This is a genomic window from Verrucosispora sp. WMMC514 (assembly GCF_027497295.1).
GTDB lineage: Bacteria > Actinomycetota > Actinomycetes > Mycobacteriales > Micromonosporaceae > Micromonospora > Micromonospora palythoicola.
Genome location: NZ_CP114906.1, coordinates 6,293,468 through 6,350,036, shown reverse-complemented (window position 1 = coordinate 6,350,036; position 56,569 = coordinate 6,293,468). Strand labels below are relative to the sequence as shown.

The following is a 56,569-nucleotide window of genomic DNA, read 5'->3' as shown; positions in this document are numbered from 1 at the left end:
CTCGGGCCTGAGCACCCGGACACCCTGCGGGCCGCGGCCAACCTGGCGTTGATCCGCCACCTGCGGGAGCCGGACACGGCACCGGACGAACTGGATGCGGCGGTGGCCGAGCTGGTCAAGCGGCTCGGTGGCGGGCATCCGGACGTGCGTGCGCTGGGCCAGCGGAAGCTGCTCGACCGCGTGCTGGATCCGCACCCGTTCTGAGCGGTGCACGGCGCCGTCGCCGTGACTCGTCGGGCGGTCGGGTCAGACCCGACCGCCCGGACGGGCGTCGACGAGAGCCACCTGGGGCGTGGCGAGCCAGGCGAGAATGTCCGGCAGGATCAGCATCGCGGCGAAGTGGCCCACCCCGGCCTGCTCCTCGAACTCCGCGTGCGGGATCTGCGACTTGAGCCAGCGGGCGTGGGAGACCGGTGAGAAGGCGTCGTCGGCACCGTGCCAGAGGCGGACCGGAACGTTTATCGACGACGGGTCGAAGCCCCAGTCCTGGCTGAGCGCCAGCGCGTCGTCGATCCAACCGTCGGCACCGAAGCGGACCGCCTCGGCGAAGCTGGCGGCCAGTTGTCGGCGCATCGCGACATCCTCGACCACGTTGCGATCGGCGGCACTCAACTCGCCGTCGAGGAAGCGGACCACGCTCGCCGGATCCCGGCGGGTGCGGTCGGCCCGGATGGTCAGCGACTCGATCAGCCTGCGCTGGTCGGACATCGCCTCGCGGTACGCCTGGACGTTGGAGGGGGCCATGCCGGCGTACCAGTCCAGCCCCGGCGCGTCGGTGGGGGCCGGGGAGACCAGCACCGCCGCCCGGGTCAGCCGACCGGCGAACAGGTCGCTGGCGGCGCAGGCAAGGGCGTGCGGCCCGCCGCCGGAGCGGCCGACGACGGCGAAGGTGTCCAGTTCGAGGTGGTCGGCGATCGCGTGGACGTCCCGCACGGCATCGACGACGCGACGGCCGGGATGGCGGGTCGATCTGCCGTAGCCCGGTCGGTCGTAGCAGATGAGCCGGATGCCGAGCAGGTGCAGGATCATGCTCCGGGGCTTCGGGCCGCTGCGGCTGCCGGGCATGCCGTGCATCAGGAAGATCGGGAAACCGTCCGCCTTGCCCGAGGTCTCGACGGCGAGAGTTCGGTCGTCCACCGGGACGTCCCACTCGGTCGGCCGCTCCTGTGACACCCTGTGCCTTCCCTAGGAACCTCGGTCGAAGGGTGGCGTCGCGGCGGGCACACCAGCACGCACCGTCTCGGCTGAGGCTCCCCCGTCGATCGCAATGGGGCTGATTACCGAAGGACTCAGGGTATCGCCCGCGAGGCGGGTACACCAGCAGAGCGCAGGATACCCGTCAGATGCCACCCCCGCCGCTGACCCGCCGGGTGAAGTGTGACTCTTTTGCCGATTACCGACGACCGCTGCGGCGGGTGGCCAGCAACCGGTGGTGCTCCCGCTTCAACGCGTCGAACGACCTGCGGACGTAGTCGACGTACGCGTCACCAGGGTGCGCGATCAGGGCCGGTCGTCGGTCGTCCGGGTGGGCCAGCACGACCTCGTACGCGGCGACGTGGGCGCAGAAGGCCCGCAAGGGTTCCGGCATGCCGTCCTCGATCACCAGGTCGGCGCGGCCGAGGATGAGGTCGCGCATCCGGATGTTCGCCGGCATCAGCGCCTGCTGGATCCACCGCATCCACTGATCCTGCTGATCCTCCGTCAACGCCGCGTCGGACCTACGCTGCTGCTGGCCGGGCAGGTTGTCGTCGCGAAGCGCGCGCCAGAGCCGTTCGTTGACGTCGACAAGGGCGTGCAGCGGACCGTAGAGATCGCGCAACTGGCTCGCCACCCGGTCGAGGCGGGCACCCCGGCGCTCAGTGCGAATCTGGGCGTACTGGTTGAGCACGAAGACCAGTACCGCGACCACGATGCTGGCGCTGGCTGTGATCACGGCCGCCGTCACGTCACGCTCCCACCCTGGCCCGCGTCCGCTGAGGACTGCCGTCAGCACGAAGCATATTGCAGTCGTGCATGCTTGACCCGGTCCGGCGCCCGCGCGGCCGGGGACCGGCCGCGCGCGCGGATTCAACCCTTCAGGCCGGTGTGGGCCAGTCCCTCGATGAACTGCCGTTGCGCGATCACGAAGATCACCAGGATGGGGATGGCGGTCATCGACGCTGCTGACAGCTGCACGTCCCACATCGGCCCACCGTAGGCGTCGACGAACTGGGTCAGCGCCTGGGGCAAGGTGAACTTCTCCGGTGTGGAAAGAAAGACGATCGGCTCCAGGTAGAGGTTCCAGCTGTGCAGGAAGGTGAAGATCGCCACCGCGCCGAGCGCCGGACGCGCCAGTGGCAACGCGATGCGCCAGAAGGTGGCGAAGCGGCCCAGCCCGTCCACCCGCGCCGCTTCCTCCAACTCGGCGGGGAGGGTGATGAAGAACTGCCGCATGATGAAGGTGGCCAGCACGCTCGGCGCGCCGAGGATCGGCACCAGGATCAGCGGCCAGTGGGTGTCCACCATGCCCCACGAGTTGAACATGCGGAACAGCGGGACGATCGTCACCTCGCTGGGGATGAGCAGCCCGACCAGCACCACCACGAACAGCACCTGCTGACCCCGGAAGCGGATCCGGGCGAAGGCGTACCCGGCCAGCGACGAGACCGCCAGGGTGCCGATGGTGACCACGGCCGCGATGTACCCGCTGTTGAAGTACTGCTGCGCGAACGGTTGCAGCTCGAAGACCCGGCGGTACGCGGAGAGGCTGGCCTCGGTCGGGATGAGCGACGGTGGGAAGGCGAAGATGTCGCCTACCGGTTTCACCGAAGAGGTGACCATCCACCAGGTGGGGAAGACGAACGGCAGGGCCAGCAGGCAGAGCGCGCCGTAGAGCGCGACCTTGGCCCGTGCGGAGAGCCTACTGTTCATGGAAGACCCACTTCCTGCGCATCCGCCACTGCACGACGGTGAGCACCAGCACGATCAGGAAGAGCAGCACCGACAGCGTGGCCCCGTAGCCGAACTGGTGGAACTGGAAGGCCCGCTGGTACAGGTAGTAGACGAGCACCGTGGTGGAGGTGCCCGGCCCGCCCTGGGTGAGCACGGCGATCTGGGCGAACACCTGCAACGACCCGACCACCGTGATGATCGAGGTGAGCAGGATGGTCGGGCTGATCAGCGGCACGGTGATCCGCCGGAACCGGGTCCAGGCGTTGGCGCCCTCGACCCGGGCCGCCTCGTACAGCTCCGCCGGCACGCCCTGGAGGGCGGCCAGGAACAGCACCATGTTCAGGCCGACGTTCTTGACCACCTGCACCACGATCACCGACAGCAGTGCCGTCCAGTCGCCACGCAGCCAGTTCGGCCCGGCCACGCCGGCCACACCCAACGCCCCGTTGACACCGCCGTTGTCCTGGAGCAGGAACCCCCACACGATCGTCCAGGCGACCAGCGAGACGACCACCGGGGAGAAGAACAACGTCCGGAACACGACGGTGCCGCGTAGCCGCTGGTTGAGCAGCACCGCTAGGAGCAGTGCCAGGCTGAGGTTGAACGCCACCAGGCCGACCGAGAACAGCGCGGTGACCCGCAGCACCGACGGCAGGTTCGGGTCGTCGGCCATGGCCTGGTAGTTGCCCGCGCCGACGAACTCGAAGGTGCCGGCGAGCACGTTCCACTCGTGCAGGCTGTACCAGACGACCAGCCCGAGCGGAATCAGCACGAACAGCACCGAGCCGGCGAGTTGCGGTGCGACGAAGAGCAGCCCGGCGAGTTGGTCGCGGCGGCGGGTCGTCCACCAGCCGCGCCGCCGACGCGGGGTGCCCGAGCCGGGGGCGGACCGGCCACCGGCCCGCCCCACGGTGTCCCTGGTCAGGACCGACATGACAGTGTTCCTACTTCGCCAGCAGCGGGTTGATCGCGGTGCAGACGCCGTCGAGTACGCCCCGCACGTCCGCGTCCGGCCGCCACAGCGGGTCCAGCGCGGCCCGGACCGCCTGGTTCAGCTCGGCCTGGCCGGTGTGGCTGGGCTTGACCACCCCGTCGGCGATTCCGTCGATGACCACCTCCTGCAACTGCTCCGGGCTCAGCAGCGGGTTGGTCTTGGCGAGGGTCTCGGCGGTGAGCAGCGAGGTACGCGGCGGCGGGAAGAACTGCGCCAGCTTCGCCGAGTTGGCCGGGTTGGTCAGGTACGCCAGGAAGTCGGCGGCAGCCTCGGCGTTGCGGCCCTGCTTGAGCACACCCATACCGCCCTGGCCGATCACCGCGTACTCGCCCTTCGGTCCGGCGGGCAGCGGCACCAGGTCCCAGCCGAACTTCTGCCCCTCCAGCAGGGACGCGCGGGAGATCTGGGTGATGGTCATGCCGGCGTCGCCGGCGAAGAAGTCGGCGGTGGTACCCGGGCCCGGCAGCGCCTTGTCGACGAAGATTCCCCGGTGCAGGACGGTCATCGCCTCGACCATTTCGGCCGAGTTGAAGCCGCAGGTGCGGCCGTCCTCGCTCCACGCCTGCGCACCCCAACCGGTCCAGACGGTGGACAGGAAGTCCCAACCCTTGTAGTCGAAGTCGCGGACCACCAGACCTGCCTTGCCGGTCTCCGCCTGCACCGCCTTCGCCGTGGTCAGCGCGTTCTGCCAGGTCCACTGGCCGGCGGCGATCAGCTCGGCCGGGCTCTGCCCGCCGGAGGACTTCACCAGGTCGGTGTTGACGAACACCCCGAACGGCGAGGTCGAGAAGGGGTACGCGTACAGCTTGCCGTCGGCCCGCCACAGCTTCGTCGCGGCCGGGGCGAGCTCGTCGAAGCCGTACCCCTCGGTGCCCTTGAGGGTGTCGTCAAGCGGCACCAGCGCGCCGGAGGTGACGAAGTCGGGCGCGGAGTTCTCCAGCACCCAGGCCAGGTCGGGCGGGTTGCCGCCGGCGATCTGGGTGGTCAGGGTGGTGGTGTAGCTCTCGAACGGGATCGGGTCGAAGGTGATCCCGGCGATGTCCGGATTCGTCGCGGTGTACTCGGCGGCGATCTCGTTGAACAGCTTCAGGTGGGCCTCGTTCGCCGACCAGGTGGTCATCCGCAGCGTGACCGGGCCGTCGGACTCGGCGGAGTCGCCGCCGCACGCGGTCAGACCGAGCAGCGCGGTGAGCGCGACGACGGCCGTCAACCGGTTCCTCATCAGGTTATGTCCTTCCTCAGTAGCCGGCGATGTCGGGCCAGCGCAGCTCGACACCGGAATCGGCGAGGCGGTTCTGGAAGTCGGCCAGCAGGCCGGGGGTGTAGCGCACCGCGCGGGGGGTGACCCGCCGGGCCAGGCAGAAGTCCGCGAGCAGGCCGGCGACCTCGCCGACGTTCCACTCCACGGGGTGCAGGCGGTAGGAGCCGTTGGTGATGTGCGTGGTGCCGATGTTCTTGCCGGCGGGCAGCAGGTTCTCCACCCGGCGGGGAATCAGGGCGCCGAGCGGGATCTCGAAGGGGCAGGAGGCCACGTCGATGTAGTTGTCGCCGCCGGTGGAGGGGTGCAGGTCGATGCGGTACATGCCGACCCCGGCCGAGTCGGCGTAGCTGACCGCGCCCTTGTCGCCCCGGATCTCCAGGGAGAGGTCCTGCTCGACGACGGTGTACTCGGCGCGGATGCGGCGCGACTCCCGGATGTAGGGCGCCTGGGCCAGCCCGCTGTGGGTGACGTCGCCACCGGTGGCGGCGGTGCCGTTGCCGGTGACGTCGCCGCGCAGCCGCAGGCTGGGAAAGCCGGTGCCGCCGTCGGCGCGGGGGGCCTCGGTCTGCAGCCAGTAGAGCACCGACAGGGACAGTTCCCGGGCCGCCCCGATCCGCGCGTCCGGATCGGGTACGTCGATCACCGGCTGCTCGAAGTAGTCGAGCATCGGCCAGTTGACCAGGCAGATGTCGCTGTCGTACGCGCCGGGGGCGAAGTTGCGCCGGGCGGCGATCCGGCGGAACGTCCACAGGTTCCCGTCGCCGGGGTTGACCCGCTGGTCGGCCTGGACCAGCCACGGGTCGTCGTCCGGGTTGGGGGTGAAGCTGCGTTCGGAGATCGCCAGGGTGCGCGGGTTGGGGGAGCGGAACGACAGCATCCGGTCGCCCCAGAACGGCGGCCGGTACGCCCGCCAGAAGTCGTACGCCGCCGGCCTGTCGATGGTGTGGTCACCGTCGACGTGGTCGACCGCGAAGCACACCGACACCGCCTGCATGTTCGTCGGCTGGGCCTGCTCCGGCGCGCTCGGTTCGCCGGTGTCGGCCCGGGACTCGAAGCCGGTGACGTACTCGGTGCCGGTCAACGGCAGCAACTCGCCGGTCTCGGTGGCGTCCAGCACGTACGGCGCGGTCAGGTGCACCCGCTCGCCGGTGCGCCGGTGCGCCACGGTGACACCGGTGACCCGGTCGCCGTCGGTGTCGGCGGCCACCGGCCGGTACGGCTGGAGCACCCGCAGCCGCCCGGATCCCCGGTACGGCCCCAGCATGCCCTCCAGCACCGCCACCGCGACCCGGGGTTCGTGGCAGAGCCGGCTGACGTGCCCGGCTCCCGGGTTCAGCGCGGTGGTGCGCCGGGCCCGGTCGGTCAGCGGATACCAGCGCCGGTAGTGCTCCCGGATGCCGTCCCGCAGCGCCCGGTAGCTGGCGGTGACGCCGAAGTGCTCCACCCAGGAGTGCTCGTCCGGCGGGACGGCCTGGCTGGTGAGTTGCCCGCCGAGCCAGTCGTACTCCTCGGTCAGCAGCACGCTGCGGCCGGCGCGCAGCGCGGCCAGGGCGGCGGCCACGCCGCCGAGCCCACCGCCGACGATCAGTACTTCGGCCTGCATCTCGGGCACGGTCGGTCCTCTCATGAACGGTCGAGGGTCGCCCGGCGGGCGACCGGGGGTGAGCTGGTCAGTGCCGGGGCGGCAGGAGGGTGACGCCGTCGACCGGCTGGCACGGCAGCAGCCGCTGGGTCACCGTGCCGGCAACCCCGGCGAGCAGCCCGGTGAGCACCTCGACGGCCTGCCATCCCATCTCGCGGCGGGGAATCCGGAAGCCGGTGAACTCCCGGTCGCTGGTGGTCGGCCGGGTCGGGTCGCCCAGGGCGAGGATGGACAGGTCGGCGGGCACGGTCCGGCCGCGCTCGGCGGCGACGGTGGCCAGCGCGACACCGTCGGCGTACTCCTCGACCACCACGGCGGTGACTCCGGCGTCGAGCAGCGCGTCGAGCAGGTCGGCGGGGGAGCGGTCGGTGGTTTCGTGCCGGGTCGGCAGTCCGGCCGCGTCGAGGGCGGCCCGGTACCCGGCGAACCGGTCGGTGTGCGATTCCGGGCCGGCGCCCTGGCCGAGGTACGCCAGCCTGGTGTGGCCGGCGTCGAGGGCACGCCGGACCACGTCGGCGGTGGCGGCGGCGTAGTCCGCGCCGACGTACGGCACCGGTCCGCCCGCGTCGTCGCGTCGGCCGACGGAGACGAACGGGTGCCCTTCGGCGACCAGCCGGCCCAGCTCGTCGCGGTCCAGCGAGCGACCGAGCAGGACGCAGCCGTCGGCCAGCCGAAGCCGGTTGTCGTCGTGGAAGATTCGCCGCCGGCCGTCGGTGACCGGGGCGCTGGTGAGCAGCAGCAGGTCGCAGCCGAGGCGCTCGGCGGACTCCTCGATACCGACCAGGAACGGGTGGTAGAAGTCGCCGGTGCCGGCCGGGAAGACCGGCTCGTAGGTGAAGACGCCGAGGATCCGGTTGTGCCGGGCGGCGAGCCGCCGGGCCACCGGGTCGGCGACGTACCCGGTGGCCCGGATGGCGCCCAGCACCCGTTCCCGGGTCTCCGGGGCGATCCGGACGCTGCCGTCGTCGCGGCCGTTGAGCACCAGCGAGACCGTCGCCTGGCTGACGCCGGTCATCCGGGCGATGTCCTGCTGGGTCACCCGCCTGCGCGATCCGGTCACTTTCCGTGTCCAATCGTTTCTGCGCTAATACGCATTAGCTACGTTGGTGTGAAATCCTGCGACCCGCCACCGCCTGCCGTCAACCCCTTGTCGTCGGAAATCTCTCCGGATAATCGGCGTGATAATTCGTATTAGCGCCTTGACTCGGCTCGTCGCCGACCGCAGACTCATCGATCACAAGGCTTGCTCCCTCATGGAGCCCGATATCACGCACGGTCACCGGCAGTCGTTGCGGCGACCGGAGTCCACGCCTGCCACCCCACCCGTTCCGCCGCGTTCCAGCCGGCAGCGACGGTCCCGCACCATCCCAGCTCCGCCATCGACGAGCGTCCTACTCACGATCGGAGACCCGCATGCACGAGCGGTCCGTACCCCGACCCGCCCCGGTGACCCGCCGTGGCCTGCTGCGCGGAGCCGCCCTCATCGGCACCGCCACGGCCGCCGGTACCGCGCTCGGCGGCACCCTCGCCGCCGCTCCCGCCCTCGCCGGCCCGGCCGGTTTCCCCAGCTACCGGTACGTCCGCGACGCGTTCGCCGGGCCGCTGCGCTACAACCCCACCGGTGAGACGATCTTTCCCTGCGTACGCGGGGTCTACGACAAGATCTCCGGCGCTCGGGGGCGGTACTACCTCTACTACGCCCCGCACGACGCGCCCGGCGGCATCTGCCTGGCCTACGCCGACCGGCTCGAAGGCCCCTACACCGAGCACCCCGCCAACCCGATCGTCGACCGGGTGCTGCCCACCACCACGGTCAGCCACGTCTCCTCACCGCACGTGGTGTGGAACGCCTCCACCAGGGAGTTCTTTCTCTACTTCCACGGGGAGAACTTCACCACCCGGGTGGCCCGCTCCCGCGACGGCATCACCTTCACCGACGAGACGCCGATCCTGAGCACCCGGCTGGTGCCGAACACCACCGAGACCTCGTACGCCCGGGTCTTCGAACACACCGTCGCCGGGAAGAACAACAAGTACGTCATGCTCTTCATGGGCGCGCACACCGTCGGCCCCGGCACCCGCAAGATCTTCTGGGGATGGTCACCCAATGGCTGGGACCAGTGGCAGTTCGCCCCGAACCCGCTGATCTCGCCGGCCGGCGACGGGTTGACCGACATCTCCAGCCCGCACCTGCTCAAACGCAACGGCACCAGCTACGTCGCCTACCACGGCAACGATGGACGGATCCGGCTCACCGAGGTCGGCAACAACTTCGACCGGGAGGTGCACCTCGGGGTCTTCCACGCCCCGATCGCCTCCGACAACGGTCGGGTCGCCGCGCCGGCCTTCGGCACCGACGGTGGCGTCTCGTACATGATCTACGAGGCCGGCCCTCGGCTGGACGCCCGCATCTGCATCGCCCGCGCCGTCTGAGCGGTGCGCGGAGGTCGCCCCGTACCGGTGGTCCTGGCCCGTTGCCGGACGGTCACCACCGCCGGACGGTGACGAAACCGGCGAGCGCCGCGGCGGCGACGAAGGTGACGACCACGGCTGACGCCTGACCCAGGGTGGCGCCACCACCCTGGGTCGGCTCCGTGCCGCCGGCCGCCGCGTCCGGCGGCGCGGCAGGCACCTGCGGCTGCTCGGCGAGCACGGCGTTGGTCGCGATCAACCGGGGTGCCGGATGCTCACTGTCGGCGGTGATGTCGATCCAGTCGTACGAACCACCGTCGGCGCACCGCTGTAGTACCGGGAAGGTGAGGGTGTCCCCGGCCCGGGCCACGATCCGGGTGGTCACGCCCACCTCGGCGGTCTCCCGGCCGGGTCCGGTGAAGGTGACTCGCTGACCGGCGACCGTGGCGGTCCAGCCCTCCGGTGGCACGGTGCCGGACGCGGTCACCCCGTCCGGCAGGGCGACGACCAGTTCGGTGGTTGGGGAGTCGTCGCAGCTGTGGTCGAAGCTGAACGTCAGCGTTGTCGTACCGTCACCGTTCGGCTGCGCGCTCGCGACCTCGACATGGGCGGCGGCAGGTACGGCGCCGAGCACCAGGTACCCGATGGAGCCGGCCACCACCAGGCCCGCCATCCCGATCCATCGCCGTGGGCTCATCGCACGTCCACCGTGAACCGGGCGATCGGATTCTCGTACTTCGAGGTCCGCACGCTGGCCTGCACCACCCACGAGCCGGCGAGGGGCAGGTCGACGACGGCCTCGTACCGGCCCGGGCCGGTGGACGCCAACGTCCGTTCCAGCGGGCCGATGTCCATCGCCGGCAGCAGCACCGTCAGCTTCGGGTCCGCCACCGGGACCACGGGCTGACCGGCGGCGTCGACGAGTTCCAGCTCCATCGCGTTCGCTCCTACCTCTCCGGGGGTGAACCGGGCGACCGCGCGACCGGACCCGAGTGGCGCCTCCACCACGATCGGACCGGCAGCGGCGTCCGTCGCCGGCCGGGGTGTGGGCTCGGTGACCGGGCTCTGCGTGACCAGGAATCCGGTGGCGATGACGACACCGACCAACAGCGCCGCCTCCAACCGGACGGTACGACGCAGCAGCCGCCACGCCACGGCGGGGCCGTCGTCAGAATCGGCGGCGACGACGCGGGGCACCAGGCGAAACCGGTTGTGGGCGGCGACGACGAGGACCACGACGGTGAGCGCGACCTTTGTGAGCAGGGCCAGACCGTACGAGGTGGCCCACAGCGCCTCCCAGGACTGCAGAATGCGCCACGCGAGCAGCAGGCCGGCGGCACCGAGCAGGCCGACCAGGACGGCGGCGGTACGGGAGAACGCGGACACCGTCCGAACCGCCGCGCCCGCCCTCAGGTCGGCCGACCGGCTCAGCGTCCAGGGCAGCGCCACCAACCCGGCGAGCCACACCCCGGCGGTGCTGACGTGCAGGATGTCGGCCGGAACAACGAGCCAGGCCGGGCCGTAGGTGCGGGTGTGCCCGACCAGGACGACCGCCCCCCAGGCAAGGGCGACACCGGCGAAGGCCAGGGCGGTCAGCGCGGCGCGGCGGGCCGGCTGGCCGACAGCGATGGCGGCGTCCACGTCCGTCCTCGCCTCGGTAGCCGCACTCTCCGACAGCGGGGGTGTCCCGACCGCGCCGGACTCCGGCAGTGGTGTCGCGGCGGTTGTGCGCCCCTGGGCTGTCGGCGTCGCGGCGGCTGCGGCGGCGGGCTCGGGACGCGCCCTTATCCCGGCGGCTGCGGCGGCGGACTGCCGGATCGCCGGTGCGCCAACCGTCGCCGTGGCCCACAGCGCGGCGCCCAGCCCGAGGACGACCAGCACCGAACTCAGTGCCTCCTCCGACCGTAGACCGGTCAGCCACTGGGCCGCGTCGACGATGCCGGTCAGCCCGCGCCCGTCCTGCCAGGCGGGGACGGCCGGCACCAGCACCAGCCGGGCAAGCACGGTCAGGCCCGCCGACCAGCCGGCGAGCCGCAGCAGCCGACGTCGCAGCACCGGTGCCTCCGCGCGGAGCAGGACGAGGAGGAAGACCAGCAGGCCCGCACCGACCAGCAGGCCCAGATAGGCCGCCGCCTCGGCCCCTTGGCGCAGCAGATCCAGTGCGCGGGTCGGACGACTCTCCGGTACCGCTACCGCCGCACTGCTCGGCGCTCCGACGGCGAAACTGAACCCGCCGGACACGGGATGGCTGTCCGCCGAGATCACCCGGAACGCGACGATGTAGGTGCCACCGGCGAGGTCCGGTGGGACGGTCAGGACCACCGTGGTGTCCACCGACCGGGTGTCGGTGGACAGTTCCTCGCCGGCCGCGTCGAGCAGCCTGACCCCACCCGCACGCACCGTCACCGGTTCGTTGAAGGTCAGCGTGACCTCGGCCGGGGCGGTCGTCAGCACCGCTCCGTCGGCCGGGTCGGTGCCCACCAGCACCGCATGAGCGGCCGCCGGTGCTGCCGGGGCAACGGCAGCCAGCAGGCCGAGCAGGGCGGCGAGCGCGGCGGCACACGCCCGCCGCGCCCACCCACCCGGCACCGATCGCGCTGCCGCCCGGGTGCCGCGCGATCTCACCCGCAAGGTCGTCCGCCCGTCAGCCGGCCTTGCGGGTACGCAGCAGCGCCAGCCCGCCGGCCACCAGGCCCAGGGCACCGAGCACCAGGGCGATCCAACCGACGACACCGGTGCCGCCAGCCGGCTCCTCGGTGGTCTGCGACACCGGCTGCACGGCCGCCTCCTCGGCGTCGGCGTCGGCCTTCGCGGTCAGCACGAACGTCGGTGCCGGGTGCTCCAGCTCATCGGCGTCCTGACCGGCGGCGGGCATCTCCACCCACGGCGTCTCGCCCTGCTCGCAGGTCTGCACGGCCGGGAAGGCCAGCGTCTCGCCGGCAGCGTCCGGCAGTTTCAACGACAGCTCGAAGGTGTCCCGCAGGTCGGCCGGCAGCGGCGTCTTCGCGGTGTAGACCACCTCGGTGACCCGCTGCGTGATCTCGTTGCCGTGGCTGTCCTTGACCGGCGGGTTCAGCTCGGCCATCACCTTCTGCACGGTCCAGTTCGAGTTGATCGTCGGGGTGACCGAGACGATCTGCTCCGGGATCTTGATGGACACCTTCGTGGTGGCCGACGTGTCGCAGCCGTGCGGCACACCGAACGTCAGGACGGTGTAGGAACCCGCGGTGGTGACCGACGGGCTGACCGTGACGTGCGCGGCGGCCGGTGCTCCGGTGAGCGCCACCGCCGTGGCGGTGAAGACTCCGAGGGCGCCGGCCTGCGCGAGCCTGCGACGTCTGAGAACCATCATTGCAACAACCTTTCCGGAGGGTGGTCCGCGACCTGCGCGGCACGTCACGGTCAAGTGGTCGGTCGCGGGTCGTCCGAAGTTCCCGACCACGCCCACTTTTTCGCGATTCGGGCGACGCTCGTGCCCGGCAGGGCGTGCCGAGTCGGGTCGCCTCCGGGCCGGCCGGATCGCGGACAGGCCGGTGGCGGCCACCGCCCTCAGCGGGCAGTGGCCGCCACCGGAACCACCTCACCGGCCCGGCGGCATGTCCGCCGCCGTGGCCCGGCCGGGCATCACAGGTTGGCGCAGTATCCGATGCTGAAGGTGCTGGCGCCGGCGGCCAGGGTCCGGTTCCAGTCGACTCCCCGGATCCGGTAGCTGCCGTCGGTCAGCCGCTCCCGCTTGAAGTTCCAGGCGGTGTAGATGTCACCCTCCAGATCGACCACCGCGGTCCACTCGACGGGCTTGTCGCCGTTGTTGGTGGCGGTGATGGTGGCGCAGTAGCCGCCGCCGCTGTCGGAGTTCCAGCGGGCGATCCGCTCCATCGCGATCTCCACGTTGGAGCCGGCGACCAGCCGACCCACGCCCCAACGGGCGGTGGTCTGGTAGCCCTCGCCGTTCTGCTCGGCCCAGTTGCGGATCGACGTGCGTGCGCCGTCGGCGGCGTCGTTGACCTGGAAGTCCAGGCCGTGGAACGTGCCGAGACCACCGTATTCGAGCAGGCTGATCGCCGCCTCGACGGTGTAGCCGGTCTCGGTACGCACGGCCGCGCTCTCCAGCCGCCCGGCCTGGAACGCCTCGTCACCGGTGCCGAACGACACGACGTTGTCGGCGTTGATCCGGATCTGAGTGTCGTCGTAGCGGAACGGACCGTTCTTGGCGTTGCCGGCATCGACGTAGATTTCGACCGAGTCCTGGGTCCACGGGTCGGAGCCGGAGACGTCCACGACCGGGTCGGTGACCTCGGCCAGCACGTACAGCGTCTGGCCTCGCCACAGGGTGCGGACGTTCGCGGTCGCGCCGTCGGTGCCGGAGACCTGCTTGGCGGTGGTGACCGACGTGGCCTGGGCCCAGCCGGCATCCACGGTGCCGTCGATGACCGGCGCGGTGCCGGCCTCCCGTACCTCCAGGTACGACAGCTCCTCCACCAGGCTCAGGGTGCCCACGGCGCCCGGGGTGTTCCAGCCGGAGGTGGTGCCGTCGTCGGTCACCCGTACGTCGAAGGTGCGGGTCTGCCCCTCGGCGGCGTCGGCCAGCGGCAGGTGGGCGACCAGGTGGTAGCCACCGTCCCGCTCGGTTGCCACGGCCGGCACGTCGCCGTCGCCGTCGCGGGCGACCCGGTACGTCTCGTCGCCCAGGGCGAAGGTGACCTGGTCGTCGTCGGAGACCGAGGCGTCGTCGACCGTGACGTACGCGGTCAGGTGGTCCGGTGCCCAGCGCAGCTGGAACCGGGCCGTGTCCTCGATCGGGTGCAGGGGCAGCTTGCGCCAGGTCAGGTCCTTCGGTGCGGCGGCCGTGAGGGCCACGTCACCGGCGAAGACGTTTGCCGTGCGCAGACGTGCCGGCAGGTCGCCGTCCACCGCCCCGTAGTAGGCCGGCTTGGCCCGCAGGTTGTCGTCGAACAGCAGCGGCGCGTTGGCCGACCGCCACGACCGGCCGTCGGTGAGCCCCCACACGGTGACGGCGAACAGGTCGTCGGTGTGCTCCCGGAAGATCCGGAAGGCGTCCCGGTAGAAGTAACCCTGCTCGATCAGCCGTGCCTGGGTCACCGGGGTGCCGGTGGTGACGTCGAGTTCGGTGACGGCCTGGGTCAGCGGCAGGTCGGCGAAGGTGTCCAGGGTGGCCGCCAGGCTGCTGACCGGTGTGGCCAGCGACACGTGGAACTGGTGACCCACCCCGTCGATCGGCACGTCCCGGTCGACCAGCCGCTGCACCAGCGCCCGGTAGCGGGCCTGCTTGCCGCTCTGCTCGGTGTTGTAGTCGTTGATGAACAGGGTGACCGGGTCGCTGCCGGGTACGGCGTGAACGTCGTTGAACGCCTCGTGCGCGTACTCGAACGACAGGTCGATGAAGCTCTCGCCGAGGATCCGGTACCACTCGCTGCGGCGCAGGCCGTCGGCGTACTCACCGCTGTCGCTGATGACCTCGTTGACGACGTCCCAGGCGTACAGCGGGTTGGTGGGGGAGCCGAACGGGCCGTAGCGCTCGGACAGTGACTCGGCGACGTCGAAGATGTGGGTCCGCAGCCGGTCGCGCAGCACCTGCTGGTCTGCCGCGGACGTGGTCAGCGGCTGGCCGTCGGCGTCCTGGAAGAACCAGGCCGGGGTCTGGCTGTGCCAGACCAGCACGTGACCGTAGACGCGCAGGTCGTTGTCGCGGGCGAAGTCCAGCACCGCGAGCGCCTGCTCGTGCGGTCGGAAGGTGCGCTCGTCGTCGTACCAGGCCTCGGGCTTCATGTGGTTCTCGTGCGTGACCTGGTTGAAGTGCCGGTTCAGCAGTTCGGCGGCGCCGCCGACGGTCTCCCGAGCGTCGATGGCCACACCGACCGGGAAGTCGGTGGTCTCGTGAATCGGGGTGAGGTCCTCGATGACCGGTGGCTCCGGCACCCGGACGACGATGTCGTCGACCAGGAAGTCGCTGGTGTTGCCGGCCACGTCCGCGCCCTGCCAGCGGGTCTCGAAGTAGAGCAGCGCCTCGTCCGAGGCGGGCATGGTGAACCGGGCGCTGACCTCGGTCCAGCCCGTGTTGGTGATGGACTCGAACTGGGCGAGGGTGCTGAACGACTGGCTGCCGCCGGCGGTGCTGGCCAGGCTGAGCCAGATCTGGTCGGTCGGCTGGCCGTCGGCGAACCGCAGCCAGGCGTTGAACTCGTAGGTGACGCCCGCCTCGAACAGGCCGGCCACGTCACGTCCGAGCCCGGCACCCTGGTTGACCCGGTCGGTGACCAGCGCCGCGGCCGTACCGCCGTGCGCGACGTCGCTGATCTCGACGGTCGGGGCGCCGGGTCCGCTGTCGCGGGGGCCCCAGCCGTCCAGCCCGTCCTCGAAGTCGGTGTCGATGACGACCGTGCCGGGCTCAGGTCCGCCCGGTTCGCCGTCGGGCCCGGTGATCAGCACGTCGTCCAGGAGGAACGGGGTGCTCTCCGCCGCCTCCACGTAGAGGGTGGCGGCGCTGAGCCCGTCGGGCAGCGTGTACGTGCCGCCGATCTGTGCCCAGCCGTCGGCGGTGGTGGGGACGTCCCCGCCGATCCAGGTGTAGGTGTTGTCGCCACCGTCGGCGGGGGTCGCCTCGACGGTGAAGTGCACGCCGGCGGTGCCTTCGGTGCCGGCCGGAAGCTTCACCCAGGCGGTGACCGAGTACTGCGTACCGGGACGGAACAGTGCCGTCGCGCTCGTCGCCGGGCCCTGCCAGTTCGCCGTGCGGCCGGTGACCGACAGGCTGCTGTCGCTCTCGTGGCCCTCGTCGGCGATGGCGAGGGCGATGTCGCCGCGCGGTCCCCACGGGGCGTACGAGCCGGACTCGAAGTCGTTGGCGAGGACGACCTCGGCGGCGGCCGCTGGTGCGGGTGCCACGGCGAACGCGGTGACGAGCGCGGCCGAGCAGAGCAGGGCGATGGTTCGGGATCGGCGTCGTGATCGGTGGGAGAGGCTCCAAAGGCGCATCGAAATCCCTCTATTAAATATCGGTGCTGGTGGGGTGTGTCTGACGTGGCCCTTCGGACGGATTCAAGCGCGTGCATGCTATGTCGAGACCATCGCGGTGACCAGAACTTCCGGAAGTTTCCGGTAACGACGCAGCGCCCCGCGCCGCCGAACCGGTGCCGGGCGACAGTGCTGTCGCTGCCTATCGGAGCGGTTGTCCGGCCGGCCGTGGCGGCACGGTCGGGCGGGCCGACGCGCCGGCCCGGTACCGGAACACGTGTCGGTAGGTCTGCGGGGACATTCCGCTGATCCGGCCGAAGTGCTGGCGCAGGTTCGCGCCACTGCCGAAACCGGTGCGGTGCGCGATCCGCTCGACCGGATCCTCGGTGGTCTCCAGCAGCTCCTGGGCCAATCGGACCCGCTGCTCCAACAGCCACTGCAACGGCGTGGTGCCGAGCGAGTCGCGGAACCGGCGGGCCAGGGTGCGCGAACTCAGGTTGGCCGCGCGAGCCAGGTCGTTGACCGACAGCGGCCGGTCCAGGCGTTGCCGGGCCCACTCCAGCACCGGGCTCAGGTCGGCCGGTGAGACTCCCCGTACCGGCGGTGCCGGATACTGGGTGTGGTCGGCGCCTCGCTGCGGTGCCACCACCATCCGCCGTGCCACCTCGTTCGCCACCGCGGCGCCGTGGTCCAGCCGCACCAGGTGCAGGCAGAGATCGATGGCGGCGGCGGTACCCGCCGAGGTGAAGACGGTGCCCTCCGCCACGTACAGCACCCGGGGGTCGAGGTCGACGAGTGGGAACCGGCCCGCGAAGTCCTGCGCGTTCATCCAGTGCGTGGTGGCGCGTCGACCGTCGAGCAGACCGGCCGCGGCGATCGGGTACGCGCCGGTGCAGATGCCGACGATGCGTCGCCCCCGTGCGTGCGCGACGCGCAGCGCCTCGACCAGCTCCGCCGGGGGGTCGGTCTGGGCCGGTCGGGCGCATCCGGGCACCAGCACGGTGTCGGCCTCGACCAGGTCGTCCAGGCCGTACCCGGGGTCGAGCCAGGAACCACCGGTGGTCCGCAGCGGGCCCGGCTCGGCCGCGCACAGCCGCAGCTCGTACCACGGGTCGACGATGTCCCGCCGGTCGGTGCCGAACACCTCCTGCGGGACCGCCAGCTCGAAGATCGGCAGGTTGTCGGTCACCGCCATCGCGACGACGTGCGGACGCATGGCAGAAATCTAACGCAGTGCGGCGTCAATCCGGCTGTCCCGGCCGGCCGGCCCGGACAACGGTGATCACATGACCCAGACCCGTGCCACGCCGGTGACCGGCGGACGGCTCACCGCCGCCCAGGGCGCGGCCCTCTACGTCGGTGCCGTCCTGGGTACCGGGGTGATCGCGCTGCCCGCGTTGGCGGCCGAGGCCGCCGGTCCCGCCTCGCTGCTCGCCTGGCTGCTGCTCGTGATCGTCTCCGCCCCACTGGCGGCCACCTTCGCCGCGCTCGGTTCCCGTCACCCGGACGCCGGTGGCGTCTCGACGTACGCCCGGATGGCCTTCGGGTCGCGGGCGGCGGCCGTCGTCGGCTGGTGTTTCTACTTCGCGGTGCCACCGGGCGCCGCCGCCGCGGCGCTGTTCGGCGCGGCCTACGTCGAGGCGGCGGTCGGCGGCGGTACGCGCACCGTCGCGGTCACGGCGGTGCTGCTGATGGTCGCGGTCACCGTCACCAACCACGCCGGAGTGCAGCTCGCCGGCCGGGTGCAGCTCGCGCTCGCCGGGGCGCTTGTCGCACTCCTGTTGCTGGCGGTGCTGTTGTCGCTGCCGCACGTGGACGCCGCGAACCTCACGCCCTTCGCCCCGCGTGGCCTGGCCGCCGTGGGCCCCGCGGCGGCGCTGCTGATGTGGAGCTTCGTCGGCTGGGAGGCGATCACCCACCTGACGGGCGAGTTCCGCCGTCCGGGGCGGGACCTGCCCCGGGCCACCGCCGCGGCGGTCGTCGTGGTTGGTGCGCTGTACCTCGCGGTGGCCTTCGCGACCGTCGCCGTACTCGGCTCGGCGGCGGCGGACTCCACGGCACCGCTCGGTGAGTTGTTCGCCGTGGCGCTCGGCGGCGACGTCCGCTGGTTGGTCGCCGGGGCGGCGTTGCTGCTGACCTTCGGCGCGATGAACGCCTACTACGCCGGAGCGGCGAAGCTCGGTGCGGCCCTCGGCCGGGACGCGGCGTTGCCCGACTGGCTCGCCCGGGGCAGCGTGGCGGGCGAGGTGCCCCGCCGCAGCCTCGCGGTCACCGCCACCCTGGCGTTCCTCGCCCTCGCGGCGACACTCGGCACCGGTCTCGACACCCACTCGCTGGTGCTGGTCACGACCGGTTCCTTCATCACCGTCTACGTGATCGGTGTCGCGTCGGCGCTGCGGCTGCTGCCCCGCCGCAGCGCCGCCTGGTACGCCGCCGCCGCGACCATCGGTGTGGTGCTGTTCCTCCTGGTCATGACCGGTGTCTACCTGCTCTGGCCGGTGGCGGTGACCGCGGCGGCGCTGCTCTACCTGCGGGTGCGCGGCCGAGTCCGGTCCTGATCGGCGACCCACCCGCCGGGGTTCGGGGCCCGGCGGGTGGGTCGCCGCCTCGGGCCCGGACGGGAACGGCACTTGCTAGGCTTGGCCCCTGCGGTTCAACCGCCCGGTACGCAGCGAGGAGCGCGCGACATGCTTTCGGGGGACGACGACATCTCGGGGTGAGCACCCCGCCGCCGTGACGGCGGCCTGTTGTGTCGTGGCCCTGTCTGCCTGCCCGGGGCGTGGTCGCCCCGGCTTCTCATCCGAGGTACTTCTCGATGTCCGACGCCTGCGTCGTCTGCACCAACCTGTCCTTTTCCTGGCCGGACGACACCCCGGTCTTCCAGGACCTGTCCTTCACCGTGCCGCCGGGTCGCACCGGCCTGGTCGCGCCGAACGGCGCCGGCAAGTCGACGCTGCTGCGCCTGATCGCCGGTGACCTCGTACCCACCGGCGGCGGCGTCACCGTCGAGGGACTGCTCGGCTACCTGCCGCAGCACCTGCCGCTCACCGGTGACCTGACCGTGGCGGAGGTGCTCGGCGTCGCCCCGGCGTTGTCCGCGTTGCGGGCCATCGAGGCCGGCGACGCCAGCGAGGACAACTTCGCCGCGATCGGTGACGACTGGGACGTCGAGGAGCGTAGCCGCGCCGAACTCGACCGGCTGGGTCTGGGCGAGGTGGCGCTGGATCGTCGCCTGGACACCCTCAGCGGCGGCCAGGCGGTCTCCCTCGGTCTGGCCGCGCAACTGCTGCGGCGTCCCGACGTGCTGCTGCTCGACGAGCCCACCAACAACCTCGACATCGACGCCCGGCACCGGCTGTACGCGGTGCTGGAGAACTGGTCCGGCTGCCTGCTGCTGGTCAGCCACGACCGGATGCTGCTGGACCGGATGGACCGCATCGCCGAGCTCGACGGCGGGCAGGTGCGGATGTTCGGCGGCAACTTCACCGCCTACGAGGAGGCGGCACGGGCTGCCCGGGAGCTGGCGGAGCGCCAGGTGCGCAGCGCCGAGTTGGAGGTCAGGCGGGAGAAGCGGGAGATGCAGCAGGCCCGCGAGCGCGCCGACCGGCGAGCCGGCAACGCCGCCCGCAATCTCGGCAGCGCGGGTCTGGCCCGGATCGTCGCCGGTGGGCTCAAGCGCAGTGCCCAGGAGTCGGCGGGCCGGGCCCAGCAGGCACACGCCAGCCGGGTCAGCGCCGCGCAGTCCCGGCTCGACGAGGCCGGTCGGGCGTTGCGGGACGACCAGACGCTGGCCGTGGAACTGCCGGAGACCGACGTCCCGACCGGCCGCACCCTGGTCGAGGGTCAGCGGATGCAGGTCCGGTACGGCGGCCGGGCGCTGTTCTCCGGGGACGGACTCGACCTGACCATCCGTGGTCCGGAACGGATCGCGCTGACCGGCCCCAACGGTGTCGGCAAGTCCAGCCTGCTGCGCCTGCTGCTCGGCGAGCTGGATCCGCAGGGCGGGCAGGTGCGTCGGGCGGACGGCCGGGTGGCGTACCTGTCGCAGCGGCTGGACCTGCTCGACCCGGAGCGCACCGTGCTGGAGAACCTCACCGCGTACGCCCCGGACCGCCAGCAGTCGGAACGGATGAACCTGCTGGCCCGGTTCCTGTTCCGGGGCGACCGCGCCCAACTGCCGGTCGGCGTCCTCTCCGGCGGTGAGCGACTGCGGGCCACCCTGGCCTGTGTCCTCTACGCCCAGCCGGCGCCGCACCTGCTGCTGCTCGACGAGCCCACGAACAACCTCGACCTGGTCAGCGTGGGCCAGTTGGAGAACGCGTTGCACGCGTACCGGGGCGCCTTCGTGGTGGTCAGCCACGACGAGCGGTTTCTGGCCGACATCGGCGTCGAGCGGTGGCTGCGCCTCGACGAGGCCGGTCTCCGCGAGATCCCCGCCCCCGAGCCCGACTGAGGGCCGGAGGTCGTTCGCGGACGGTGACCGAGGTCATCAGGCCATTCCCAGGCGCCTCGCAGGAACGCGGCCGCAGGGCCTTGCCGGGCGATTGAACAAGTGTTTAATCTGGTGTCGTGACGTTCCTGGGCGGAGCTTCGGAGGAGCGCGGCGGCGAGTTCGCCACCGCGAGCCGCATCCGTGACGCCGCCATCGCCCGGTTCGCCCGCGACGGCTTCCGGGTCGGGCTCCGCACCATCGCCGCGGACGCCGGGGTGACCGCCGGTCTGATCGTGCACCACTTCGGCTCGAAGGACGGGCTCCGTCGCGCCTGCGACGAGCGGGTGCTGGAGATCATGCGCCGGGAGAAGGAGAAGGCGCTCACCGACGGCACCGGGACGATGCTGCTGGCGCAGATGGCCCAGGTCGAGCAGTTCGCGCCGATGGTGCAGTACCTGCTGCGCAGCATGCAGGCCGGCGGGGAACTGGCCGCCCAGCTGATCGAGCACATGATCAGCGACGCCGAGGCGTACCTGTCCGCCGGGGAGGCGGCCGGGGTGGTGCGGCCCAGCCGGGACCGGGCCGCCCGCACCCGCTACCTGGCCTACCAGGCGACCGGCAGCATGCTGCTCTGGTTCACCCTGCACGGTGCCGACGCGGAGCCCGAGAAGTTCCCCGCCCTGTTCCGTCAGTACATGGGCGAACTGGCGCTGCCGGCGCTGGAACTGTTCACCGAGGGGCTGCTCGTCGACCGGTCGATGCTCGACGAATACCTGATGTACGTGCCGGATCCGCCGTCGGCCGCACCGAACGCCGCCGACCCCGACGGTACGGCGAGCTGAACCGCCACCACGCCGCCGCGTGGCCCACTCATCCGCGCACCACCGCGACACACACCGGACTCCGCGTGGCGCTGCCCCGGATCCGCTGATCGACCACATCGCACCCCGGTACGCCCGGGCTACCTCGAACGAGGTCAACGACCATGACTGCTGCCATCGACATCCACCACCTCGACAAGTCCTTCGGCCGGGTCAAGGCACTCGACGGACTCGACCTGCGGGTCGACGCCGGCACCGTGCACGGCTTCCTCGGCCCCAACGGCGCCGGCAAGTCCACCACCATCCGCATCCTGCTCGGGCTGCTGCGCGCCGACGGCGGCCGGGTCCGGCTGCTCGGCGGTGACCCCTGGGCCGACGCGGTCTCCCTGCACCGGCGCCTCGCCTACGTGCCCGGCGACGTGGAGCTGTGGCCCAACCTGACCGGCGGCGAGGCGATCGACCTGTTCGCCCGACTGCGCGGCGGCACCGACCCGGTGCGCCGGGACGAGCTGTGCCAGCGCTTCGACCTGGACCCGAGCAAGAAGGGCCGCACCTACTCCAAGGGCAACCGGCAGAAGGTGGCGCTCATCGCGGCGCTGGCCAGCGACGTCGAGCTGCTGCTGCTCGACGAGCCGACCGCCGGGCTGGACCCGTTGATGGAGGCGGTGTTCCAGGAGTGCATCCGTGAGGTCAAGGACGCCGGGCGCACCGTGCTGCTGTCCAGCCACATCCTCGCCCAGGTCGAGGTGCTCGCCGACCAGATCTCGATCATCCGACAGGGGAGGAGCGTCGAGACCGGTTCGCTCACCGAACTGCGCCACCTCACCCGTACCTCGGTCGAGGCCGTCACCGACCGGCCGGCCGACGGCCTGGCCGACCTGGCCGGCGTGCACGGCCTGCGCACCGCCGACGGCCAGGTCCGCTTCGAGGTCGACGGCGACCAGCTCGCCGTCGTGGTACGCGAACTCGGTGACCTCGGTGTGCAGGGACTGACCGTCCGGCCGCCGACGCTCGAGCAACTCCTGCTGCGGCACTACGGTGACCGGCTCGTCGGCAACGGTGCCGGGGAGGGGGCGTGATGACCGCGACGACGCTGCACCGCGCTGCATCGGTGGACACCGGCACCGCCGTCACCGGGACCGGCAACCTGCTGCGGTTCATGCTGCGCCGCGACCGGATCCGGCTGCCCGCCTGGACGCTCGGTCTGCCCCTGCTGATGACGTACTTCGCCGCCGCGCTGGGCACCATCGCGCAGACTCCCGAGGACCTGGCGGGGCTGACCGCCTTCACCAGCAGCCCCGCCGGAGCCCTGTTCGGTGGGCCCGGCTTCGGCTTCGACGACCTGACCATCGAACGTTTCCTGGCCGGCCAGTACGGCCTCTACGTGCTGCTCGGCGCCGGGCTGATGGGCCTGCTCACCGTGGTCCGGCACACCCGGACCGAGGAGCGGACCGGCCGGGCCGAACTGGTCCGCGCCAACGTGGTCGGTCGGCACGCCCAGCTGACCGCCGCGCTCACCCTCACCACCGTGATGGCGGCGCTGGTCGCCCTGCTGATCGGCGCGATGATGACCAGCAGTGGCTTCGATCCGGGCGGATCCATGCTGTTCGGCGCCTCCGTCGGTGCGGTCGCCCTCGCCTTCGCCGGCATCGCCGCGGTCACCGTTCAGCTGTCGGAGTACCCACGGGCCGCCTCCGGCATGGCCGGGACGGCGCTCGGTGCCGCGTTCGTGCTGCGCGGCCTCGGCGACATGGCGGCGGTACAGGGCAGCGGGCCGTCCTGGCTGTCCTGGCTGTCGCCGATCGGCTGGTCGCAGCAGACCGCCGCGTACGTCCACGACCGCTGGTGGCCGTTGGCCATCGCGCTGGCCTTCGCGGCGGCGACCGCCGCCACCGGCTACGTCCTGTCGGCGCGGCGCGACTTCGGTGCCGGCCTGGTGCCGCCCCGCCCGGGTCCGCCCCGGGCGGGGCGCTGGCTGGCCGGCCCGCTCGCGTTCGCCTTCCGGCTGCACCGGGCGAGCCTGATCGGCTGGAGCGCGGCGCTGCTGGTGGCCGGCGTGGCCTACGGATCGTTCACCCAGCCCCTGCTCGACGGCTTCGAGAACGCACCCGCGGACCTGGTGGAGGTCATGGGTGGTGGTTCGGGTGACCTGCTCGCCGGGTACCTCGGCATGATGGGCCTGACCATGGCGCTCGTCGTCGGGGTCTTCGCGGTGCTCGCGGTGCAGTCGTTGCGCGCCGAGGAGACCGAGGGCCGGGCTGAGCCGGTGCTGGCGACATCGGTCAGTCGGGCCGCCTGGATCGGCGGTCACCTCGCCGTCGTGGCGCTCGGCGTGCCCTGGCTGCTGCTGGTGGCCGGTGCGGGCATGGGCGTCGGCGCGGCGGTGAGCACCGGCGACCCGGGTCTCTTCGGTGACCTGCTGCTCGGCCACCTCGCGCACACCCCGGCGGTCTGGCTGGTCCTCGGGGCCGTCGCCCTGCTCTACGCGGCGGCACCGAGGATGCTGCCGGTGATCTGGGTGGTGCTCGGCTACGGGCTGATCGCCGGCTACTTCGCCCCGATCCTGGAGCTACCCGAGAATGTGCTGCGGCTGTCGCCCTTCGAGCACGTGGGGGAGTACCCGCTGGAGGACGTCAGCGTGGTCGCGGTGGTGGTGCTGACCGTCCTCGCCGGTGCTCTCGCCCGGGCGGCCGTGTCCGCCTTCCGCCGGCGCGACCTGGCCGGCGGCGCCTGACCTGGCGTGGAGCCTGTCGACGCGTGGCGCGTCGGCAGGCTCGGCAGGCGGGTGGGCCATGCCGCCCGGTGGCGGTCAGTCCCGGTGCGGCATCGGGAAGCCCGCCACCACGATGCCGTACAGGAGATGGTCGGCGACCAGGGCCGCCTGTTCGTGCCAGTCCGACAGCCGGCGGTCGATGCCGAGGGCCGGCGCGATGGTGGCGTGGAAGCCGAGCAGCAGCACCATGCCGTAGAGCGGGCCGACCCAGATCCGATGACGGAGGCGTTTCGGCAGCGCGCCGAAGGCCAGCCCGGCGCTGAGCCCGTAGCCCCAGTGCGCCGCCGCCAGGGCCGCCGGGTGCTGGTCGCCGGGCAACCGGTCGAGCAGTCCGGGCGCCAGCTTCTCCAGCACCGACTTCGGCGGCGAACTCTGCACCAGATTCAGGGAGGTGGTGGCCTGGCGTAACCCGGACATCGCCATCGCGGCGATGACCCCTCGGACGCCACTGCGCAGGATGATCGTCGTACGTGCCGACAGCTCCATGACCCGTTTTCCAATCCGTAGCCGCAGCAGCGCGGCTACCCGGGGCTCGCGGCGCCAAACGTGCCGTGCACCGAGCACCCGCCCGGGCGACCACGGTCAGAGGTTGTCCCGCACCCAGCCGGCGAGGGCACGGGCGCAGCCGTCCACCGACTCCTGCCAGCTGCGCTCCGCCCCGTCGCCGGCCTCGTCGCTCACCTGCTTCACCACCCGGACCGGTACCCCGAGGGCGTGCGCCGTCGACGCCACCGCGTACCCCTCCATGTCGACCAGGTGGGCGCGGCGGCTCAGGGCCGCGCGGGCCTCGTCGTCGGCGATGAACCGGTCGCCGGTGGCCAGCGTCGGCCCGTCACCCAGGTCCAGGGGCGCGCCGACGGTCTGCCCGGTGAGCCGGCGGATGAACTCGGTGTCCAGGTCGTGCTGGAGGACGCTGCCGACCTCGTGGGTGCCGGTCCAACCGGGGTGCAGCGCGCCGGCGGTGCCGAGGTTGACAAGCACCGACGGCAACGGTGAGCGGGCCAGCGTCGCCGCCACCGCGGCCGCCGCGTTGATCTTTCCCATTCCGGTCAGCAGCACCGGGAACCCCGCGTCGAGGTACGCGGCCTCCTCGGCGATGGCCAGGACGAGCAGCGGACGGTCCGGGCTGATCGTGCCGCGAAGATCCATCGGGCGATGGTAGCCGCCGTCCGTGACGGTCCCGCGTCGGCGCGGTGCCACCGGTGGGTACCCGGCCACCTCGACGTACGCTGCCCTGGTGGAGCATGAGGACCGGATCGCCCTGTTTCTGGACTACGAGAACCTGGCGCTGGGGGTGCGTGACCACCACGGCGGGGCGATGTTCGACTTCCGACCGATCGCCGACGCGCTGGCCGAGCGCGGCCGGGTGGTGGTGCGCCGGGCGTACGCCGACTGGTCGTACTTCGACGAGGATCGGCGGATGTTGACCCGCTCGCACGTCGAGCTGATCGAGATTCCGCAGCGGATGGGTGCCACCCGCAAGAACGCCGCCGACATCAAGATGGCCGTGGACGCGATCGAGTTGGCCTTCGAACGCGGGTACATCTCGACCTTCGTCCTCTGCACCGGCGACAGCGACTTCACCCCGCTGGTGCACAAGCTCCGCGAACTCAACAAGCAGGTGATCGGGGTGGGGGTGGAGAAGTCCACCTCGGCCCTGCTGCCACCGGCGTGCGACGAGTTCCTCTACTACGACCGGTTGGAGGGCGTCGACATCCTGCCGACGCGGGGACGACGGAGCCGTCCGGCCCGGCTGCCCGAGCCGGAGCCCGTCGAGCAGGCCGAACCCGAGGCGCCGCCGACCGAGGAGCCGGCCCGGGACGCCGACGCGCTCGCCGTCCTCGTCGCCCAGACCGTGGCGGGTCTGCAGCGCAGCTCCGGCGGGGAGGTGACCGCCTCACGGTTGAAGCGCACCCTGCTGCGTAAGGATCCCACGTTCAGCGAGTCCGACTACGGGTTCCGCACCTTCGGTGAGTTGCTGCGCCATCTCGCCGAACTCCGGGTGATCGAGCTGGCGGAAGGCCCGGCCAAGGGCGACCCGGAGGTCTCCCTGCCGGAACATGGCGACCGGGAAACGGCATTCGCGCTGCTCTGTTCCGTGGTTCGGGATCTCGGCGGCGAGACCGGCGAGGTGGCCCTGTCCGGGCTGAAGAACCAACTCCGGCGGGTGCGGCCGGACTTCAGCGAGAAGAAGCTGGGCTACCGCGGCTTTCTGCAGTTCTGCAAGGCCGCCGCCACGGAAGGGGCGGTGGGTCTGCGGTGGAGCGCCGAGGCGGACGACTACCTGCTCACCGCCCAAGGGTGCTGACCGGCCGGTCCCGGCTCCCGGCTCCCGCCTTCCGGCCGCCATTCAGCTGACGAGATGCGACCGGCCGGCCGGACCGCGGGTCATTCCCAGCGGAACAGCAGGCCCGCGACCACGGCTGCGACGACGATCGTCGCGCCGAGGCCGATCAGGTTCGCCGCCGGCACCGCGGCGCCGGCCCAGGCGGACGACAGGGCCTCGACGGCCGCGCCGAACGGCAGCCAGCCGCCGACCTCGGCGAGCGGCTCGGGCAGGGAGTCCCGGCCGCCGAACATGCCGCCGAGGGCGCCGAGGATGAAGAAGGCGACCAGGCCGATGGCGACCGCGGAGTTGGGAGTGGGTGCGACCGCCGCGACGATCATGCCGGCGCTGTACATCGCCGCCATCGCCAGTGCGACCACTCCGAGCGCCGTGCCGCGGTTGGCGGGCGGGTTGGCGCCGAAGGCCAGGAACGCCACGACCAGGGCAGCCGTAGTGCCGACGAGCGCCTGGAGGACGCTGACGACGGCCTGGGCGGCGAGGACCATGGCCGGCGATGCGGGGGTGACCCCGAGCCGGCGGAGGATTCCGGAGCGTCGGTAGTAGGCGAGGAAACTCGGCATGTTGATGATGCCGATGATCGCGATGACCATGGTGAACACGAGCGGCAGGACGTAGACGTCCAGCGCGGTACGCCCGTTGTCGACTGGCGTGCGGCTCGCGGAGGAGGCGCTCGTCAACATGATCAGCAGCGGCAGGCAGAGCGGGACCACCAGCCCGGCGGTGTCCCGCATGACCATTTTGGCCTCGCACCCGATAAGGGTGATCAGGGAACGCAGCCCCGGGCGGCGGGCCTCGACGAGGGTGTTCATGCGGGTTCTTCCTCCAGTTGCCGGCCGGTGAGCGCGACGAACGCGTCGTCGAGGGTGGCGGTGCCGGCGCGGGCGATCAGGCCCGCCGGGGTGTCGAGCGCGATGACCCGTCCGGCGTCGAGCACGACGACGCGGTCGCAAAGCCGCTCGACCTCCTCCATCGTGTGGCTGACGAGCAGCACGCTCACCCCTTCGGATCTGAGTTGCTCGACCGTGTGCCACATCCGGCGGCGGGCCTTCGGGTCGAGGCCGGTGGTCAGTTCGTCGAGGATCACCACCCGGGGTCGGCCGGCGATGGCGAGGGCGATGGACAGCCGCTGCTGCTGGCCGCCGGAGAGTTTGTCGAAGCTGGTCCGGCGCTGTTCGGTCAGCTCGACCAGGTCGAGCAGCTCGCCGGTGGGCCGGGGATCGGGATAGAAGCTCCGGTAGAGGTCGACCAGCTCGGCGACCCGGAGCGCGTGATGCAGGTGGGCCTGCTGCAACTGCACGCCGAGGACCTGTCGCAGCCGCGCCCGGTCGCGGCGCGGATCCAGGCCGAGCACGCGTACCCGCCCCCGTTCGGGTACGCGTAGCCCGGCGATCATCTCGACGGTCGTCGTCTTGCCCGCGCCGTTGGCACCGACCACACCGACCACCTCGCCGAGCTCGACCCGCAGGCTCACGTCGACGACCGCCCGCGTACCGCGGTAACTCTTGGCGAGATGCTCGGCGAGGATCGCCGGTTCGGTGCTGGTCATGCTGTGAGGCTACGAACGCTTCCGGCCGGTGTCGGGTCCCGGAAGTCATCACCTGCGGGCATGACTTCCGGCACAGGTGGGCTGGCCACGGCCCGACCTAGAGTGGGTCCATGCGGCGCGTCGGGACAGACGAATGGTCCGGCCTCGCGATGCTCGTGGTCGCGTTCGCCGTCGCCGGCCCGGGGATCTTCGGAGCCCTCGGTACCACAATCCCGCGCGGCTGGTGGATCGCGCTGTTCGCCGCGTACCTGGCTGCCCTGCTCGTCTCGGTCTCCACCCGCGTGTCCCGGGTGGTGCGGTACATGGCGTTCGCCGTGACCGTCGCCGCCGCCTGGGCCCTACTGCTTACCGCATCGAACCTGGGACTCCTGCCGGTGCTGCTGGTCCTCACCGCCGCGGTGAGCGTGTACGTGGTGCCGGTGCCGGTGGGTCTGGCGGTGGTGGTCGCCAACACGCTGGTCATCACGTTCGGCGCGGCATCGCTGACCCGGGCCCGGGCCGACGGCGTCATGATTCTGATCTTCTACCTGCTGATCCAGGTGGCGACGCTGCTCAGCTCGGTCACGCTGCTGCGGGAACAGCGCATGCGCCGCGAGCTGGCCGAGGCGCACGTCGAGTTGCAGGCCGCCACTGTGCTGCTCTCGGAATCTGCCGCCACGGCGGAACGGCTGCGCATCTCCCGCGAACTGCACGACCTGATCGGCCACCAGCTGACCGTGCTGACCCTGGAACTGGAGACCGCTCGTCACCTGGAGGGTCCGGCCGTGCGTACCCACCTCGAACGGGCCGACCGGGTCGCCCGGGACCTGCTCGGCGATGTGCGGGCCACGGTCGGGCGGCTGCGGACCGAGAGCCCCGACCTGGAGCAGGCGTTGCGCCGGGTGACGCGGGATCTGCCCGGTCTCGACGTGACGATCGAGGTGTCGCCGGAGGTGCGGATCGACGAGGACGACAGTGCGGCGTTCGTCCGCGCCACCCAGGAGATCGTCACCAACACCATCCGGCACGCCGACGCGCGTACCCTGCGGATCTCGGTGACCGGCGACGATCGGGAGACCGTGCTCGACGCCCGCGACGACGGTCGGGGGGCACCGGAACCGTCGCTCGGCAACGGGCTGCGTGGCCTGGGCGAACGGTTCGCCGCCCTCGGCGGTGAGCTGTCCGTGGACGGATGTGACGGGTTCCGGGTGATCGCGCGGGTGCCGGCGCGATGACCAGGGTGGTGGTGGTCGACGACCAGACCCTCATCCGGCAGGGCATCCGTGGGCTGCTGGAGGTCGCCGGCATCGACGTGGTCGGCGAGGCCGACGACGGTCGCGCCGCGCTGCCGGTCGTCGCGCGTACCGCCCCCGACGTGATCCTGCTCGACCTGCGGATGCCCCGGTTCGATGGCATCTGGACGCTGGAACAGCTACGCGCGGAGGGCATCGACGTCCCGGTGTTGGTGCTCACCACGTTCGACGACGACGAACTCGTGCTCGCCGCGCTACGCGCGGGTGCCCGGGGTTATCTGCTCAAGGACGTCACGCTGGAACAGCTCACCCGGGCCATCCGTACGCTCGCCGACGGTGGCACGCTGATCGCCCCGTCGATCACCGACCGGATGCTGCGGGCGATCCGCTCCGGGCCGTCCCCGGCCGGGCCGCAGGCGCCACCGGTGCAGGGCCTGACCGGACGCGAGCAGGAGGTGCTGCGGCTGGTGGCGCACGGCTACAGCAACCGGGAGATCGCCGAGGTGCTGTTCCTCGCTGAGGGCACCGTCAAGAACCACGTCTCCACGATCCTGACCAAGCTCGGCGCCCGGGACCGCACGAACGCGGTGCTCCGCGCGTTGCACGAAGGCATTCTCGGGTGAGCGCTGCCCGGCCGCCGCCGGTGCGAAACGGGCGGCCGGGCAGCGGTGCCGCTACCGGGTGGTCAGTCCCAGGCTGATCGTCCTGGTCAGGGTGGCGCGGTCGTCGTCACCGTCGAGTGACCAGATCATCGCCCCGCCCAGGCCGGCCCGGCGGATGTAGAGCGTCTTCTGGAGCACGACCACCGGATCGTCGTACGTCCAGAAGGTCGTGCCGTCGAACAGCCAGGCGTGCCCGGCGCGCAGGTCACGGTGGACGGTGAAGCCGTCCCGGGCCAGGTTCTTGAGCTGCTTGTAGTCCTCGAACCCGGCCGCGTGGGTGGCCGGAGCGGGCCCGGTGGCCGGCTGGAACAGCCCGTCGCCGCCGCCGGTGACGCCGGTCCAGCCCTGGCCGTAGTAGGGGATCCCCAGCACCAGCTTGTGCCTGGGCGCCCCACGGGCGATCCAGCCGTCGACCGCCACCTCGACGGAGAAGTCCGGGTCGTCCGGTGCGCCCTTCGGTACACGCAGCGCGGACTGCTGGTTGGTCACCGCCTCCCAGGTGCCGTGGAAGTCGTAGCCCTGCACGGTGGCGAAGTCGAGGTACTTGAAGATCTTGCGTCCCTCGTAGCCGGCGTCCATGGTGGCCGGGTTGGCCGGGAGGAAGGCGGTCAGCGGATGATGGCGACGGGTCTGCCGGCCGTACGCGTCGAGCTGCCGGCGGAACTCGGCGAGCAGCTTGGTGAAGTTCTCCCGGTCCTCGGGGCGGATGACGTTGCCCGGCTCGCCGGGCCAGTTGGGCCACTCCCAGTCCAGGTCGATGCCGTCGAACACGCCCGCGGCGGCGCCGGGACCGCCGCTGCCGCCGTCCAGGATCGGCAGGTTGCCCCTGAGGTAGAGGTCGATGCAGGAGGCGACGAAAGCCCGGCGGGAGGCGTCGGTGCGGGCGGCGTTGGAGAAGTACGTCGACCAGCTCCATCCACCCAGCGAGATCATCACTTTCAGGTCGGGGTGCTTGGCCTTCAGTTTGGCCAACTGGCCGAAGTTGCCGTTGAGCGGCTCGCCCCAGGTGTCGGCGACGCCGTCGACGCTCTCCTCCGCCGGGACGGGTCGCTGGTAGTCGGCCCAGGCGTCACCCTCACCCGGCCCGCCGTCCACATGGCAACGGCCGTCCTCACTGATGTTGCCGAAGGCGTAGTTGACGTGGGTGAGCCGGCTCGCCGCGCCGGAGGTGTCGAGCTTGCGCACCGGGAACGCCCGGCCGTAGATGCCCCACTGGGTGAAGTAGCCGACCCGGTGGTACCCGTCGCTGCGGCCCGGGCTCGCTTTGGCGGCGGCCGGTGGCGCGGCGGCGACGAGCAGGGTGGTCAGGACGACGAGGGCGGTGAGGTGGCGGGGACGCAACGATCGCATCGGCACTCCCAGCGGGGTGGGCGAAATCAGTTAAGAGACCTTCCTGATCGATGAAGCTAAGCCGATCAGGGTTTCCGGTCAAGGGGCCGGCGCGGGTGTACGCACCGGACCGACCAGCCCTGGGTGTGCCGCGCGACGTCCCGCCTCTCCCGCCGCAGGTCAGTCCGCGCTAACATCCGGCCAAGCTCGACGACGGCGGGAGTCACGTGGTGCTGGGTGCACGGATCCGGGAACTGGTCAGGCGATCCCGCAGGTGGGTACTGATCGAGCTGGTGGTGCTGGCGGTGCTGGTCGTCGGGGCGACGCTGGTCCTGCGGTGGCCGGACGGCGATTCGGAGCCGGCGGCGACGACCCGTACGCCCGCGCCGATCGAGCTGCCGGCGAACCCGGACGCCACCGCGCCGGTGCTGATGCCCGGACGCCCCGGCGAGCCGGCGACGTCGCGGCCGGCGAACGAGACGTCGGCGCTGCCGCGCCCGCCGTACAACAACGCCGACGTCCGCTTCGTGACCATGATGATCCCGCACCACGAGCAGGCGCTCGTGATGGCCCGGTTGGCGCCGGAGCGCGGCGAGAACCCGCAACTCAAGACGATCGCGGATCGGATCCTGGCCGCCCAGGGGCCGGAGATCAAGGTGTTGGAGGCGTGGCTGGCCGACCGTGGCCTCGACCGCGACTCCGGGGGCGACCATCGGCATGAGATGTCCGGCATGCAGTCGGCGGCGGCGCTGAACCGCCTCACCGCCGCTCGGGGGGCCGAGTTCGACCGGCTGTTCGTCGACATGATGTCCGATCACCACCAGGGCGCGATCGACATGGGCAAGGAGGCGTTGACGCTCGGCTCCGACGTGACCGTCAACGAGATGGCCGGCGCCGTCGTGGTGGAGCAGGGTGTCGAGATCAACCGGATGCGCGAGGCGTTGGCGCAGGGAACTGTCGGTGGTGGCCGATAACATCCGGCTGACCGCCGATGAAGGGCCGACCATGACCGAAACCGATCTGCCAGCCGAGCGTGCCGACCTGCTCCAGACCCTGCGCCAGCACCGCTTCTTCCTGCGCAACACCGCGCGGGACCTGACCGACCAGCAGGCCGCCGAGCGCAGCACCGTGAGCGAGCTGTGCGTGGGTGGTGTGATCAAGCATGTCGCACACACCGAGCGCGGCTGGGTCGACTTCATCCTCGAGGGTCCCACGGCGATGGGCGGCTCGGACGACCCGGGCGCCTACGAGCGCCACGCGCAGTCGTTCCAGATGCTGCCGGGGGAGACCCTGGCCGGCATTCTGGCGGCGTACGACGAGGTGGCCCGCCGCACCGACGAGCTCGTCGTCACCCTGGCCGACCTCGACGCCGGTCAGCCGTTGCCGGAGGCGCCCTGGTTCGAGCCGGGCGCCCGCTGGTCGGCCCGCCGGGTGCTGCTGCACATCATCGCGGAGACGTCCCAGCACGCCGGGCACGCCGACATCATCCGGGAGGCCGTCGACGGCGCCAAGTCGATGGGGTGATCCCGCGCGACGGGCGGAGTTCCGGCACCCGGTCCTGATGCGACACCCGCCGTCCGGCGAGGATCCGGTCTGCCGGACCGGCCGGTTGTATCGAGGGACGTCGACTGAGAGACTCGGGCTCGTCGACCGCGTCTGGGAGCCGGTGCGGTCACTCGACGGGCGTTGGCGCGCTCCGTCCGTGCCACGCATCCGGGCAGTTCTCTCTCGCACGTGCCGTCACCGTGACATCCGCTGACGACGCCGTCAGCGGTCCGGTCGCCGGCGCCCGACGACCCACCGGCCGTCGGTCGGCGCTGAGCCGACCCCGCCGGTCCCCGTCTCCTGGAGGTAACGGATGCTTCGCACGTTCGGCGTGGTGTTGACCGCCGTGACCCTGGCCGCTGTCGCCGGGGTCACGGCGGCCGGTGCCGCCAACGCCCCGGCCGCCCCGATCGCGGCCCCGGGCCTGATGACGACCGTCAGCCCGACCGCGACCCCGACGGTCGCGTGCCCGCCGGCCCTGCCGATCAGCGGCATGGTCACCGGAGTCACCGCCACCACGATGACCGTCAGCTACTCCCTGATGTTCAGCGGCCCGCCCTGCGGTTACGACCTGCCGATGACCGTGCTGCTCTTCGCCAGTTACGAAGACGCGGCGACCTGGCAGAATCCGGTGGCCGAGGCGGTGACCGGGCTGGAGCGCAACGGGCAGGTGACGCTCGACGGGCTGACCCCGGACACCGAGTACTGGTTCCGGTTCAGCGACGTCGACGCCCGGCGAGACCCGTACGTCATCGGCGGCCCGGCGCGGACCGAACCGTTGTCGGCGTGCAGCGCGACGGCGACGATCGACGCGCGGTGGGGCGGCGGCTTCGTTGCCACGGTCACCGTACGCAACACCGGCAGCGAGTCGCTCGACGGCTGGCTCGTGCGGTGGCGGTGGTCCGGCGACGAGCGGATCCAGTCGGTCTGGGGTGGCGTGTCCGCCGGCGCCGGCGCTGACGTCACGATCCGCAACGCGTCGTACAACGGCACCGTCGCGCCGGGCGGCACCACCACGTTCGGGCTGCTCGCCTCGGCCGGCACGGCGCCGTCCGGGATCACGGCGACCTGCGCCGGCTGACAAGCGACCACGTTGGTCTGTGGACCGCTGACCGGTCCGCAGACCAGCGAGGTGCGCCGGGCCACCGGCGGGTCCACCGTCAGCAGGCTTGACTTTGCGTCATAAAGTAGTTTGCGTGACAGTCGACGATGACCTGCCCCCCGAGAACCCGGCCGCGGCCCTGCGACTGATCGACGAGCAGCGGGCGACCGCCGCGCGTCAGTTCGAACCGGACCCACGTGCCTACTACTGGCCCTGGGGTCTGGCCTGGCTGATCGGCTTCGGGCTGCACTTCCTCCACTTCTCGCCGGGTGACGTGCCCCTGGTCGAGATGCCCTCCTGGCTGCCGCTGACCACGTTGTTCGTCCTGCTGGCCGCCGCCGGTGCCGTCTCGGCGGTGGCCGGCGCGCGGGCGTACGGGCAGGTGGCCGGCGAGTCCGCCCGGCGCGGCGCCTGGTACGGCTGGTCCTGGGGACTCGGCTTCCTCACCCTCTTCGTGCTCGCCGGCCGGCTGTCCGACAGCCTCCCGCCGGACCTCGTCGGGCTGCTCTGGTCGGCCCTCGCGGTGGGCCTGACCGGCATCCTGCACATGGCCGGCGGCGCGATCTGGTTGGACCGCACCCTGTTTCTGCTCGGCGTCTGGATCACCGCGGTCAACCTGCTGGGCACCATCGCCGGTCCCGGCTGGCACGCCCTGGTCGTCGCGGTCGCCGGCGGCGGAGGGATGCTGCTCGCCGGGCTGCTGGGCTGGCTGCGTCGCCGGGGCCGGCGATGACCGAACTCGACCCGGTGATCCACGCCCAGGCCCGGCTGCGGGTGGTCGCCGCCCTGTCCGCCCTGCCCGATCGTGATCAGGTGACCTTTCCGCGCCTGCAGGAGCTGCTGGGGATGAGCGCGGGAAACCTCTCGGTGCACCTGCGGCGGCTGGAGGAGGCCGGCTACGTCGCCGTCACCAAGACCCACCGGGGTCGTACCCCGGCCACCCTGATCGCCCTCACCAGCCGTGGTCGCCTGGCCTTCGAGGAGTACACGGAGGCGATCCGCGCGCTGCTGGCGCCCGCCGATGTCAAGGAGACACCATGATTCTCGCCCGGGCCGAACAGGCCACCCGACGCTACGGTGACGTCCTGGCCCTCGACCGGGTGGACCTGGACGTGTGGGCCGGCGAACTGGTCGGTCTGCTCGGGCCGAACGGCGCCGGCAAGAGCACCCTGCTCAACCTGCTCGTCGGGCTGCGCCGCCCCACCGGCGGCCGGGTGCTGCTGTTCGACGGCGATCCTCGGGACCCCGCGTACCGCCGCTGGGTCGGGGTCACTCCTCAGGAGACCGGGCTGCCCGGCTCGCTCCGCGTCGGTGAGGTGGTCGACTTCGTCGGCGCGCACTTTCCCGACCCGGTGCCACGGGCCGAGTTGCTTGACCGGTTCGGTCTGGCTGATCTGGCCCGGCGGCAGACGGGCGGCCTGTCCGGCGGGCAGCGGCGGCGACTGGCGGTGGCGCTGGCCTTCGTCGGTCGGCCCCGGCTGGTCCTGCTCGACGAGCCGACCACCGGGCTCGACGTCGAGGCCCGGCACGCGCTGTGGGACGCGATCCGGGCCTTCCACGCCGACGGTGGCACGGTCCTGCTCACCAGCCACTACCTGGAGGAGATCGAGGCGCTGGCCCAGCGGGTGGTGGTCATCGGGCAGGGCCGGGTGCTCGCCGACGACAGTGTCGCCGCCATCCGTGGCGTGGTCGGCCTGCGTCGGGTCAGCCTGACCGCCGACGAGCTGCCGACCCTGCCGGACGTGGTCCGGGTGGAACGGGACCGGGAGCGGATCCACCTGCTCACCGGCGACGCCGACCAACTGGTCCGCCACCTGGTCACCGCCGGTGTGGCCTTCCGTGACCTGGAGGTCCGACCCACCTCGCTGGAGGAGGCGTTCCTCACCATCACCGCCGAGAGCCGGCCGGCGGAGGCCGGCGTACCGACCACCGCCTGAGGAGACGCCGTGCAGTACGCCCTGGCCCACGCCCGCTACCAACTGCTGGAACTCGTCCGGACCCCGGTCGCGGTGTTCGGCAGCGCGTTCTTTCCCGCAGTCGCGATGCTCTTCTTCGTGGTACCGGCCGTCGGTGACGACGCCGTCGGGGCCACCTACGCCACCGCCGCCATGGTCACCTTCGCGGTGCTCAGCGCGAACGTCTTCCAGTACGGCGTCGGCGTCGCCGAGGACCGGGCCCAACCGTGGGATCCGTACCTGCGGACCCTGCCGGTGGGGCCGGCACCCCGGTTCGCCGGCCGGGTCCTGGCCGGGCTGACCCTCACCTATCTGTCGCTGCTGCCGGTGGTGCTCATCGCGGCCCTGCTCACCGAGGCGCGGACCTCCGTGGCGGGGTTCGCGCTCGCCACCGTCGCCGTCGCGCTGGTGTCGGTGCCGTTCACGCTGATGGGGCTGGCCATCGGGTACGCCCTGCCGAGCAAGGCGGCGATCGTGGTCGCCCAACTGGTGTTCTTCCCGCTGGCCGTGGGCGGCGGACTGCTCACCGCGCCCGGTCAGGCACCCGCCTTCATCGAGGCGATCGCGCCGTTCCTGCCCACGCGGGGCGCGGTCGAGTTGATGTGGAGCGCGGTGGGCGACTTCCGGCCCGAGCCACTTTCGATGATCATGCTGGGGGTGTGGGTCGTCGGGCTGGCGTCGCTCGCCGGCTGGGCGTACCGGCGCGACGAGGGTCGCCGCTTCTCCTGACCGTCGGGTTACCGTGCGGCCTAGAGTCTGGGTATGCCGGAGATCGTCCAGTTGCTGGCCTCACCCGTGCACCGGTTCGTGGGCCGGCCGGCGGACGGCCCGGTGCCGGTGCCGGGTGACGAACTGGTGGACGAGATCCAGCTCCGGGCGGAGCTGGGCATCGTCGGGGACCGGTACTTCGGCAAGGCCGCGCACCGCCAGGCCAGCGTCACCGTCATCGCAGCCGAGTCGTTGCCGCCGGGTGCCGGCCTGGCTCAGGTCCGGCGCAACATTCTGACCAGTGGCATCCCCGTGGACGACCTGGTCGGCTCGGTGCTGGTGCTCGACTCGGGTCAGGGGCCGGTCCGGCTGCGGCTGAACCGGGCGGCACACCCGTGCGCCTGGATGGACGTGACCGTCGGGCCGGGCGCCTGGCGCGGCCTGCGCGGCCGGGGCGGCGTCCGCTGCACCCCGCTGACCGATGGCGTCCTGCGGGTGGGTCCGGTGGACGCGACGGTCGAGGATGGCCCTGCCCGACCGGGCTGAGCCGGGCCGGGGGTCGGCGGGTGCGGGCCCGGCCGGTGTCACCGGCCGGGCCCGCGTCGATCGGTCTACGGGTACGCGGTCAGGTAGGACACCTGGTTGCTGGCGTTGACCGTGGTGCCGACATTGTTGATCATCCGGTTGATGGTGCCGACCCCACCGAGGGACACGGTCACCATGTTGGTGAACCGCACGTTCGGATGGTTCGGCACCTCGAACGACCGCTCGGCGACCACCGACGGGTCGACGTTGAAGTAGGCGTAGCTGCCCAACCCCCACGCCTGGTGACTGGTCACCGAATCGGCCACCTTGTACGCGGCGTAGCCCCGGGTCGAGCCGTTCATCCAGGCCGCCTGGTTGGGCGGGTCGTACGGCAGTTCGTTCTGGTAGAAGTACGTCCGGCCGCCGTTGCCGTTCCAGATGGTCTGGTACTTCTGGTAGTGCTCGACGAAGAGGCCGTACATGGTGACGTTGTCGCCGTTGACGATCAGCCCGGTGTCGGCGGTGTTGACCGTCCAGCCGACGCCGTCGCCGTGGTCGGCCCGCCACAGCCACATGTGGTCGCCGATGACGTGGTCGCTGTTGACCACCAGGCTGGTGGCGGCCCGGCCGACGCCCGGCCCGCCGATGCGGAAGAAGACGTCGTGCAGCGAGGTGGGATTGGCGGCGTGGCTGGCCGCGGAGCCGGTCGGGCCGACCTCCATCAGCACCGGGGAGCTGACGGCGCCGGCCTCGAACATGATGCCGGCGACCTTGACCCCGTCGACGTCGGCGACCCGCATCGCGACGGTGCCGTTGTCGGCCTGGATGGTGGCCAGCCCGAGGCCGAGGACGACGGTGTCGGCCCGGTTGACCCGGATGGGTTCGGTGACCCGGTGCACGCCCGGGGTGAACAGCAGGTGCCGACCCTGGGCCAGGGCGTTGTTGATGGTCGCCGCCGAGGTGCCCGGCCGGACGATGAAGAAGTCGGCCAGCGAGATGGACGAGCCGGCCGGGGTCTTGTTGTACCAGCTGGTGCCGGCGGAGTTCGCCCGCAGCGCCGGCACGAAGACCCGGTACTCGCCGGTGCCGTCGACGTAGAGGAAGGGCTTCTCCCGGACCAGCGGCGTGGTGGGGATGACGGTGTGTGACGGGTTCGGGAAGTTCGGCGTCGGCGCGCCGGCCACCCCCTGGAACACCATGTTCCACACCGAGCCGGTCCAGCCGTTGCCGAACTCGCTGTTACGCGAGTACCACTGCTGCTGCGAACCGGAGACCACCAGCCCGTCGATGCGGGTGTCGGCCATCAGCCCGCCGCTGGACCAGCCGGTGTATCCGTCCCAGAGCTGGATCTGGTTCTGCCCGCCGCGTAGGTGCATCCGCCGGTACGGCGCGGCCTGGGACACCGCCCACCGCTCGACGACCGTCCCGGCGGGCAGGGTCACGGACAGGTTCTCCGCGGCCCGCCAGAAGTTCTGCGTGGCGTTGCCGCCGAACCAGGCCGCCTCGGCGCGGACGTGCCCGATGAGGTTGACGTCGTCGGGGGACATGCCGAGCCCGGCGACTTGGGTGAAGAAGCCGAGGTTGACGTCGGCGGTGTAGGTGCCCGGCTTGAACAGCACGGCGTACCGCTGCGGGCCGAACTGGTTGGTCTCCTGCTGGCTGAAGATGGTGTCCAGCCGGTTCTGGATGGTGGCGGTGGGGGTGGCGGGATCGAACACGTACGTGTTCGGGCCGAGGTTCGGGTTCCGTGGATCGGTCGGTTCGACCGGGTCACCCGGTCCGCCACCGCCGAACTCGCCGAAGACCTGGAACTCCCACAGCGAGTAGCCGTAGCCGGTGGCCCGCTGGGTGCCGTACATCCGGACATAGCGACCGCTGCCGGTGACGGTGAGCGTCTGGGTTCCGCCGCCACCGGTGGTGGTGCTGTGGATGGTGGTCCAGGCGGTGCCGTCGTCGGAGGTCTGGATCTGGAAGGCCCGGGCGTACGCGGCCTCCCAACGCAGGGTGACGCCGGTGATCGTGGCGCGGCTGCCCAGGTCGACCCGGAGCCACTGGGGGTCGCTGAAGGCGCTGGACCAGCGAGTGCCGGTGTTGCCGTCGACGGCCGCCGAGGCGGGGAAGGCGCCGCCTTCGGTGGAGGAGGCGGTGGCCGGCCGGCCCTGGGAGAGCAGGACCGGCGCGGCCTGGGCGGGCACCGCGCCGACGGTCGGAACCAGCGCGGCGGCCAGAGCCACCGCCAGGCCGGTGAGCAGGCCGCGGGTGCGCGGTCTGCGGCCTGGCGCGGATGGTACGAGGGAAACGGGTGGTGTCATGACGTCGCCTGTCGGTCGAGGGGCTGCTGACGACGGGCGCGACGGGGATTCGGGACGGCTGACGCTGCCGCACGATGATGCCGCCGGGTTGGCACCGCGGTGCGGGGAGCGCGCTTGCGGAAGAGTGTTGCGGCGACGTTGCGTCGCCGTCAAGACATCGATCTGCATTCGCCCTGTTGATGACACTGGGTGAGCCTCACTGAGCGTGTCGCCTTCGGCCGCCCTTTCCACCTGCACTCGCCGCGCTTTGCTCTGCTTCAATCCACGCAATAGCCGTTGAGCAGCGGCGGCGCGTTGGAGGTGATGCGCCGCTCGACCGCGTGGCGCGACGGAGCGTGACCGTTGCGTCGGTTGAAGCAGAGCAAAGCGTGCCGTGGGTAGCAGGCCGGTCGGACGTGATGTCGCCGAGGGTGACGGGTCGGCGGACCGGGTCGCCGGGATTCCCGCGCGGGTAGAAGTGCCCGCGGAGGAGGGCTGCCCGCCGTCGTATGACGCTCCGGCCGAGGCGGTGGCGGGCGGCCTGCCGGGTGTCCGGGGCCTGCGGCGGTGAGGGTCTCCGTCAGCGGCGGGTGCCGCCGTTGGCGAGCAGGCGGGCGATGGGCAGGGTGGCGGCGCCGAGCGCGACCGCGTCGACGCCGAGCCGGCCCAGTTCGATGGTGGTCTGCGCGTACGGTGCGCGCAGGGCCTGGCGGCCGGCGGCCGCGCGGATGGCGGGCAGCAGTCCGCCCAGCGCCATCGCGGCCCAGCCGCCCAGCACCACCCGCTCCGGGTTGAACAGGTTGATCAGGTTGGCCACACCGGCGCCCAGGTAGTCGGCGGTCTCGTCGAGGACCCGCCGCGCGGTCTCCGATTTCTCCGCCGCCGCCACCAGCGCGCCGAGCTGGGACTCCTCGTCCTCGCCGGGTGCCGGTCGGCCGCGTCGGGCCTCCCGGTAGCGGTCGATGACCGCCTCGGCGCCGACGTACGCCTCCAGGCAACCGCGGGCGCCGCAGCGGCAGGGCCGGCCGCCGTACACCAGGGTGGTGTGACCCCATTCGCCGGCGCTGCTGGACGCACCCCGGTAGGTGACGCCGTTTGTCACCACGGCCGCGCCGACGCCGGACCCGACCAGGGCGAACACGGCGTGCCGGGCGCCCCGCCCGGCGCCGAACCACATCTCCGCCTGGCCGAGGGTCTTCGCGCCGTTGTCGAGGTGCAGCGGCAGGTCGGTGCCCTCGGCGATCAGCCGTTGCAGCGGCACCCGGTGCCAGCCCAGGGTCTGCGCGTCCACGATCGCCTGGCTGCCCTGCTCGACCACCCCGGATACACCGACGCCGACGCCGAGCACCTCGGACCGGGGGATCCCCGAGTCGGCCAGCACCCGGTCGATGCCGGCCAGCACGTGCCCGGCCACCGTCGCCGGCTTGGTGCCGTTGTGTTCCAGCGGGTACTCGACGCTGCCCAGCACGGTCATCGTGAGGTCGAACAGTTCGACGCGTACCCGGGTCTCGCCCACGTCGACGCCGACCACGACGGCGTGGCGCGGCGCCACCCGCAGCATCATGCTCGGCCGGCCACCGTCGGACTCGGCGGCGCCGGCCTCCATCACCAGCCCCTCGTCGATCAGGTCGCCGACCACGTTGCTGACCGCGGGCTGGCTGAGCCCGGTGGCCCGGACGAGATCCTGCCGGGTCAGCGGGCCGTCGAGGAAGATCCGGGACAGCAGGGCCGACCGGTTGCGCAACCGGACGCTGCGGTTCGTCGCCCGCGCCAGCTCCACGTGTCACCTCATCCCGTCGGTCGCTCCCGGGCGACTGTACGACCCCGTGCTTGACGACCCTCCGCCGAACCATTTTAATGACGACATTAATTAAGCCGTGATGTAACTCTCTCCTCCACCACCACGACCCTGAGACCGAAGGGGCAGACCGTGTCGAGACGACACCTCGCGATGCTCACCGCGACCGTCCTGGCCGCCGCGTCGCTGACCGCCTGCGGCTCCGGCGACGAGCCGGGCGACGGCGGCACGACCCTCACGTACTGGGCCAGCAACCAGGGCGCCAGTCTGGAGGCCGACAAGGAGATCCTCCAGCCGGAGCTGGACAAGTTCGAACAGCAGACCGGCATCAAGGTCAACGTCGAGGTCGTGCCCTGGTCCGACCTGCTCAACCGACTGCTGGCCGCCGCCACCACCGGGCAGGGCCCGGACGTGGTGAACATCGGCAACACCTGGTCGGCCTCGCTGCAGGCCACCGGCGCGCTCGTCGAGTTCGACGACGCCACCCTCGACAAGGTCGGCGGGAAGGACCGCTTCGTCCCGGCCGCGCTCGCCGCCGCCGGAGCGCCGGACAAACCGCCGGCCGCCGTACCGCTCTACAGCCTCGCCTACGCGCTGTACTACAACAAGCAGTCCTTCGCCGACGCCGGCATCACCGCCCCGCCGACCACCTGGGAGGAAATGGCCGAGGTCGGCCGGAAGCTCACCGGCGACGGCAAGTGGGGCCTCGCCGTGGAGGGCGCCAACCCGTCGGAGAACGCCCACCACGCCTTCACCTTCGCTCAGCAGTACGGCGGGGAGTGGTTCGACGCCGCCGGGCAGCCGACCTTCGACACCCCGCAGAACGTCGCCGCCGTCAAGCGCTACATCGACCTGATGGCCGTCGACAAGATCGTCAACCCGAGCAACGCCGAGTACGCGCAGAACCAGTCCGTCTCCGACTTCGCCAACGGCAAGGCCGCGATGCTGCTCTGGCAGGCCGCCGGCGCGAACCTCAAGTCACAGAACATGGCGGCCGACGCCTACGGGGTGGCCCCGGTGCCCTTCCTGGCCAACCCGCCGGCCGGTGGCAAACAGGTCAACAGCATGGTCGCCGGCATCAACATCGCCGTGTTCAAGCACACCAGGAACCTCGACGGGGCGTTGGAGTTCGTCAAGTTCATGACCAGCGACACCGAGCAGGTCACGTTGAACAAGACGTACGGCTCGCTGCCGGCGGTCGGCACCGTCGCGGCCGACCCCGCCTTCGCCGCCGACGAACAGAAGGTGCTCGCGCAGACCCTGGCCACCACCGCGGCACCGCTGCCGCAGGTGCCCGAGGAGAGCACCTTCGAGACGCTCGTCGGCACCGCCATCAAGGAACTCTTCGCCGACGCGGCCAGCGGCAGGCCGGTCACCGAGGACAGCGTCCGGGAGAGGCTGACCCGGGCCCAGCAGCAGATGCGCTGACCACGGACCGCTGGCCGTGGGAGGTGCCGCCGACCCTCCCACGGCCAGCCCGCGAAGGGACCTCGATGACCACCACCACCTCGCCACCCGCCGCCGACCGGGCCGCCGGCACCGGCCGGCCCGCCCGCCCCGCAGCCCGCCGGCCCCGCCGGTCCCTGCTGCCGTACCTGCTGCTCGCCCCGGCCGTCGTGCTGGAGCTGGCGATCCACGTCATCCCGATGCTCGTCGGTGCCTGGATGAGCCTGCTGGAGCTGACCCAGTTCCACATCCGCGACTGGTCCGGGGCACCCTTCGTCGGGCTGGACAACTACCGGGTGGTGTTCGACGTCGACTCCGCCGCCGGAGCCGAACTGCTGCGCTCGTTCCGGGTCACCGTGCTCTACACGGTGCTGTCGGTCGGCCTGTCCTGGACGCTCGGCACCACCGCCGCGGTGCTGCTGCAGCGACCGTTCCGGGGCCGGGCCGTCCTGCGGGCGCTCTTCCTCACCCCGTACGCCCTGCCGGTCTACACCGCGGTGATCACCTGGACCTTCCTCTTCCAGCGCGACACCGGCCTGGTCAACCACGTCCTGGTCGACCAGCTGGGCCTGGTCGACCAGGCACCGTTCTGGCTGATCGGCGACAACAGCTTCGTGGCCCTGCTGATCGTCTCGATCTGGCGGACCTGGCCGTTCGCCTTCCTCTGCGTGATGGCGGGTCTGCAGAACATCCCGGACGAGCTGTACGAGGCCGCCGCGATGGACGGCGCCGGGTTCTGGCGACGGCTGCGCTCGGTCACCCTGCCGATGCTGCGCCCGGTGAACCTGGTGCTGTTGCTGGTGCTCTTCCTCTGGACCTTCAACGACTTCAACACCCCGTACGTCCTCTTCGGCGGCTCCGCACCGGCCGAGGCCGACCTCATCTCGCTGCACATCTACCGCAGCTCGTTCCAGACCTGGGACTTCGGCACCGGCTCGGCCATGTCGGTGGTGCTGCTGCTGTTCCTGCTCCTGGTCACCGCCGGATACCTGTTGCTGACCAACCGACGGAGGAACGATGGGTGAGACCGCCGCCGAACGCTGGTCGCGCCGGATCGTGCTGACCCTGCTCGCCGGCTTCGTCCTCGTCCCGCTCTACGTGATGGTCAGCTCGGCGATCAAACCGTTGCAGGACGTGCAGGGCGCCTTCACCTGGTGGCCCCGGCGTCCCACCCTGCAGGCGTTCGTGGACATGTGGTCGACCGTGCCGCTCGGCCGTTACCTGCTCAACAGCCTGCTGGTGGCCAGTGTCGCCGCCATCTTCTCGGTCAGCGTGGCCATCTTCGCCGCGTACGCGGTCAGCCGGTACCGGTTCCGGGGTCGGCAGGTCTTCTCGGTGACCGTGCTGTCGACCCAGATGTTTCCCGGCATCCTGTTCCTGTTGCCGCTGTTCCTGATCTACGTCAACCTCGGCAACGCCACCGGCATCGCGCTCTACGCCAGCCGCACCGGCCTGATCATCACCTACCTCACCTTCTCGCTGCCGTTCTCGATCTGGATGCTGGTCGGCTACTTCGACTCGATCCCGCGCGGGCTGGACGAGGCGGCCCAGGTCGACGGCGCCGGCCCGCTGCGCACCCTGTTCCAGGTGGTGCTGCCGGCCGCCGTGCCCGGCGTGGTCGCGGTGACCGTGTACGCCTTCATGACCGCCTGGGGCGAGGTGCTGTTCGCCTCGGTGCTGACCAACGAGGACAGTCGCACCCTCGCCGTCGGTCTCCAGGGCTACTCCACCCAGTTCAACGTCTACTGGAACCAGGTGATGGCCGCCTCGTTGGTGGTGAGCGTTCCGGTGGTCGCCGGGTTCCTGGCCCTGCAGCGCTACTTCGTCGCCGGCCTCACCGCCGGAGCGGTCAAGTGAGCCCGTCCACCACCAGAACCGAGGAGAACCCGCCCGTGCCGGACCTGTCCACGCTGCCGCCCGACTTCCGCTGGGGTGTCGCCACCTCGGCCTACCAGATCGAGGGCGCCGTCACCGCCGACGGTCGCAGACCCTCCATCTGGGACACCTTCTGCACCCGGCCGGGCGCCATCGACAACGGCGACACCGGGGAGATGGCCTGCGAGCACTACCACCGGTGGCCGCAGGACGTGGCGCTGATGCGGGGCCTCGGCGTCGGTGCGTACCGTTTCTCGGTGGCCTGGCCCCGGGTCCGTCCCGACGGGGTCGGCCGGGTCAACGCCGCCGGCCTGGACTTCTACGACCGCCTGACCGACGGGCTGCTGGCCGCCGGCATCCGGCCGTACGTCACCCTCTACCACTGGGATCTGCCGCAGGCGTTGCAGGACCGCGGTGGCTGGCCGCGCCGGGAGACCGCGGCGGCGTTCGCCGACTACGCCGCGGTGGTCGCGGCCCGGCTCGGCGACCGGGTGAGCGACTGGTGCACCGTCAACGAGCCGCTCTGCATCGCCTGGATCGGCCACCTGGAAGGGCGGATGGCCCCGGGGGAGCGGGATCTGGGCCGGGCCGTGTCCGCCGCGCACCACGTGCTGCTCGGCCACGGCCTGGCCACCGCCGCGATCCGGGCCCACGCCGACCGGCCGGCCTCGATCGGCCCGGTGCTGAACCTCAGCCCCATCGACGCGGCCAGCGACCGCCCCGCCGACGTGGCCGCCGCCCACCGGCTGGACGGGCACGTCAACCGTTGGTGGCTGGACCCGCTGCACGGTCGCGGCTACCCGGCCGACATGGTCGCCACCTACGGTGTCGAGCCGCCGGTACGTGGCGACGACCTCGCGGTGATCGCCGCACCGGCCGACTTCCTCGGCGTCAACTACTACTTCCGGCAGGTGGCGGCCGACGACCCGGACGGACCGGCACCGTACGCCCGGCAGGTCCCGGTGCCCGGCGCGGCGCACACCGCGATGGACTGGGAGGTACACCCCGAGGGCCTGGAGCGGTTGCTGGTCGAGGTGAGCCGGGAGTACGCCCCGGCCCGGATCCTGGTCACCGAGAGCGGCTCGGCCTGGCCGGACACGGTCACCGCCGACGGCAGGGTCTTCGACACCGAGCGCACCGACCACCTGGAACGGCACCTGGCGGCCTGCGCCGCGGCGGTCGGCCGGGGTGTGCCGCTGGCCGGCTACTTCGCCTGGTCACTGCTGGACAACTTCGAATGGGCGTACGGCTACGACAAGCGGTTCGGTCTGGTGCACGTCGACTACGCCACCCAACGGCGGACGGTCAAGGCCAGCGGTCACCGCTACGCCGAGTTGATCCGCTCCCACCAGCGGCGCACCGCGACGGCCGAGTCCGTCGTGGCGCGCGGATAGGCGGGCCGACGGGGCCCGGGACGCCCCGGGTGCCGCGCCGGGCGGCACCCGGGGCACCCGTGCGTCGGGGGATGGTCAGGAGGCGGACTCGTCGTGGCCCTTCGGCAGCGCCCAGGGGTCGATCGGGACGGGCAGGACGATGATCTCGTCGGCTCGAGCGCGTAGCTTGCGGGCCAGGGCCTGACTGGCGAGGCTGAAGCCGATGGTGAAGCTGTCGGTCAGCCCGGCGTTGGGTGTCACCGTGTCGGCCTGCTGGCGTAACTCCCCGGCCAGCGCGTTGCGCCAGCGTATCTCGGGCTCGGTGAGCCCATGGTTCGCCTGCTCCTCGGCGAGCCGCTGCCAGAGCGACAGCACCTCGTCCTCCCTGGCCCGCAGGGCGTCCAGTGCCTCGGACAGGGTGTCGATCTCCGGTAGCGCGGCCAGCACGAGATCGGCGACGGTTGACGCCAGCTCGGTCGAGTTCACCCCGGTGTCGAGACCGTAGCGGACGAGTTCGTTGCCGACGAGGATCCGCCGGCCGTGCTCTCGGGCAGCCGGATCGGCCGGCAGCCCCGCGACGCGTGACTCGACGGCGAGCCGTACCGAGTTGGGGCGGTCGTCCGGCACCGAAGCCGCCGGGCTGTCGCCGGCGGGATCCGGGCGCGACCGCGGGGGCACGGTGGCGGCGCGTGCCTCCAGGGAACGCAGGAACGCCGCACTTCCGGCGGCGAATCCGACGGCGTAGGGGCCGGTCCTCGTCGCGGTGTTTCGCCGCAACAGCCGGGCCTCATCCCGCAACGCCTCGCCGAGGTCGGTCCCCGGCGGCGGCAGTTCGACCGTCCAGGGGGTGCGGTCCAACTCCGTCCGTATCCGCTCGATCGTCTGCTCCATCGTGGCCTGGGCGGCGCGGGCGTCGTCGAGTAGACGCAGGTCGGGCAGGACGTCGAGGATCTCGCGGGCCATCGCCAACGGCACGTCGGCGGCGGTCCCGGGCAGCGCCCTGGCCAGGACCTTCGCCACGGTGCTGCGGCGCTGCTGATCTGCGTCGACCATTCCCGACCTCTTCCCTGCGACGGCCAGACGGTCGACCGCAGCGGTCACCCGACGCCCTCGGCGGATCGACCCGTCTGTCGAGGACTCTACTGAAGCCGCTGAATGGCCACCGCTGGTGCTCAGTCGCTGAACTCGACGCGGTCGACGGTGAAGAGGGTGCCGGGACCGCCGGTGAACACCAGGTAGAGGTCGTGGAAGCCGTTCGCCGCCTGCGGACCGGTGTCGATCCAGGTCGTCGCGGTCACCCAGTCGGAGCCGGACCCCGCCGGCACGGTCATCGAGCCGACCAGCGGACCGTCCGGGCTGCCGATCCGTGCCTCGATGACACCGCCGGCCTTCGGGGCGACTGTGGCGTGCAAGCGCAGTTGACCCTTCTGGTCGGCGAAGCCCGCCGCCGAGCCGTCCGCGAAGTTGACGTTCGCCCAGCGCAGGTGGCTCCCGTCGCGTACGCCGGTGACGACCTTGCCGTGCTCGGGTGTGGTGGTCACCCGCAGGCCGGCGGACTGCCCGTCGTTCTCCTCGGCCGGATAGGTGGAGAAGACGTCCTTGCGGTCGGGTAGCGCCGGCAGCTCGGACCACTTCGGCACGAACGTGGTGACGCTGCGGCCACGGAGGTTCGCGCGGAACGACCCGCCGTGGATGCGGATGTCGGCAAGCTTCTTCATGTTCTCGCTGCCCGAGGTGCGATACGGCACCACCGACGGACGTGGACCCGTGCCGGCGGCGACGTGGGAGACGCACTCACCCTGGTGGCGGAACGTCGGGTTGACGAAGTGGGCCCACCCGCCCTTCCTGCAGTCCCGCCTGGTCTGCGGCGGCAGTGGGAAGCCGCCGGTGAGATCGACGGTCAGCGGGACGTCGTCCGCGTTGTTGTTGACCACCACGACCGTGAAGTCGTGCGTCGCCTCGTCCTTGTACGCGGTGACCGTCACCCCGGGTGACGGGGTGCTGGTGGCGCCGATCATCACGTCACCCGGGTCGAGGAACCGGCTGTACTGACCGAAGGTGTAGTACCGCTTGAAGATGCGGTACTGGCCGTTCTCGGTCGGGTTGCCGCTCTGCGGGGTGCCGGTGTTGACCAGTCGGATCAGGTCCGAGCCGTCCGCGCCGTTGTTCGCCACCGGCCACCACCAGAAGTATCCGCTCAGCCGGGTCTCGTCGAACAGGTTGCCGATCAGGGTCGCGTAGCGCAGGCCGTCGCTGATCGTGTTGTTCACGAACAACCTGTCACGCGGTGCGCCCTGGTTCATGTACTCGGTCTGCCAGATGGTCTTGCCCAGCGTGTGTGAGGTGGTGAAGGCGGTGGGCGCGGCCCGGGTGGCGTCGTCGATCAGCCCGGCGTAGCCGTGCGCCGCCACCACGTCGACGTACCGGTTCGCCGCCGGGTCGCTGATCGCGGGCAGCGCGTACCCCTCGTGGAAGCCGACGCCCTCGCCGAGCACGATCTTCGCGGTCACGCCCCGTCGCGCGAACGTGGGACCGAGGTGGTCGCGGACCAGGACCCGCAGTTCCTCGGCGGTCCATTGGCAACTGGAGTACCCGGTGGAGAGGTCGGGTTCGTTGGTCGGCGAGAGGTGGGTGATCCGGATCCCGAACTCGCGTTCGTAGCCGAGCACGTACTCCGCGAGGTAGTCCGCGAACGCCTGGTACATCTCGGGTCGGAGCTTGTTCGGTGCGCCGGTGGGGCCGGCGGAGGTCACGCTGTTGTTCTGCTTCATCCACGCCGGCGGGCTCCACACGCTGGCGAGGATCGTCTCGACGCCGCGCGCCTGCGCCTGCCGCATCAGCCAGACCTGGTACGCGTCGAAGTCGGCCTTGCGCTGCGGCCAGTCGGGTCGGTCCCACACGAAGACGCCCGGCTCGGGGGCGATCGTCTGCGTCGGGCCGTCGTAGAGCTGGTCGCCCCACCCGCCGCCGTCGCCGACCATCACCCGTACGATGTCCAGGCCGATCCCGGCCCGGTCGTCGAAGACCATGTCGAGCATCTGGGTGGTGAGTGGCTCGCCGAGCCGCTGGATCCCGCCGGCCTTGTGGAACGCGAACGACCCGCCGAAGCCGTCGACCCGCTGCCGTTCGGCGCTCCAGTCGACCACGACGGTGGGTGTGCTGGCGGGTGGGTGCGCGGGGCTGCTCACCGCTGTCGAGACCACCAGGCTGCCCGCCGCCACCAGGGCGGCGGCCAGCCGGATCCGCCACACCGTCCGTCGCATCGAGGATCCCCCCGTCGCCGCAACCACCCGGCGGTACGGCCGGCGGGAACGTGGCCGGCCCACCATCGCGACGTCGCGGGTGGTGATCCATTGACGTCGGCGAATCAAGGCTATGGGTTCGCGTACCGGCGGGCAAGGTGGGCGGCGGTACGGATCGGTGACTGGGACGGCGGTGTCGCACCTCGGCGTTACTCTCGCCGCGATTCGTTCACGGGAGGAGTCCGGATGGTGCAGGAGTTCGTCGATCGGGATCTGGCGGGGGCACGGTTCATCAGGTCGACGTTGGCCGGAGCGGTCATGCGCAGCGTCGAGGTGCGAGGGCTCGACATCGACGCACCCTGGTTGGCGGAGGGGTCGCTGCTGGTCAACGGGGTCGACGTCGTGCCGTTGGTCGAGGCCGAGCTGAACCGGCGGTTCCCGGGTCGGGAGCTGAGGCAGGCCGACGATCCGGAGGGACTGCGGGCGGCGTGGGCGGCGCTCGAACGGGCCTGGGCGGCGGCGGTCGAGCGGGCGACCGCGATGCCGGCCGGCGCCGTCGACACCTCGGTCGACGGCGAGTGGTCCTTCGCCCAGACGCTGCGTCACCTCGCCTTCGCCGCCGACGCCTGGCTCGGCAAGGCGGTGCTGCGCCTTCCGCAGCCCTTCCACCCGCTCGGGCAGCCGCACGCCGAGTACGCGATGGACGGCTTCGACACCTCGATCTTCGCCGCGAGGCAGCCGGCGCTGGCCCAGGTCCTCGACCTGCGAGCCGAACGGCAGGCTATGGTCCGCGGGTTCCTCGCCACCGTCACCCCGCAGATGCTTGCCGAGCCTCGACGCAACCCCTGGTCGGCCGAGGACGAGGTGTCGGTCCTGCGCTGCCTGCACGTGATCATCGGCGAGGAGTGGGAGCACCTCCGCTTCGCCCTGCGCGACCTCATGACGATCGACACTGCCCGGGCCGGCGGCTGACGCGATGTACTGAGTCCCGCCGGAGAGCCCGGCAGGCGACAGGAAGAAGTCACGTGGCCCTGTGGGTGGGCGCCGGCGGCGCGGTCGTCTTCCTGTCCCTGCCCCTCGCCGCGGCGATCGGAGCGTTCACACTGCCCACCGGGTGAGGGCGTCTCGAAGCAGGTCCAGGTGTCCGCGGTGCTGGGCGGTCTCCTCGATCATGTGCACGAAGATCCACCGGAGGCTCACCGGACCGCCGCCGAACGACGGCTTCGCCGCTCGATCGCTGAGGTTCGCACAGGTGGCGGCCGCGCGCCGCCTGCCACGTCATGGGGAGGGCGTCTATCGGGACAGGATCTCCACGTAGCCGTCGGTGGCGTGCACCCGGATCCGCTGCCCGTCGCGGATCAGCCGGGTGGCGTCTGCCACTCCGACCACGGCGGGCAGGCCGTACTCCCGGGCGATCACCGCGCCGTGGGTCATCAGTCCACCAACCTCCGTCACCAGGCCGGCGGCGGCGACGAACAGGGGCGTCCAACTGGGATCGGTGTGGGCGGTGACGAGGATGTCGCCCGGTCCCAGGTCGGCCCGGCCGAGGTCCAGGATGATCCGGGCGCGTCCTTCCACCGTCCCGCTGGAGACCGGCAGGCCGACCAGGGCACCGGCCGGCACGTCGTCGCGCCGGTACGCCCCGTCGACGGTCTCACCGTCCGAGGTGAGCACTCGCGGCGGCCGGAGTGCCTGGTACGACCGGAACTCCTCCCGACGTTGACGGATGAGCCGGTCGTCGACCTGGTTGGTGCGCACGGCGTCGTGGAACTCGTCGACAGTGAGGAAGAAGACGTCCTCCCTGTCGCGGATCACCTGCGCCAGCGCCAGGCGATCGGCCTCGCCCAGCAGAGCCTGCTTGTAGAGGAAGTAGCGGCTGATGATGTCGTACTTCGGGTACTCCCGGTAGCCGGCGAAGGTCCGGACCCGGTCGATCATCCGCTCGGTCTCGGCGGCCTTGCGCGCCCCGTCCGGCAGAGCCCGCAGCCGGGACAGCACCTCACGCGCCTTCTGCTCCGCGGCCTGCCGTCCCCGCTCGAAACGACGCTCGGCGGCACCCGGCTCGGCGTGCCGGACGTGTTCCAGCAGCACCGGCAGCAGGGTGGTGGGACGTTCGCGCCACCGTGGCCTGGTGATGTCGATCTCGCCGACGCAGCGCATGCCGTACCGGTCGAGGTACGCCTCGATGGCCTGCCGCGCCTCGGTGCCGCCGGGCAGCTTCGGCAACTCGTCGAGAAAACCCTCGTCCTCGACGCCGTGCAGGTACGCCACCACCTCGGGATGCGGGCGGATCACGTCGGCGACGTCGAGCAGCGCCAGTCCCATCTCCGACGTCACGTTGCCGGGAGCGGAGAGGGTGAGCGTGTCCGCCGCGTTCCTCTCACCCAGCCACTCCCGGAGGTGCTCGTTGAGCCACCAGGTGGCCTCCATCCCGGCCATGATGACCTGCATGCTCAGCGGGTCACCGAGTATCCGTTTGTGCTCGTCGAAGGCGCTGGTCAGGAATTCGAACAACGCCGTGCCGGTCTTCGTCCGGATCTCGCGACCCAGGGCGGCGATGGACGCCTGGCTGCGCTCGACCAGCCCGGCGACGATGGCCGGATCCGGGTCGATCGGAGGTACCGCCGGGCCGGCTGCCGCCGCGGCCCGCACCGCGCCGACCTCGGCCCCGACCGCCGGGGCCCCGGCGAGCCCTGCGTCCGGCCGCGTCGGGATGAAGTCGCGGCCGGGGACGGTTTCGAGGGCGTCCCTGACCAGCGGATCGCCCCTACCCATGAGTTCCAGGAGGGCGTTGCGGGTTGCGGGGGAGGTCAGCCGCTGGGTGACGTCGACGAACAGCCGCCCGCCGGCCGCCTGCATCGGTGCCATGGCCGTCGACCGCCACATCGACAGACCCAGCGGCTTCATCGCGTCGGTCATCATCTGCTGATGGCCGACCGAGACGTAGACGCGATTGTTCCCGTCGCCGGCCGGGACGGGGAACAGTGTCGTGATGGGCCGGGTCTGCACGATCTGGAAGTCGTCGTCGGCCAGGCACCATTCGATGTCCTGCGGGCTGCCGAAGTGCGCTTCGACTCGCCGCCCGAGCTGGACGAGTCGTACGACCTGGGTGTCCGTCAGCGCCGGCTGGCCCCGCTGCTGCGGGTCGACGGCCTGTTCCCGGGTACCTCCGGCGGGTAGGGCGTGGATCGCCCGCTGCTTGGTGGCGACGGTCCGGCTGACGATCTCGCCGTCGCGTACCTTGAACACGTCCGGGTTGACCAGACCGGAGACCAGGGCCTCACCGAGACCGAAGCCGGCGTCCACGGAGGAGACCCGGCGGTCGCCGGTGACGGGATCGGCCGTGAACAGGATGCCGGCCGCGTCCGGGAGCACCAGCTGCTGCACCACGACGGCCATCTGGACCGTACGGTGGTCGACGCCGTTGCGCTGCCGGTAGGTCACCGCGCGCTCGCTGAACAGCGACGCCCAGCACCGGCGGACGTGTTCGACGACCGCTGTCGCACTGACCACGTTGAGGTACGTGTCGTGCTGGCCGGCGAAGGAGGCCGTCGGCAGGTCCTCGGCGGTCGCGCTGGACCGGACGGCGTACCCGGCCCGCCCGTCGAGTTCGTCGACGGAACCGCTGATCGCCGCCGCCAGATCGGCCGGCACGGGTACGGCCCGGATGGCGTGCCGGATCTCGGCGCCGAGTGCCCGAACGGCCTCCCGATCGTCCGGGCTCAGCCGGGCCAGCCGATCGAGCAGATCGTCGATCGACGGCACCTCCGCCATGATCCGTCGGAAGGCCTGGGTCGTGACGCAGAAGCCGGCCGGCACGTGGACGCCGTCGATCCGCGACAACGCCCCCAGGTGCGCCCCCTTACCGCCGACGACGTCGACCCGCGTCTCATCGATGTCGGGCAGGCGCACCACGTACCGCCCGGTCGTCTCGTCCGTCGTCAGCTCCCGCACGGTGTGCCCCGTTTCTTCGTCAGTGCCGCGTCCGGCCGACGATTCTGCGGCAGAACCCGGGTCTTGCCACAAGCCCCCCGGTGCGCTATACGTTAGGAGTGGCAGGGAGGTGACTCTCTGCCTTTTGTCTTTGTCGCCCGTCGCGGGGCTCCGCCTCCGGCCGGACGGGGAGGCCAACCAATGGATGTCACCTCGCGCCGCGAGCCGCCCCGGGCCGGTCTGGACGGGCCGTTGGGCGGTAACGCCGCCTCGATGCGGGCCACCGCCCGCGCGCTGGCCCGGGCCGAGTCCGCCGAGGCCGCGGTGCTCGTCGAGGGCATCAGCGACCAGATCGCCCTGGAGACCTTGGCGGCCGGCCGTGGCCGCGATCTCGACGCCGAGCGGATCGTCATCGTCCCGATCGGCGGCGCCCACGCGATCGGTCGCTTCCTGACCAGGTTGGGCCCGCCGGGCGTCGGCTTACGCCTCGCTGGCCTCTGCGACCTGCGGGAGGAGGAGATCTTCCGGCGCGGGCTGACCGAGGCGGGCGTCGGTACGCCCCGCACCCGTACCGACCTGGCGCAGCTCGGCTTCTTCGTCTGCGTAGACGACCTGGAGGACGAGCTGATCCGGGCGGTCGGCAACCCGGCCGTCGAGGCCCTCTTCGAGGCTCAGGGCGACCTGCGGCTGTTCCGTGGGTTCCAGAGCCAGCCCGCCTGGCGTGGTCGGGATCCCGAGGCGCAGCTGTGGCGGTTCCTGCGCAGCAGTTCGCGCCGCAACCTGCGCTACGCCCGGCTGCTCGTCGAGGCCGCCGTCGCCCGGGGCACCGTGCCGCAGCCGCTCGACGCGTTGCTCGCCAGCGTATGAGCAGCGTGGTGGCGTGGTCGGCGTCCCGGGGTCGCGCACGGGGACCTCTGCCGGGATGAGTTTCCGGCTGGCCGCCTACGCCGTGTGCGTCGACGCCGAGCGGGTGCTGCTCGTCCGGTGTGTGGCGCCGTCGGGCGAGACGACCTGGTCCCTTCCGGGCGGCCGGGTCGAGCACGCGGAGGATCCGTTCGATGCGGTGCTCCGGGAGGTTGCCGAGGAGACCGGCTGCGCCGCGGTGGTCGACCGCCTGCTGGGCGTGGACTCCAGGGTGATCCCCGCCGCCGAGGCGCGGTCCGGACGCGAGCACCAGAACGTGGGCATTTTCTACCAGGTCCGCATCATGGGAGGGGTCCTTCGGCCGGAGCCGAACGGTGCGACTGCCGAGCCGGTCTGGACCCCGCTACCGGATGTGGTGCAGTTGCGCCGATCCTCCCTCGTGGACGTCGGCCTCGCCCTGGCGCGGACGCGCCCGGCGACCGGGCACGTCGCGCCGGTCCCGGTCGGCGGCCTCATCGCGCACTGAGATGACATTTGGCCGTCGGCTCACGGTCCGTGACCCATGGCGGCGGCGCAGGAGATCTGGAGCGCCAGGTCGTGTCGTGTCGACCTACCGCTCCTGAGGGCCTCGGCGTGGTGCCAGCCACCCGCTGCTTCGGCGACTCGGCATCTCCGGCCGGGGCGTGCTTCAGCGCTCGCGGACGCGCTCGGCGATCGCGTTTCCCAGTTCGGCCGTGGTACCGATGCCGTGCAGGTCCGGGGTGAGCGGCGACTCCTTCGGCCCGAGCGCCAGGACATCCTCGACGGCACCGAGGAGGTGGGCGGCGGCCTCGGGGTGACCGAGGTGGTCGAGCATCATCGAGCCGCACCAGATCTGGCCGATCGGGTTGGCGACGCCATGACCGGCGATGTCCGGTGCGGAGCCGTGTACCGGCTCGAAGAGGCTCGGGTGACGGCGGTCGGGGTTGATGTTGGCGCTCGGCGCGATGCCGAGTGTGCCGGTGCAGGCCGGGCCGAGGTCGGAGAGGATGTCGCCGAAGAGGTTGCTGGCGACCACCACGTCGAACCACTCGGGGTGCAGCACGAACTGGGCGGCGAGGGCGTCGATGTGGAACTTGTCGACCCGTACGCGGGGAAACTGCTGGCTCATCGCGGCCACCCGCTCGTCCCAGTACGGCATCGAGATGGCGATGCCGTTGCTCTTGGTCGCCGAGGTGAGGTGCTGTTTGGGGCGGCTCTGCGCCTGCTCGAAGGCGAATCGCAGGACCCGGTCGACGCCGACTCGGGTCATCACCGTCTCCTGGAGCACGGTCTCCCGGTCGGTGCCCTCGAAGATGCGTCCGCCGACGCTCGAATATTCACCTTCGGTGTTCTCGCGGACCACCAGGAAGTCGATCTCGCCGGGCTCGCGGTCGGCGAGGGGACTGCGGACGCCGGGCATGAGTCGGCACGGGCGCAGGTTCACGAACTGGTCGAAGGTCCGCCGGAACTGGAGCAGGCTGCCCCACAGCGAGATGTGGTCGGGCACCACGGTGGGCCAGCCGACCGCGCCGAAGAAGATGGCATCGAAGGCGCGTAGCGTCTGCTCCCAGTCGGGCGGCAGCATCCGCTGGTGCCGCTGCCAGTAGTCGGCGCTGGCGAAGCCGAAGTCGGTGAATTCCAGCCGCAGACCGAAGCGCCCGGCGGTCGCCTCCACGGCCTCGATTCCGGCCGGTACGACTTCCTTGCCGATGCCGTCGCCGGGGATGACGGCGATCCGGTGGTTCATCGGCTCCTCCGCAGTGCGTCGAGGCCGCCCTGCGAGTCGGCGATGGCGATGCGTTCGGCAGCGGCGGAGTCGCCGGCCCGTAGCGCCCGGACCAGGGCGCGATGGCTGGTGTAACGCTCCAGACCGAAGGTGTCGTCCGCGGCGACCCGCTCCAGGAGCAGTTCCCGTCGCTGTGGACGGGTGAACACCCGGCTCTGGTCGAGCATCCGGACGAGGACCGGATTGTGGGCGCAGGCGTTCACCGTCTCGTTGAACTCCAGCATCGTGTCGAGCAGCGCGGTGAGGTGCCGTTCGGTCGGCAAGCCCTGGGCACGTCGCTCCTTGAGCAGGATCAGCAGGTCGTCGGCCCGGTCGAGGATCTCGTCGAGGGTGTCGAGCTGATCTGCCGTGGCGTGCCGGGCGGCGAACCGGGCGACCAGTCCGCGTAGTCCGACCTCGACCTCGGCGAGGTCGTCGATGGCGGCGTCCCGGATCTCGGCGACCAGCACGGTCCGCGGCCCGATCCGCTCGATCAGCCCGTCGGACTCCAACCGTCGCAGGGCCTCGCGGACCGGGGTGGGGCTGATCGACAGGCGTTCGGCCAGCCCGCGCTCGGTCACCTTCTCTCCCGGTGCGAGTTCACCGGCGGCGATGGCGGCGCGGACCTGACGGTACGCCTGGTCGCCGAGCGTCTCGGTCACTGTCATGGCCACACCCTAACGCATGCCATCGCAAAGACTACATGCGACTGTTGACGAACTTGCTATAGCAAACTAGCGTGACGCGGCACACGTTACGTGGAGGCGACATG

General features: G+C 71.4%; 50 protein-coding genes and 2 pseudogenes (2 of these 52 cut by a window edge). 27 read left to right on the top strand and 25 right to left on the bottom strand.

All coding sequences use genetic code 11. The features are described from left to right. Positions 1-204 carry the 3' end of an FxSxx-COOH system tetratricopeptide repeat protein gene (fxsT, locus tag O7597_RS29450; RefSeq protein WP_281581380.1) on the top strand. The gene continues 3,684 nt to the left of window position 1, outside the view, so the window shows 204 of its 3,888 coding nt (coding positions 3,685-3,888); the start codon falls outside the window, past its left edge; the stop codon is at positions 202-204. Positions 205-246: 42 nt separating this feature from the next. Here fxsT and O7597_RS29445 read toward each other — a convergent pair whose 3' ends face one another. The 7 genes from O7597_RS29445 to O7597_RS29415 all read right to left on the bottom strand — a co-directional run bounded on the left by O7597_RS29445 (position 247) and on the right by O7597_RS29415 (position 7,867). Continuing rightward, the gene (locus O7597_RS29445) at positions 247-1,137 is read right to left on the bottom strand and encodes an alpha/beta hydrolase (RefSeq protein ID WP_281581379.1); all 891 of its coding nucleotides are present in this window, start codon (positions 1,135-1,137) and stop codon (positions 247-249) included. Positions 1,138-1,393: 256 nt separating this feature from the next. After that, positions 1,394-1,945 (bottom strand): hypothetical protein, encoded by a 552-nt coding sequence (locus tag O7597_RS29440; protein WP_281581378.1) that lies wholly within the window; start codon positions 1,943-1,945, stop codon positions 1,394-1,396. A gap of 122 nt (positions 1,946-2,067) precedes the next feature. Beyond that, entirely contained in the window at positions 2,068-2,910 is an 843-nt protein-coding gene (locus O7597_RS29435; RefSeq protein WP_281581377.1) for a carbohydrate ABC transporter permease, read from the bottom strand. Further along, complete coding sequence (locus O7597_RS29430; RefSeq protein ID WP_281581376.1) at positions 2,900-3,865, bottom strand: sugar ABC transporter permease; 966 nt, start codon at positions 3,863-3,865, stop codon at positions 2,900-2,902. The genes O7597_RS29435 and O7597_RS29430 overlap by 11 nt, the downstream gene beginning before the upstream one ends. Positions 3,866-3,875: 10 nt before the next feature. After that, positions 3,876-5,147, bottom strand: coding sequence for a sugar ABC transporter substrate-binding protein (locus tag O7597_RS29425; RefSeq protein WP_281581375.1), 1,272 nt, complete (start codon positions 5,145-5,147; stop codon positions 3,876-3,878). A gap of 16 nt (positions 5,148-5,163) precedes the next feature. Beyond that, positions 5,164-6,813 (bottom strand): FAD-dependent oxidoreductase, encoded by a 1,650-nt coding sequence (locus tag O7597_RS29420; protein WP_281581374.1) that lies wholly within the window; start codon positions 6,811-6,813, stop codon positions 5,164-5,166. Positions 6,814-6,856: 43 nt separating this feature from the next. Continuing rightward, positions 6,857-7,867 carry a LacI family DNA-binding transcriptional regulator gene (locus tag O7597_RS29415; protein WP_269741943.1) on the bottom strand — a complete coding sequence of 337 codons (1,011 nt, stop codon included), beginning with the start codon at positions 7,865-7,867 and terminating at the stop codon, positions 6,857-6,859. Between the two features lie 374 nt (positions 7,868-8,241). On the opposite strand from O7597_RS29415, the gene O7597_RS29410 reads away from it, so the two are divergent. Further along, positions 8,242-9,261: a hypothetical protein gene (locus tag O7597_RS29410; protein WP_269741942.1), complete on the top strand. Its 1,020-nt coding sequence runs from the start codon at positions 8,242-8,244 to the stop codon at positions 9,259-9,261. Positions 9,262-9,313: 52 nt separating this feature from the next. Here O7597_RS29410 and O7597_RS29405 read toward each other — a convergent pair whose 3' ends face one another. The 5 genes from O7597_RS29405 to O7597_RS29385 form a co-directional block, all read right to left on the bottom strand. Then, positions 9,314-9,937, bottom strand: coding sequence for a DUF1775 domain-containing protein (locus tag O7597_RS29405; protein WP_164449125.1), 624 nt, complete (start codon positions 9,935-9,937; stop codon positions 9,314-9,316). Next, entirely contained in the window at positions 9,934-11,865 is a 1,932-nt protein-coding gene (locus tag O7597_RS29400) for a copper resistance protein CopC (RefSeq protein ID WP_281581373.1), read from the bottom strand. Before O7597_RS29400 ends, O7597_RS29405 begins: the two co-directional genes overlap by 4 nt. Positions 11,866-11,884: 19 nt before the next feature. Further along, positions 11,885-12,592, bottom strand: a complete 708-nt coding sequence (locus O7597_RS29395; protein WP_269741940.1) for a YcnI family protein — start codon at positions 12,590-12,592, stop codon at positions 11,885-11,887. Positions 12,593-12,864: 272 nt separating this feature from the next. Further along, positions 12,865-16,233 (bottom strand): endo-1,4-beta-xylanase, encoded by a 3,369-nt coding sequence (locus tag O7597_RS29390; RefSeq protein ID WP_281581372.1) that lies wholly within the window; start codon positions 16,231-16,233, stop codon positions 12,865-12,867. Between the two features lie 181 nt (positions 16,234-16,414). Then, complete coding sequence (locus O7597_RS29385) at positions 16,415-17,428, bottom strand: helix-turn-helix domain-containing protein (protein WP_332317156.1); 1,014 nt, start codon at positions 17,426-17,428, stop codon at positions 16,415-16,417. Positions 17,429-17,498: 70 nt separating this feature from the next. Between O7597_RS29385 and O7597_RS29380 the strand changes: the two genes are divergently transcribed. The 6 genes and pseudogenes from O7597_RS29380 (at position 17,499) to O7597_RS29360 (ending at position 24,199) form a co-directional block, all read left to right on the top strand. After that, positions 17,499-18,770, top strand: coding sequence for an amino acid permease (locus O7597_RS29380; RefSeq protein WP_348650777.1), 1,272 nt, complete (start codon positions 17,499-17,501; stop codon positions 18,768-18,770). Between the two features lie 257 nt (positions 18,771-19,027). Continuing rightward, positions 19,028-20,665 (top strand): ribosomal protection-like ABC-F family protein, encoded by a 1,638-nt coding sequence (gene abc-f, locus O7597_RS29375; protein ID WP_269741938.1) that lies wholly within the window; start codon positions 19,028-19,030, stop codon positions 20,663-20,665. 116 nt (positions 20,666-20,781) lie between these two features. Next, a pseudogene (locus O7597_RS31855) lies at positions 20,782-20,967 on the top strand (helix-turn-helix domain-containing protein); the annotation flags it as partial. A 33-nt stretch (positions 20,968-21,000) separates the two neighbouring features. After that, positions 21,001-21,486, top strand: a complete 486-nt coding sequence (locus tag O7597_RS29370; RefSeq protein ID WP_332317191.1) for a hypothetical protein — start codon at positions 21,001-21,003, stop codon at positions 21,484-21,486. Positions 21,487-21,629: 143 nt separating this feature from the next. After that, positions 21,630-22,544, top strand: coding sequence for an ABC transporter ATP-binding protein (locus O7597_RS29365; RefSeq protein WP_281581371.1), 915 nt, complete (start codon positions 21,630-21,632; stop codon positions 22,542-22,544). Further along, a complete protein-coding gene (locus O7597_RS29360) occupies positions 22,544-24,199 on the top strand; it encodes an ABC transporter permease (protein ID WP_281581370.1) in 1,656 nt (551 codons plus the stop codon). Before O7597_RS29365 ends, O7597_RS29360 begins: the two co-directional genes overlap by 1 nt. Before the next feature lie 75 nt (positions 24,200-24,274). Here O7597_RS29360 and O7597_RS29355 read toward each other — a convergent pair whose 3' ends face one another. Together O7597_RS29355 and O7597_RS29350 are read right to left on the bottom strand one after the other, a co-directional pair. Then, entirely contained in the window at positions 24,275-24,724 is a 450-nt protein-coding gene (locus O7597_RS29355) for a hypothetical protein (protein ID WP_269741934.1), read from the bottom strand. 96 nt (positions 24,725-24,820) lie between these two features. Beyond that, positions 24,821-25,387 carry a nucleosidase gene (locus O7597_RS29350; protein WP_269741933.1) on the bottom strand — a complete coding sequence of 189 codons (567 nt, stop codon included), beginning with the start codon at positions 25,385-25,387 and terminating at the stop codon, positions 24,821-24,823. An 88-nt stretch (positions 25,388-25,475) separates the two neighbouring features. On the opposite strand from O7597_RS29350, the gene O7597_RS29345 reads away from it, so the two are divergent. Continuing rightward, positions 25,476-26,546 carry an NYN domain-containing protein gene (locus O7597_RS29345; protein WP_269741932.1) on the top strand — a complete coding sequence of 357 codons (1,071 nt, stop codon included), beginning with the start codon at positions 25,476-25,478 and terminating at the stop codon, positions 26,544-26,546. 80 nt (positions 26,547-26,626) lie between these two features. Here the strand turns inward: O7597_RS29345 and O7597_RS29340 are convergent, their stop codons facing one another. Together O7597_RS29340 and O7597_RS29335 are read right to left on the bottom strand one after the other, a co-directional pair. Beyond that, on the bottom strand, positions 26,627-27,394 hold the full coding sequence (locus O7597_RS29340) for an ABC transporter permease (protein ID WP_281581369.1): 768 nt from the start codon (positions 27,392-27,394) through the stop codon (positions 26,627-26,629). Beyond that, positions 27,391-28,131, bottom strand: coding sequence for an ABC transporter ATP-binding protein (locus tag O7597_RS29335; protein WP_281581368.1), 741 nt, complete (start codon positions 28,129-28,131; stop codon positions 27,391-27,393). The genes O7597_RS29340 and O7597_RS29335 overlap by 4 nt, the downstream gene beginning before the upstream one ends. Positions 28,132-28,241: 110 nt before the next feature. On the opposite strand from O7597_RS29335, the gene O7597_RS29330 reads away from it, so the two are divergent. Together O7597_RS29330 and O7597_RS29325 are read left to right on the top strand one after the other, a co-directional pair. Continuing rightward, positions 28,242-29,345: a histidine kinase gene (locus O7597_RS29330; RefSeq protein ID WP_281581367.1), complete on the top strand. Its 1,104-nt coding sequence runs from the start codon at positions 28,242-28,244 to the stop codon at positions 29,343-29,345. After that, complete coding sequence (locus O7597_RS29325; RefSeq protein WP_269741928.1) at positions 29,342-29,986, top strand: response regulator transcription factor; 645 nt, start codon at positions 29,342-29,344, stop codon at positions 29,984-29,986. Before O7597_RS29330 ends, O7597_RS29325 begins: the two co-directional genes overlap by 4 nt. Before the next feature lie 51 nt (positions 29,987-30,037). Here the strand turns inward: O7597_RS29325 and O7597_RS29320 are convergent, their stop codons facing one another. Beyond that, positions 30,038-31,375 (bottom strand): glycoside hydrolase family 18 protein, encoded by a 1,338-nt coding sequence (locus O7597_RS29320; protein WP_281581366.1) that lies wholly within the window; start codon positions 31,373-31,375, stop codon positions 30,038-30,040. Between the two features lie 209 nt (positions 31,376-31,584). Here O7597_RS29320 and O7597_RS29315 point away from each other — a divergent pair, with 209 nt between their 5' ends. From O7597_RS29315 to O7597_RS29280, 8 genes are all read left to right on the top strand, one after another. Further along, positions 31,585-32,328 carry a DUF305 domain-containing protein gene (locus O7597_RS29315; RefSeq protein WP_269741926.1) on the top strand — a complete coding sequence of 248 codons (744 nt, stop codon included), beginning with the start codon at positions 31,585-31,587 and terminating at the stop codon, positions 32,326-32,328. Between the two features lie 31 nt (positions 32,329-32,359). Then, complete coding sequence (locus O7597_RS29310; RefSeq protein WP_269741925.1) at positions 32,360-32,878, top strand: DinB family protein; 519 nt, start codon at positions 32,360-32,362, stop codon at positions 32,876-32,878. 334 nt (positions 32,879-33,212) lie between these two features. Next, on the top strand, positions 33,213-33,980 hold the full coding sequence (locus tag O7597_RS29305; RefSeq protein WP_281581365.1) for a cellulose binding domain-containing protein: 768 nt from the start codon (positions 33,213-33,215) through the stop codon (positions 33,978-33,980). Positions 33,981-34,095: 115 nt separating this feature from the next. Then, positions 34,096-34,734, top strand: a complete 639-nt coding sequence (locus O7597_RS29300) for a transporter (protein WP_269741923.1) — start codon at positions 34,096-34,098, stop codon at positions 34,732-34,734. Further along, entirely contained in the window at positions 34,731-35,042 is a 312-nt protein-coding gene (locus O7597_RS29295; protein WP_269741922.1) for a transcriptional regulator, read from the top strand. The genes O7597_RS29300 and O7597_RS29295 overlap by 4 nt, the downstream gene beginning before the upstream one ends. Further along, positions 35,039-35,938: an ABC transporter ATP-binding protein gene (locus O7597_RS29290; RefSeq protein ID WP_281581364.1), complete on the top strand. Its 900-nt coding sequence runs from the start codon at positions 35,039-35,041 to the stop codon at positions 35,936-35,938. The genes O7597_RS29295 and O7597_RS29290 overlap by 4 nt, the downstream gene beginning before the upstream one ends. Before the next feature lie 9 nt (positions 35,939-35,947). Beyond that, positions 35,948-36,685, top strand: a complete 738-nt coding sequence (locus O7597_RS29285; protein ID WP_281581363.1) for an ABC transporter permease — start codon at positions 35,948-35,950, stop codon at positions 36,683-36,685. A 33-nt stretch (positions 36,686-36,718) separates the two neighbouring features. Then, positions 36,719-37,210 carry a molybdenum cofactor biosysynthesis protein gene (locus tag O7597_RS29280; RefSeq protein WP_269741920.1) on the top strand — a complete coding sequence of 164 codons (492 nt, stop codon included), beginning with the start codon at positions 36,719-36,721 and terminating at the stop codon, positions 37,208-37,210. 65 nt (positions 37,211-37,275) lie between these two features. On the opposite strand, the gene O7597_RS29275 is transcribed toward O7597_RS29280, so the two are convergent. Both O7597_RS29275 and O7597_RS29270 read right to left on the bottom strand, forming a co-directional pair. Further along, positions 37,276-39,501 (bottom strand): discoidin domain-containing protein, encoded by a 2,226-nt coding sequence (locus tag O7597_RS29275; RefSeq protein WP_281581362.1) that lies wholly within the window; start codon positions 39,499-39,501, stop codon positions 37,276-37,278. A gap of 559 nt (positions 39,502-40,060) precedes the next feature. Further along, positions 40,061-41,260: an ROK family transcriptional regulator gene (locus tag O7597_RS29270; RefSeq protein WP_281581361.1), complete on the bottom strand. Its 1,200-nt coding sequence runs from the start codon at positions 41,258-41,260 to the stop codon at positions 40,061-40,063. A gap of 150 nt (positions 41,261-41,410) precedes the next feature. On the opposite strand from O7597_RS29270, the gene O7597_RS29265 reads away from it, so the two are divergent. The 4 genes from O7597_RS29265 to O7597_RS29250 all read left to right on the top strand — a co-directional run bounded on the left by O7597_RS29265 (position 41,411) and on the right by O7597_RS29250 (position 45,993). Then, entirely contained in the window at positions 41,411-42,706 is a 1,296-nt protein-coding gene (locus O7597_RS29265) for a sugar ABC transporter substrate-binding protein (RefSeq protein ID WP_281581360.1), read from the top strand. 65 nt (positions 42,707-42,771) lie between these two features. Beyond that, positions 42,772-43,749 carry a sugar ABC transporter permease gene (locus O7597_RS29260; RefSeq protein WP_281581359.1) on the top strand — a complete coding sequence of 326 codons (978 nt, stop codon included), beginning with the start codon at positions 42,772-42,774 and terminating at the stop codon, positions 43,747-43,749. Then, complete coding sequence (locus tag O7597_RS29255) at positions 43,742-44,581, top strand: carbohydrate ABC transporter permease (protein ID WP_281581358.1); 840 nt, start codon at positions 43,742-43,744, stop codon at positions 44,579-44,581. The genes O7597_RS29260 and O7597_RS29255 overlap by 8 nt, the downstream gene beginning before the upstream one ends. Then, complete coding sequence (locus tag O7597_RS29250; protein ID WP_281581357.1) at positions 44,578-45,993, top strand: GH1 family beta-glucosidase; 1,416 nt, start codon at positions 44,578-44,580, stop codon at positions 45,991-45,993. Before O7597_RS29255 ends, O7597_RS29250 begins: the two co-directional genes overlap by 4 nt. Positions 45,994-46,068: 75 nt before the next feature. Here O7597_RS29250 and O7597_RS29245 read toward each other — a convergent pair whose 3' ends face one another. Both O7597_RS29245 and O7597_RS29240 read right to left on the bottom strand, forming a co-directional pair. Continuing rightward, a complete protein-coding gene (locus O7597_RS29245) occupies positions 46,069-47,025 on the bottom strand; it encodes a hypothetical protein (RefSeq protein ID WP_281581356.1) in 957 nt (318 codons plus the stop codon). Between the two features lie 119 nt (positions 47,026-47,144). Then, positions 47,145-49,235 carry a glycoside hydrolase gene (locus tag O7597_RS29240; protein ID WP_281581355.1) on the bottom strand — a complete coding sequence of 697 codons (2,091 nt, stop codon included), beginning with the start codon at positions 49,233-49,235 and terminating at the stop codon, positions 47,145-47,147. A gap of 225 nt (positions 49,236-49,460) precedes the next feature. On the opposite strand from O7597_RS29240, the gene O7597_RS29235 reads away from it, so the two are divergent. Beyond that, positions 49,461-50,186 (top strand): DinB family protein, encoded by a 726-nt coding sequence (locus O7597_RS29235; RefSeq protein WP_281581354.1) that lies wholly within the window; start codon positions 49,461-49,463, stop codon positions 50,184-50,186. 126 nt (positions 50,187-50,312) lie between these two features. Here the strand turns inward: O7597_RS29235 and O7597_RS29230 are convergent. Continuing rightward, positions 50,313-50,420: pseudogene (locus O7597_RS29230) on the bottom strand (DUF664 domain-containing protein); the annotation flags it as partial. A gap of 87 nt (positions 50,421-50,507) precedes the next feature. Beyond that, positions 50,508-53,168, bottom strand: a complete 2,661-nt coding sequence (gene rph / locus O7597_RS29225; RefSeq protein ID WP_281581353.1) for a rifamycin-inactivating phosphotransferase — start codon at positions 53,166-53,168, stop codon at positions 50,508-50,510. Between the two features lie 180 nt (positions 53,169-53,348). On the opposite strand from rph, the gene O7597_RS29220 reads away from it, so the two are divergent. After that, positions 53,349-54,014, top strand: a complete 666-nt coding sequence (locus O7597_RS29220; protein ID WP_281581352.1) for an ATP-dependent endonuclease — start codon at positions 53,349-53,351, stop codon at positions 54,012-54,014. A gap of 55 nt (positions 54,015-54,069) precedes the next feature. Next, positions 54,070-54,537, top strand: a complete 468-nt coding sequence (locus O7597_RS29215) for an NUDIX domain-containing protein (RefSeq protein WP_281581351.1) — start codon at positions 54,070-54,072, stop codon at positions 54,535-54,537. A 162-nt stretch (positions 54,538-54,699) separates the two neighbouring features. On the opposite strand, the gene O7597_RS29210 is transcribed toward O7597_RS29215, so the two are convergent. Both O7597_RS29210 and O7597_RS29205 read right to left on the bottom strand, forming a co-directional pair. Continuing rightward, positions 54,700-55,779 (bottom strand): tartrate dehydrogenase, encoded by a 1,080-nt coding sequence (locus O7597_RS29210; protein WP_281581350.1) that lies wholly within the window; start codon positions 55,777-55,779, stop codon positions 54,700-54,702. Next, on the bottom strand, positions 55,776-56,465 hold the full coding sequence (locus O7597_RS29205; protein WP_269741906.1) for a GntR family transcriptional regulator: 690 nt from the start codon (positions 56,463-56,465) through the stop codon (positions 55,776-55,778). The genes O7597_RS29210 and O7597_RS29205 overlap by 4 nt, the downstream gene beginning before the upstream one ends. Positions 56,466-56,566: 101 nt before the next feature. Here O7597_RS29205 and O7597_RS29200 point away from each other — a divergent pair, with 101 nt between their 5' ends. Next, on the top strand, positions 56,567-56,569 hold the 5' portion of the coding sequence (locus O7597_RS29200) for an MFS transporter (protein ID WP_281581349.1). The gene runs 1,272 nt beyond the window's last position; only the first 3 of its 1,275 coding nucleotides appear in the window; its start codon is at positions 56,567-56,569; its stop codon lies off the right edge, out of view.

What these genes read in the sequence shown, in the direction of transcription:
- O7597_RS29435 (WP_281581377.1), bottom strand. Translation starts at nt 2,910, where the DNA reads ATGAACAGTAGGCTCTCCGCACGGGCCAAGGTCGCGCTCTACGGCGCG.
- O7597_RS29430 (WP_281581376.1), bottom strand. Translation starts at nt 3,865, where the DNA reads ATGTCGGTCCTGACCAGGGACACCGTGGGGCGGGCCGGTGGCCGGTCC.
- O7597_RS29425 (WP_281581375.1), bottom strand. Translation starts at nt 5,147, where the DNA reads ATGAGGAACCGGTTGACGGCCGTCGTCGCGCTCACCGCGCTGCTCGGT.
- O7597_RS29420 (WP_281581374.1), bottom strand. Translation starts at nt 6,813, where the DNA reads ATGAGAGGACCGACCGTGCCCGAGATGCAGGCCGAAGTACTGATCGTC.
- O7597_RS29410 (WP_269741942.1), top strand. Translation starts at nt 8,242, where the DNA reads ATGCACGAGCGGTCCGTACCCCGACCCGCCCCGGTGACCCGCCGTGGC.
- O7597_RS29405 (WP_164449125.1), bottom strand. Translation starts at nt 9,937, where the DNA reads ATGAGCCCACGGCGATGGATCGGGATGGCGGGCCTGGTGGTGGCCGGC.
- O7597_RS29395 (WP_269741940.1), bottom strand. Translation starts at nt 12,592, where the DNA reads ATGATGGTTCTCAGACGTCGCAGGCTCGCGCAGGCCGGCGCCCTCGGA.
- O7597_RS29390 (WP_281581372.1), bottom strand. Translation starts at nt 16,233, where the DNA reads ATGCGCCTTTGGAGCCTCTCCCACCGATCACGACGCCGATCCCGAACC.
- O7597_RS29385 (WP_332317156.1), bottom strand. Translation starts at nt 17,428, where the DNA reads ATGCGTCCGCACGTCGTCGCGATGGCGGTGACCGACAACCTGCCGATC.
- O7597_RS29380 (WP_348650777.1), top strand. Translation starts at nt 17,499, where the DNA reads ATGACCCAGACCCGTGCCACGCCGGTGACCGGCGGACGGCTCACCGCC.
- abc-f (WP_269741938.1), top strand. Translation starts at nt 19,028, where the DNA reads ATGTCCGACGCCTGCGTCGTCTGCACCAACCTGTCCTTTTCCTGGCCG.
- O7597_RS29370 (WP_332317191.1), top strand. Translation starts at nt 21,001, where the DNA reads ATGCGCCGGGAGAAGGAGAAGGCGCTCACCGACGGCACCGGGACGATG.
- O7597_RS29365 (WP_281581371.1), top strand. Translation starts at nt 21,630, where the DNA reads ATGACTGCTGCCATCGACATCCACCACCTCGACAAGTCCTTCGGCCGG.
- O7597_RS29360 (WP_281581370.1), top strand. Translation starts at nt 22,544, where the DNA reads ATGACCGCGACGACGCTGCACCGCGCTGCATCGGTGGACACCGGCACC.
- O7597_RS29355 (WP_269741934.1), bottom strand. Translation starts at nt 24,724, where the DNA reads ATGGAGCTGTCGGCACGTACGACGATCATCCTGCGCAGTGGCGTCCGA.
- O7597_RS29350 (WP_269741933.1), bottom strand. Translation starts at nt 25,387, where the DNA reads ATGGATCTTCGCGGCACGATCAGCCCGGACCGTCCGCTGCTCGTCCTG.
- O7597_RS29340 (WP_281581369.1), bottom strand. Translation starts at nt 27,394, where the DNA reads ATGAACACCCTCGTCGAGGCCCGCCGCCCGGGGCTGCGTTCCCTGATC.
- O7597_RS29335 (WP_281581368.1), bottom strand. Translation starts at nt 28,131, where the DNA reads ATGACCAGCACCGAACCGGCGATCCTCGCCGAGCATCTCGCCAAGAGT.
- O7597_RS29330 (WP_281581367.1), top strand. Translation starts at nt 28,242, where the DNA reads ATGCGGCGCGTCGGGACAGACGAATGGTCCGGCCTCGCGATGCTCGTG.
- O7597_RS29325 (WP_269741928.1), top strand. Translation starts at nt 29,342, where the DNA reads ATGACCAGGGTGGTGGTGGTCGACGACCAGACCCTCATCCGGCAGGGC.
- O7597_RS29320 (WP_281581366.1), bottom strand. Translation starts at nt 31,375, where the DNA reads ATGCGATCGTTGCGTCCCCGCCACCTCACCGCCCTCGTCGTCCTGACC.
- O7597_RS29310 (WP_269741925.1), top strand. Translation starts at nt 32,360, where the DNA reads ATGACCGAAACCGATCTGCCAGCCGAGCGTGCCGACCTGCTCCAGACC.
- O7597_RS29305 (WP_281581365.1), top strand. Translation starts at nt 33,213, where the DNA reads ATGCTTCGCACGTTCGGCGTGGTGTTGACCGCCGTGACCCTGGCCGCT.
- O7597_RS29295 (WP_269741922.1), top strand. Translation starts at nt 34,731, where the DNA reads ATGACCGAACTCGACCCGGTGATCCACGCCCAGGCCCGGCTGCGGGTG.
- O7597_RS29290 (WP_281581364.1), top strand. Translation starts at nt 35,039, where the DNA reads ATGATTCTCGCCCGGGCCGAACAGGCCACCCGACGCTACGGTGACGTC.
- O7597_RS29280 (WP_269741920.1), top strand. Translation starts at nt 36,719, where the DNA reads ATGCCGGAGATCGTCCAGTTGCTGGCCTCACCCGTGCACCGGTTCGTG.
- O7597_RS29275 (WP_281581362.1), bottom strand. Translation starts at nt 39,501, where the DNA reads ATGACACCACCCGTTTCCCTCGTACCATCCGCGCCAGGCCGCAGACCG.
- O7597_RS29260 (WP_281581359.1), top strand. Translation starts at nt 42,772, where the DNA reads ATGACCACCACCACCTCGCCACCCGCCGCCGACCGGGCCGCCGGCACC.
- O7597_RS29255 (WP_281581358.1), top strand. Translation starts at nt 43,742, where the DNA reads ATGGGTGAGACCGCCGCCGAACGCTGGTCGCGCCGGATCGTGCTGACC.
- O7597_RS29245 (WP_281581356.1), bottom strand. Translation starts at nt 47,025, where the DNA reads ATGGTCGACGCAGATCAGCAGCGCCGCAGCACCGTGGCGAAGGTCCTG.
- O7597_RS29240 (WP_281581355.1), bottom strand. Translation starts at nt 49,235, where the DNA reads ATGCGACGGACGGTGTGGCGGATCCGGCTGGCCGCCGCCCTGGTGGCG.
- O7597_RS29235 (WP_281581354.1), top strand. Translation starts at nt 49,461, where the DNA reads ATGGTGCAGGAGTTCGTCGATCGGGATCTGGCGGGGGCACGGTTCATC.
- O7597_RS29220 (WP_281581352.1), top strand. Translation starts at nt 53,349, where the DNA reads ATGGATGTCACCTCGCGCCGCGAGCCGCCCCGGGCCGGTCTGGACGGG.
- O7597_RS29215 (WP_281581351.1), top strand. Translation starts at nt 54,070, where the DNA reads ATGAGTTTCCGGCTGGCCGCCTACGCCGTGTGCGTCGACGCCGAGCGG.
- O7597_RS29210 (WP_281581350.1), bottom strand. Translation starts at nt 55,779, where the DNA reads ATGAACCACCGGATCGCCGTCATCCCCGGCGACGGCATCGGCAAGGAA.
- O7597_RS29205 (WP_269741906.1), bottom strand. Translation starts at nt 56,465, where the DNA reads ATGACAGTGACCGAGACGCTCGGCGACCAGGCGTACCGTCAGGTCCGC.